This is a genomic window from Tautonia sociabilis (genome assembly GCF_003977685.1).
GTDB classification, from domain to species: Bacteria; Planctomycetota; Planctomycetia; order Isosphaerales; family Isosphaeraceae; genus Tautonia; species Tautonia sociabilis.
In genome coordinates, this window is record NZ_RYZH01000002.1 from 1 (window position 1) to 56,083 (window position 56,083).

The following is a 56,083-nucleotide window of genomic DNA, read 5'->3' on the forward strand; positions in this document are numbered from 1 at the left end:
ATGCCGACGTGGTGCACGGGAGTCCTCCGGTTCGGTGGGGCAGGAGTTCGGTTCTACACCTCCAGTCTTCCACCGGCTCGGGGCCCCGGGCCCCGTCGGCTCGACCTCCCCTCTCATAGTTTCAACGAACTCGCGAAACCATTGACGAGAATCGGACTTCCGTCAATCCATCCCAGCGCACCCGCAGCGCACCAAGCAGCGCACCTCGAGGATCCGACGACCATGACCCGACTCGTCCCGCTGATGCTCTTGGCCTTCCTGGCCTTCGCCGGCCGGGCGTTTGCCGCCGGCCGACCGATGACGGTCGACGACCTCCTGGCGGTCAAGACCGTGTCCGACCCGCAGGTCTCTCCGGACGGCTCGCTCGTCGTCTACGTCGTCTCGGAGGTCGACCGGGAGGCGGGGAAGTCGAGGAGCGATCTGTGGCTCGTCCCCGTCTCCGGAGGCGAGCCGAAGCGGCTGACGACCGCCTCCGGGGCCGACTCGCACCCGAGGTGGAGCCCCGACGGGAAGACGATCGCCTTCCTCTCGGATCGGGGCGGTTCCTCCCAGGTCTGGCTCTTGCCCATCGACGGCGGCGAGGCCAGGCAATTGACGAATCTGCCGATCGACGTTGACGGCCCGATCTGGTCCCCCACTGGCGATCGGCTCGCCGTCGTCGCCCGCGTCTATCCGGGAACCACTCCGGAGGAGACGGCGAAGCGAGACAAGGAGCGGGCCGAGCGGAAGAGCCAGGTCAAGGCGTATGACCGCCTGATGGTCCGCCACTGGGCCTCCTGGGACGACGGCAAGCGCAGCCATCCGTTCATTGTCGACGCCTCGACCGGCGAGGCCCGCGATCTGGCCCCGGACCTCGATGTGAATGTCCCTCCCGCCCCCTTCGGCGGCTCGTCCGACTACACCTTCTCCGCCGACGGCCAGACCCTCGCCTTCACCGCCGAGCCGCTCAAGGACCACCCCTGGTCCACCAACACCGACATCTGGACCGTTCCCGTCGCCGGCGGCGCCCCGACGAACCTGACCGCCGCTAACCCCGCCGCCGACGCCCAGCCGTCCTTCTCCCCCGACGGCCGGTTCCTCGCCTATCTGAGCCAGTCCCGGGCCGGGTTCGAGGCGGACCAGTGGATCCTCAACCTCCTGCCCACCGACCAGATCGGTGCCGAAGGGGTCCGACCCGTGCCGCTGACCGCCGCGATCGACCGGCCGGTCTCCGCCTTCTCCTGGGATCCTGAACGGCCGTCCCTGCTGGCGGTCGTCGACAGCGGCGGCGACAGCATCATTTACGAGGTCCCCGCTCTCGCCCGGATGGCCCCCCGCCCCCTGCTCTCCGGCGACGGCTCCTACGATTCCCCCCAGCGGGCCGGAGCCGCGATCGTCTTCACCCGATCCTCGGCCGATCGCCCCGCCGAGCTCTACGTCGATCCCCCCGGCCCGGACAACATCCGGGCGCTGTCGCATCACAATGACGAGCTGATCGCCCAGCTCGACCTCAACCCCGCCGAGTCGTTCACCTTCGCCGGCGCCGACGGCGACGAGGTCCAGGGCTGGCTCGTCCGGCCCCCCGGGTTCGACGCCTCGAAGACCTACCCGGTGCTGTTCCTGATCCACGGCGGCCCGCAGGGCTCGTGGCACAACAGCTGGCACGCGCGCTGGAACCTCGCGCTGTTCGCCGCTCCCGGCTACGCCGTGGTCGCGGTCAACCCGAGGGGCTCGACCGGATTCGGCCAGACCTTCACCGACCAGATCAGCACCGACTGGAGCGGCCGGGTCTTCGAGGATCTGATGGCCGGGCTCGATCATGCCCTGGAAACCTACCCGTTCCTCGACGGCGACCGCATGGCCGCCGCCGGCGGCTCGTACGGCGGCTACATGGTCAACTGGATCGCCGGCCACTCCGACCGCTTCAAGGCGCTGATCTCGCACGCCGGCGTCTTCGACCTGCACAGCATGTACTTCACCACCGAGGAGCTCTGGTTCCCCGAATGGGAGTTCGGCGGACCTCCCTGGACCAGCCCCGAGCAGTACCAGATCCACTCCCCCAGCAATTTTGTGGAAAAATTCCGGACACCCACTTTGGTTCTCCACGGGGCCCTCGACTTCCGGGTGCCCGACTCCCAGGGGCTCGGCATGTTCACCGCCCTCCAGCGCCGGGGGGTTCCCAGCCGGTTCGTCTTCTTCCCCGACGAGGGCCACTGGATCGCCAAGCCGGCCAACCGGGTCGTCTGGTGGGACGAGGTCCATCGCTGGCTGGCCCGGTATCTGCCCTGACCAACCCGGAAGCCCCCCGAGGGTCACCCTACCGGATTGTCAAGGGGCGGGAGGACCGCTAGCATCGGGCTTCGGTCCCCGGGAATCCGGACCGGGCCCGCCGGCTTGATTTCCTCAGGTGCCGCCGCATCGGGTCAGCAAGGTCTTCACATGCACACGCCACCCCGAATCGACTCCGCGGCGGGCCCGGACGACCGTCTCGGGACCTTCGACCACTGGGCCGCCGGCCGGAAGGACCCGAGTCAGGTGGCCCAAACCTTCTCCGTCCAGAGCGACGATGCTCGCAAGGAGCGGGGCGCCGTCGGGCCGGCGGTCAACCGCCGCTACCCGCATCCTAGGTACGGGCTCCGGTTCCACTGGGCCATGCTCCGGATCGCCGGGGTCACCTCGTCGGCCTGCCCGGCGCTGGCAACGATCCGAGAGGCGGTAACTGAGGTCCCGCCGGACGACGAGCACGCCCGAGGTGACGCCCAGCGGCGGCGGCTGCGGGACGCCCGGCGATCCGAGTCGATGCGGACGGCCGCTGAAATCGTCCCCGGCTGGTTCGACGACCGGGAGGACTGCTGGCGTCCCCCCTTGCTGCTCGCCCTCGACGACCTCGGCGTCGGCCCCGCCGATCGGCCTCTCGAACAGACAACCACAGGACATGTCGATGCCTGACACGTCGCCCGACCGGCAGCCGATCTCCGCCATCGCGGCCCAACTTGGCATCCCCGAGGACCTGCTGGAGCCCTACGGCCGGGACAAGGCCAAGGTCCGGCTCGAGGCGCTGGAGGCGGCCCGATCTCGGCGATCTCCGGGCAAGCTGATCCTCGTCTCCGCCATCACCCCGACGCCGGCCGGCGAGGGGAAGACGACCACCTCGATCGGCCTGGCCCAGGGGCTCCGCCGCATTGGGGAGGAGGCCTGTCTGGCCCTCCGCCAGCCGTCGATGGGGCCGGTCTTCGGCCGCAAGGGGGGGGCGACCGGCGGCGGGGCGAGCAAGGTCGAGCCCTCGAACGTCATCAACCTCCAGTTCACCGGCGACTTCCACGCCATCACCGCCGCCCACAACCTGCTGGCCGCGGCGCTGGACAACCAGCTCCACTTCGGCCAGACGCCGCTCGACCCGCGGCGGGTCCTCTGGAAGCGGGCGCTGGACATGAACGACCGCGCCTTGAGGCGGTTGGTCATCGGCCTCGGCGGCCCCGGCCAGGGGGTGCCCCGGGAGTCGGGCTTCGACATCACCGCCGCCAGCGAGGTCATGGCCATCCTCTGCCTGTCCGAGTCGTATGATGATCTGAGGGCGCGTCTCGATCGCATCCTCATCGGCTACGACCGCGACGGCGGCCCGGTGCTCGCCTCCAGCGTCGGCGTGACCGGGGCGATGGTGGCGATCCTCAACGAGGCGCTGATGCCCAACCTCGTGCAGTCGACCGAGGGGGGGCCGGCCTTCGTCCACGGCGGGCCGTTCGCTAACATCGCCCACGGCTGCAACTCGGTCCTCGCCACCCGGATGGCCCTGGCCCATTCGGACTACGCCGTCACCGAGGCCGGCTTCGCCTTCGACCTGGGGGCCGAGAAGTTCTTCGACATCAAGTGCCGCTCCGCCGGCCTGAACCCGGCCGCGGTGGTGATCGTCGCCACGGTCCGCGCTCTGAAGATGCACGGCGGCGTCGGCCTGGACGACCTGACGACGCCGAACCCCTCGGCCGTCGAGCGCGGCCTGGAGAACCTGGCCGCCCACCTCGAAGCCGCCCGACACTTCGGCAAGCCCGTCGTCGTGGCGATCAACCGCCGCCGAGAGGACACCGACGGCGAGCTCGGCGTCGTCCACGCCTTCTGCGAGTCGTTCGGCGTCCCCTGCGCCACCGCCGACGTCTTCGGTCGGGGAGGAGCGGGGGCGACCGAGCTGGCCGAGCGAGTCGTCGCCGCGGCGGAGAAGCCGGAGACGCCCTACCGGCCCCTCTACGATCTCGACCTCTCCCCCGAGGCGAAGATCGAGGCCATCGCCCGGTCGATCTACGGTGCCGACGGCATCAGCCTCACCGCGGAGGCTCGGACCAAGCTCCGCAAGGCCGAGCGGCTCGGCTACGGCGGCCTGCCGATCTGCATGGCCAAGACCCAGGACTCGCTCTCCGACAACCCGAAGCTCCGGGGACGACCCCGAGGGTTCACCATCACGGTGCGAGACATCGAGATCGCCGCCGGGGCGGGCTTCCTGGTCGCGCTAACCGGGGATATCGTCCGGATGCCGGGGCTCCCAAAGCAGCCAGCGGCCCTTCGGATCGACGTCGACAGTGGAGGGCAGATCACCGGACTCTTCTGAGGAGAGGGTCGGCCGGCCCTCCTCAGTGGCGAGTCACCGTCATCACCCCCTCCGCCATGGCCGCCGCGATCGCCCGGTCGAGCCTCATGAGCGTCTCGCCGGTCGCCCCAGTCTCGCGGTGGACGACCCGGCCCTCGCGGTCGAGCAGCACGAGGGTCGGGTAGTACTTCACCTCGAAGGCTGAGGCGACCGGGCAGGTCCCGTCGGCCGGGGCGAGCAAGATCGGGAACCGGAGCCCCAGGCGCCTGGCGGTCCGGGAGACGGAGCGAGGCCCTCCCTGGCCGTTCCGCTCGTAGGCGATGGAAACGACCCGGAGCCGATCGGGGCCGAACTGCCCCTGGAGTTCGTCCAGGTGCGGCAGGGCGGCCAGGCAGGGATCGCACCAGGTGCCCCAGAAGCAGAGCAGCACATAGTCGGAGTTCGCCTCGCTGAGCCGGAACGGACGGCCCTGCACGTCGGGCAGCTCGAAGTCTCCCAGCCTGCCGCGCTCGGCGTCGAACTCGATCCTCGGCTCGACGGCCGGGGCCTCCTCTCGGCCGGGACGGATCAGCCGCAACAGGCCGGCTCCCCAACCCGATCCCGCGGGCTCCTGGCCCTCGTCGGCCGGAGGGGAGGCCTCCGGCCCTCGGGGATCGAGCGGCTCAGGAGGGGGGAGATCCCCCCAACGCACCACCCGATTGGAAGCTTCCGGATTCGGCTCCAGTTCGAAGCGAGGATGCTCCCCAGGGGTGCGATCGACCTCCAACGGATCGGACGACGGACCGACCCTGGCCGGAGTTCGAGCCTCCTGGGGATCCTGATCCGGGAGGGGGGCGATCCGAGGACCGTCGGCCAACCGTTCTGGAGACGGCTCGGGATCAAAGGAGCCCATCTCTTCCCCATGCCCATCGGGCACGATCGTCGGATCGGGACCGATCGGAGATCGTTCCGGCGTCGCGTCCTCGGCCGGCGACCCCTCCCGAGACGGAGGAGCCCCGGTCGGCACCCGCATCGCCCCAGGGCGATCCGCACCGATCGGCGCGAGGGGAGCGTTCGTTCGGTCGTCCCGAGGCTCGACGACTGGGGGCGTGTCGGTCATCAAGAGCGGAGGATCCGGCTGGTCGGCCTCTCGCTCCGACTCCGGCTCGAAGATCCGTACCGTGGGAGCGGCTCTCTCCTCGATTGGCCGGACGGGAGCCGGCGACGGCTGGGAGGGGGGCGAGGGGGATCGGGTTCCCGACGGCTCCTTCAGAAGGGGAGGATCGAGTGCCCCGCCAGGAGCGGGATCGAGGATCGGTTCGGGGAGCTCGATCTCGTCGGGGATCCGGGACGATTCGGCCAGCGCCCCGAATCGATCGGGAGGGGGATCGACAGGGGACCGCTCGGTCTCCGGGAACAAGTTCGGTCCCTCGGGAGCGGCCGAAGCCCGGACGACCGAGGAGGACTCCTCCCGATCGGGGTCGAGCGAGGCGCGACGGACGCCGTCGCTGGGAATCCAGCCGGCTCTGGAGTCTCGATTGGTCCCGGGGTCGGGCGGCGGCATCCTCCCGGGAATGTCCGGGCGATACGACCGGATCGGGACCCGGTCGGGTTCCTGGGGAGGAGCCTCGAAGAGTCGGACACCAGAGGCTTCAAACCGGCTACCGGAGGTCACCTCGGCGCGGTTCGGTTCCTTGACCGAGGCGACCCGAATCTCGATCTCCTCGGCCGGGGTGGAGACGGTGGAACGGCCGAGCAACAAGTCGTCACCGTCGTCCCATTCGGCGATCAGGGTATACCGCTCTCCCGGTCGGAGCCCCTTGAGCAGGAACCGGCCGGAACGATTGGTCGTCCCCTCGACCTCCCTCCCCGCCGGGGCGCCATCGACGGCGAGCCGGACTCGGGCGTTGGCGACCGGAACGCCCTGGTCGTCAACGACCTGGCCGATGACGCGGTCGGAGGAGGGACCTTCGGCCGGGGGGTCCACGCGGCTGGAGATGGTCGAGGGAGTTCCCTCTCGGGTCGCCGGTCGATCCGGACGGGCGCCGACCCCGGCGATCGTGCGGATCTCGGGGGCCCGGCCCAGGGCCAGCCCACCCCTCGGCAGGTTCCGGCAGCCGGCCTGGCCGAGCACGAGCATTGCGGCCACGATGATCGAGCCGACCGTGCGGATCTGCAACGACGAGCCTCCGCCCCTCCCCGAACCGGCGACGAACCCGATCACGATGCCCCGAGTTCGGGAGCTTCGGCCCGAGTCGAGGCTTCGGTTCGTCCTCCTCGTCAGATCATCGGCCGGATCCGGAAGGGACTTGAGGGGATTCTCCTGGTTCTACCAGAAATCCTGCCCTCGGGGCGGACGGAATGGGGGGGATCGACCGTACCGGGCGCCGACGCGCGCGGGCTTCGGGAGCGGCCCTGGCCGGACCAGGACGCTCGGAACCCTCGATCAGCTGGACCGGCCGCTCCGACGCCTGGCCTCTCGGAGGATCGAACGGATCGCCGGGGAGTCGGAGGCCTGGGGGACCTGCTCAAGGTAGGCGGAGAGCTGGGCGACCGCCTCTTCGGGGCGCTCGACGGCGAGCGAGGCGATGCCGAGATCGCGACGATGCTCGGGCTCGCCGGGCCGGAGCGCGACGAGCCGTCGGAGGACCGGCCAGGCAGCGGCGAGCTCACCGCGATCGAGGTAGACCGCCTTGAGGTTGCGAAGCATCCGGGCCACGATGTCCGACGTGGCGCAGGGTTCGAACAGGGCGTCGTCCAGCTCGATTCGGCCGCCGGATCGGGAGGAGATCAGGCGTCGGCAGCCATCCCGATCGAGCAGGGCCCCACCGTGGAAGGCGTCGATGAAGACGGGGGGCCCGTCGTCTCGGTCGGCCCGGAGGACGAAGTGGGCTGGGAGGTTCACGCCGTGAAGCGTGACGCCCACTCCCAGGGCGACCGCCCGATACAGCACCGCGAGGCTGATGGGGATGCCGGTGCGTCTCCTGAGGACTTCGTTGAGGTAGCTATTCCTCGGGTCGTCGTAGTCATCCTCATTCCCCGAGAACCGCTCCTCCACGTAGAGAACCCAGTTGATCTGCCGCAAGGCGTCCTCGGTGCCCGATTGGGAGGGGAGTCGGGGGCCAATCCTCCGGGAGAGGGAGGCGATGCGATCCAGGCAGGAGGCGGGATCGAGGTCCGGGTCGGCGTCTCTGGCGAGTTCCAGGGCGATCCGGGTGAGGTCGGCGTCCTCGTCCCCAAGGAGGAGTCGATTGAACTCGGGGCTGTCGGGGATCGGGGGGCGCACGGGGAAGGGCCTCACGCGTCGGAGATCGTCGGGCCAGCCGAGGCGCGATAGAAGCAGGCGGTGGCCAGGAACGAGGAGGCGGCGGCCTCGCTGTCGAAGGCTCGGATCGGGAGGACGGGGCCGGGACGGGTGACATACCGGCCAGTGGATGTGTCAAAGGAGACGAGGTCGAAGCGGATGAGATGGCGATCTGAGGAAATGGCGGCGATGCTCGGCCAGGAGCGCCGGATCTCGGTGGTCCCCGACTCCCGGATGATCAGCTCCGAGGGGGTCAGCTCGAACGTGGTTTCGAAGGGAGACTCCGTCGGTCTCCGGCCTCGCCAGCGCTGCGAGATCGCTCCCGCGCCGACGATCAGGGCAAAGCCAGCGAGGGCGATGCCCGTCGGGAGCAGGGCCTCGGAAGGCCAGCGCCCCTCGGGGGACCGAGCGAGCACCGCGAGCACGACCGCGGCGAGGGTCGTGAACGTCACCGGCTGCAGGACCCACCCCCGAGCCGAGGGCGCAAGAGCCCGCCTCAGGTCCTGGTCCGAATAGCGGAAGGTGACGGAGCAGATCGGGGGGTCGCGTTCGGTGACGCGATCGACCGGCAGACCGGGAGCGGGCACCGGGGGCGTGAACCGGTTCTCTTTGGGGTCGCTCATCGGGGCGGCGGGGCCTCCATCGGGCCGAGCCGGATCAGTCGTAATAGGGTTGGGGATCGAAATCCGAGGCGGTCTCGCCGCGGGGAGAGGGCGCGGCGGTGGGAGGCTCGAACTTGGGGACCGCGGGATCGGGGGAGAGGTCGTTGGTCACGGCCGGGGCGGCGTTGGCGGGGGTGTAGGGGCGGGTCGCGGAGTTGGCGGTGCTGGTGACCTGCCGGTTGATCGAACGGAGCTCATCCTCGACACCGCTGATGCTGCGGCGGAACTCGGCGATCCCCTTGCCGAGCGAACGCCCGACCTCGGGAAGTCGTTTGCCGAAGAGCAGGACGCCGAGGATGCCGATGATCACCATCTCCTGCGGGCCGATGCCGGGCAGCAGGGCGTAGAGCATCGATGGAAACTCCCGGAGCGAGGCGGAGAAGTCGTCAGAAGCGGGGCCGGGGGCGGCGAGAGGGGGCGGGGCGGCCGATGCTCGGGCACCCCGCCCTCGGGAGGACGGCGGGATGGGAGGCGGTCGAGCCGGCGATCAGACGTCGGCGCCGGTCTCGGCCTTCTTGGCGTTCGCGTCGGGCTTGCCGGCCTCATCCAGCTCCTCCTCGATGGAGTTCATCCCCTTCTTGAACTCGACGACGCTCTTCCCCAGCGAGCGCATGACGCTGGGCAGACGGTTGCCGAAGATCAGCAGGGAGACCATGCCGATGACGGCCAGCTCCCAGGGGCCGAACGAGGGGAGCAGGGCGAAGGTGATCAGGTCCTGGAACATCTCGGGGGCCTCCGGGTCGGGGAACGTCGGGGGATCGATTGGGGGACGCGGACGGTGGATCAGGGTTTGGGGTCGATCGGTCGAGTCAGCGGGCCGTTCCCCTGGGCTCGTCGATCGATACGGCCTGCGAGGAGATCGTCGCCCGAGTGGCCAACCAGGCGGCGATCGCCAGCAGCAGCACGACGATCAGAGCGACCTTCGTCCTCCGGTCGAGCCAGGGCTTCGGAGGCTCGGCCGGCGGGCCGGGCCGGGTCGGACGCCGGGCCGGCAGAGCGGAGAGCACGGCCGCCCAGGACCTCGGCAGCAGGAGGCGGATGAGCGGGTTGCTCAGCGCGGGGGTGCGGCCGGCGATCCAGAACACGACGCCCAGGGTGATCGCGAGCTTCCACAACACGGCGAAACCTCGGCGGGACCTCCGGGATCGGCCGAGACACACAGGTACGATCGCTTGCGCGGACTGACCGCGAGCGAGGACCGGTCATCGGTTCGAGGTTGTACCCGCGGAGAGGCGTCGCTCGGGGGCGGGTCGCACCGGATTCGAAGGTGGTCGTCCGAGGCACGAGTGGGGAAACGAACCTCGATGCGGAAGGCCCGACAGATCGGAGCCGACCGAGGCCAGAGCGTCTCGACAGGGACGACGCGAGGCGGGTTCAATCTCATTCTATCCTACCGGCCCCTCCGGACGTGTCAAACGGTTTCCCGGGCTGGTCAAGACCTCGGGGCCCGGGACGGCGGAAGGGGCCGCCGCCGGGGCCTCTCGGAGAGGCTCCGGCGGCGGGAAGGACCGGCCGGGATCACGGAGCGGACTTCGGCTCGGGGACCCGGGTGACGGCCCCCTCGGAGGCGGACGAGACCAGGGCCGCGTACTTGGCCATCACGCCCGTCTGATATCGGGGCCTGGGGGCGGTCCAGCCGGAGAGCCGGGCGGCCAGGTCGTCTTGGGAGAGCGCGACGTCAAGCCGGCGGTTGGGGATGTCGAGGGTGATGACGTCGCCGTCTCGGAGGGCGGCGATCGGCCCTCCCCGGGCGGCCTCGGGGGCGACGTGCCCGACCATCAGGCCCCGGGTGGCACCACTGAAGCGGCCGTCGGTCATCAGGGCGACCGTCTCTCCCAGACCGGCGCCGACGATCGCGGCGGTGACGCCGAGCATCTCCCTCATGCCAGGGCCGCCGGCCGGCCCTTCGTAGCGGATGACGACCACATCATTCGGCTGGATCTGGTTCGAGAGAACGGCGGCCATCGCCTGCTCCTCGGACTCGAAGACCCGGGCCGGTCCCTGGTGGTACTGCCGCTCCGAGCCGGCGACCTTGATCACGCAGCCCTCGGGGGCGAGGTTCCCCTTGAGGATCACCAGGCCTCCGGTCGGCTTGAGCGGATTGTCCAGCGGGCGGACGACCTCCTGCCCCGGCTCCTCGACCGCCACGGCCGATTCCTCGGCGAGCGATCGGCCGGTGGGAGTGAGCTGGCCGCCATCGAGCTTGCCGGCGTCGAGCAGGCGCTTCGCGACCAGGGGGACGCCGCCGGCTCGGTCGAGGTCGGCGGCGACGAACCGGCCGCCGGGCTTCAGGTCGGCGAGGGTGGGAGTGCGAGCGCTGACGGTATCGAAGTCGTCGATCGTCAGCGGGACGCCGATCTCCCGGGCGATCGCCAGCAGATGGAGCACGGCGTTGGTCGAGCCTCCGGTGGCGGCAACACCGGCGATGGCGTTCTCGAAGGCGAGCCGGGTGAGGATCGACTTCGGCATGAGCCCCTTGCGCAGCTGATCGACGACGAGCTTGCCGGCCTTGTAGGCGACCTCCTTCTTGCGGGGGTCCATCGCCGGGGGGCTGGCGGTGCCGATGGGGGAGAGGCCGAGGAACTCGAAGGCCAGGGCCATCGTGTTCGCCGTGAATTGACCGCCGCAGGCGCCAGCGCCGGGGCAGGCGACGCCCTCCAGCTCGTGCAGCTCCTCGTCAGTCATCCGGCCCCGGGAGTGAGCCCCGATGGCCTCGAAGACGTCCTGAACGGTAACGTCCTTCCCCTTGTAGTGGCCGGGGGCGATCGAGCCGCCGTAGAGGACGAAGCCGGGCACGTCAAGCCGGAGCAGGCCCAGGGCGCAGCCAGGCATGGTCTTGTCGCAGGCGGCTAGGCAGATCACGGCGTCGAAATAATGCCCGCGGCCCATCAGCTCGATCGAGTCGGCGATCACCTCCCGGCTGATGAGGCTGGTCTTCATGCCTTCGGTGCCCATGGTGATGCCGTCGCTGATCGCGATGGTGTTGAACTCCATGGGGGTGCCGCCGGCCTCCCGGATGCCCCGCTTCACGTCCACCGCCAGGTCTCGGAGGTGGAAGTTGCAGTTCATCGTCTCGGTCCAGGTGTTGGCGACGCCGATGATCGGCTTCCTGAGGTCCTCCTCGGTGTAGCCGATCGACTTGAGGTAGGATCGGGCCGCGGCTCGGGAGGGACCGTCGAGGAGCAGACGGGAGCGGTGGCGGGGGTCGAATTCCATCGTGGGAGGGCCTCGCGGAGGGGGGATGGGGCGCGGAGACGTGCGGTGGGTTGTGCCGGGTCTCGCGAAAGCCGATATTGTGGCGAAACCCCGGCCTCGATGCCAGCGGAACGCCCCCCGTCCGGGGCCTCGCGTCGCGGGCCGGACCGACCGAGGCGGATCGACCATGAGCGCGCTGGCTCCCGAACCGAGGTATCGGATTGACGAGGTGTCTCCGATCCCCAGCCCTTCGCTGATCGTCTTCGTCGACCTCGTGCGGGAGAACCTTGCCCGGATGATCGAGCTCGTCGGTGATCCGGCTCGGCTCCGACCGCACGTCAAGACGCACAAGATGCCGGCGATCGTCCGGATGGCGGTCGAGCTGGGGATCACCAAGCACAAGGCCGCCACCATCGCCGAGGCCGAGATGGCCGCTCAGGCCGGGGCGCCCGACGTCCTGCTCGCGTACCCGCTGGTCGGACCGAACCCGGCTCGCATGGCGAGGCTGATGACGGCGTTCCCGAGGACGACCTTCCGGGCCGTCGTGGACGACCCTGGGGCGGCGAAGGCGCTGTCGGAGGCGGTCGTCGGGCTCGATCGCCCGTTGCCGACCCTGCTCGACCTGAACGTCGGCATGGACCGCACGGGGATCCTCCCGGGCCCGGCGGCAGAGGAGCTGTATGCCGAGGTCGCCCGCCTCCCCGGGCTGGAGCCCGACGGCCTGCACGCCTACGACGGACACACGAAGGCCCGCGACCTGACCGAGCGTCGGGCGTCGGTCGGGAACATCGTCGAGCGGGTGCTGGACCTCCGGGGACGGATCGAGGCGAGAGGCTTGCCCGTCCCGAGGATCGTGATGGGAGGGACTCCCCCGTTCCCGATCTACGCCTCGCTTGACCTGCCCGGCCTGGAATGCTCGCCGGGGACGGTCGTGCTCCAGGACACCGGCTACGGGACGATGTACCCCGATCTCGGCTTCACGCCGGCCGCCCTGCTGCTCGGCCGGGTGATCAGCCGGCCGAAGGAGGGGCTGCTCTGCCTGGACATCGGCTCGAAGGCGGTGGCGGCCGACCCGGCGGGCGATCGGGTGACGGTTCTGGGCATTCCCGGCGCGAAGCTCGGCTCGCAGAACGAGGAGCATCTCGTCGTCGAGACGAGCGCCGCGTCCGACTTCCCGCCAGGAACTCCCGTGCTGGCGATCCCCACCCACATCTGCCCGACCTGCGCCCTGCACAAGGAGGCGATCGTCGTCCAAGACGGCCGAGTCATCGACCGCTGGCCGGTCGTGGCTCGGGATCGGGAGCTCACCGTCTGATCGAGCGATTGTTTCGCCCTTCCAGACCGCCCGGCGAAGAGGACTCGCTAGGCTGACTCGACGGCTCGGGCTCGATCGGCGTCGTCGCCGGCTCGCATCGCGGCCACCAACGCGCGGAACTCGTCGTCCGAAGCCGATCGCACGAAACGATCAGACCGGGGGCCGGCCGCGATCGGCAGGATCTCCGGGGTCGTTTCGCAACCCCGGGCAAGGACGAGGCCGAAGAGGTTCCGGTCGACTTCCGAACGAAGCCGTCAGGTCGAGGTGTCGGCGCCTTCCTCGCGGAGGAGCCGGCGTTCGATCGCGGATCCTCCCGGCCGGTTGTGCCAGGGAACCCGATCAGATGAGGTTCCGCACGGCCTGATCGAGGGCCCGAGCGAGTTCCTCGGGCCGCTGCGAGCCGATCAGCACGGTGGAACCATCGTGGAGCGTGATGCGGACGGCGCGGTCCCCCCGGGCGGAGAAGACGCGCTCGCCGTTGCGGCAGCGGTGAATGCCCCAGCCGCCGCAGTCGGCCAGGGGGCGGTAGCGGACGGGTTCGACCGATCGGATCTCGCAGAGGGGGACGACGTGGCGGTAGGTCGGCAGCAGGCCGAACCAGATGCGGAGGTCGGTGGGAAGGACCTCGGTGGTCATTCTCAGCAGGCCGACGACGAGCATCGGCGGCAGGCTCAGACAGAGCGCGGCGGCCAGCGGGAGTTCTCGCCAGCCGGGCCAGCCAAGGAAGGGGGTGGCCGGATCGACGTGCCAGGCGACGACACCGACCGCCAGGGCGGCGATCGCCGCCAGGCCGGCGTAGATCCAGCCGCTAAACCACTGGTCTTCCCGGTAGATGGCGACCGGGGGCCGGTTGATCATGACGATCGACACGGTCAGGCCTCCACCGATTCGGACTCGGCCCCGGGGGGAGGGGCGAGGTGGCTCGCCAGCGTCCGCTCCAGGGCCTGCAAGGCGATTCCGACAACGCGGTCGGCGGGCATCTCCCAGAGCATCGGGTTGAGCACCTCGAGCGACACCGGCCCTCGGTAGCCGATCCGGGCGAAGTGGTCGAGGATCGGTCCGAGCGGCAGGTCTCCCTCGCCGGGCAGGATGCGGTCGGAGTCGCTGGCCAGTTCTCGGGGAACGCCGCTGAGGTCGCAGACCTGAACCAGGGTCAGGTTCTCGGGGGAGAGGTAGGCGAGGTCCTCGAACTTGCTCGGGCCGGTGTAATAGTGGAAGGCGTCGAAGCAGACGCCGACGCCCGGGGCACCGCTCTGGGCGACCAGAGCGATGGTTGTATCGAGGCTGGCACAGAAGCGTGCGGTCTTCTGGAACTCGATCGCCAGGCGGACTCCCTTCGGGCCGGCCAGCTCGGCGGCCTCGATGAGCGAGGCGGCGGCGCGGTGCAGGTCGTCGGACTCGGGGGAGGAGACAAAGTCGGGAGCCACGACGAGGGTCGGCACGCCAAGCTCGGCCAGGAGGTCGAGCCGGCGGCGGAAGTGATCCCAGTGCGCTTGCCGCTCCTGCCCTCGGGACAGCAGCAGGCCTCCCTGGAAGGACGCGGCGACGGGGAGAATCCCCTCGCCATCGAGCAGAGCGCGGGCTTCGCCGACCGGCCGACCGCGGAGGAACTCCTCGAGCTTGGTGAGCCAGAGCTCGACCGCCCGCCAGCCGGCCCGCCCGAGGGCCGGAATCTCGGCCTCGAACGGCGTGCCGAGGGTGGTCGCCTGATTGAAACAGGGCTGCATGTCTCTCCGTCCTGCCTGAGGCGGGCCGGTGCCTTGGGGGCGAGGGACGATCCGATCGTGGTCATCACGGGGGCGATCGCCGCTGGGGATCGGGGCCGGACGACTCCCCCCGGGGGCGAGGTCATGAGCCAATGCCGGCCAAGTCAGCCGAGCCGTCCAGTAGGTCGCCGATCAGCCCGACCAGGCCCGAGGCCGGGACGCGTTTCTGGACAAGCGAGTCGCGGTCGCGGAGCGTGACCGTGCCGTCTTCCAGGGTCTGGCCGTCCACGGTGATGCAGTAGGGCGTGCCGGCCTCGTCCTGACGACGGTAGCGGCGGCCGATGGCCCCCTTCTCGTCGTAGAAAACGTTGTGCCGGCGCTTGAGGTCGCGGTAGATGGCCTCGGCCCGCTCGGGCATCCCCTCCTTCTTGACCAGAGGGAAGACGGCGGCCTTGATCGGCGCGAGCCTCGGGTGGAGCTTGAGCACGGTGCGCGCCTCTCCTCCGATCTCGTCCTCGGTGTACGCCTCGCAGAGGAAGGCGAGCGTGCCGCGGTCGGCACCGGCCGAGGGCTCGATGACGTGGGGCAGGAAGCGCTGCTTGGTGTCCTCGTCGAAGTAGGTGAGATCCTTGCCGCTGAACTTCTGGTGCTGGCCAAGGTCGTAGTCGCCGCGATGGGCGATTCCCTCCAGCTCGCTGATGCCGAAGGGGAACTCGTACTCGATGTCGGCCGTGGCCTGGGAGTAGAAGGCGAGCTCGTCCGGGTCGTGGTCTCGGAGGCGAAGCCGGTCGCTGCGGAGGCCGTGGCGGACGTACCAGTCAAACCGCTCCTTGCGCCAGTACGCGTACCACTGCTGCGAGTCCTCGGGGCGGCAGAAGAACTCGATCTCCATCTGCTCGAATTCTCGGGAGCGGAAGGTGAAGTTCCGAGGCGTGATCTCGTTGCGGAAGCTCTTGCCGATCTGGGCGATCCCGAAGGGGAGCTTGACCCGGCTGGTGTCGAGGACGTTCTTGAAGTTGGCGAAAATGCCCTGCGCCGTCTCGGGGCGGAGGTAGGCGACGCTGGAGGCGTCTTCGAGGGCGCCGACGTTCGTCTTGAACATCAGGTTGAACTGACGGGGTTCGGTCAGGGTGCCGGGCTCGTCGGCGGAGGGGCCGAGCACCCGGGAGCGCTCCTCGGGGGACAGGTGCAGGTAAAGGGCGGTCGTCGCGGCCGGAGGATCGCCGAGGCTCGCCGGCTTCGTCTTCAGCAGCTTGGCGGCCTTTGGCCGGGCCAGCTCCCAGGCGTCAAGCGGGGAGGCGCCCACGGCCGAGACGCGGTGCTCGACCCAGCTGGGGAACTCCAGGCCGGTCGCCCCCTGCCGAAGGTGCTCGGCGTCCGGTCCGGGCATCTCCCGGGCGAGGCCGAAGACATAGAGCTGGTCGGCCCGGTAGCGCTCCTTGGTCTGCTTGCAGTCGACCATCGGGTCGACAAAGCCGCCGACGTGGCCGGAGGCCTCCCAGACCCGGGGGTTCATGATGATCGAGCAATCAAGCCCGACCATGTCGTCTCGCCCGGTGACATTGTCGCGCCACCAGGCGTCCTTGATGTTCCGCTTCAGCTCGACGCCCAGCGGTCCGTAGTCCCAGAAGCCGTTGATGCCCCCGTAGATCTCGCTCGACGGGAAGATGAACCCCCGGCGCTTGCAGAGGGAAACCAGCTTCTCCATATCCATCGGTTCGCGTCTCCTCGGGGCAGACCTTGGCCTGGCCCGCCCCGGTGCGGGGTGGGGTCGTCTGGTCGTCGTCGAAGGCCAGAACGGGACATCCGCTCGCCCGTTGAGGCTCGCGCCTCCGAGTTCGGGCCGGCTCGATCGTCCGATCGAGGATTCTACCCGATCCCCGGTCCTCCCGGCGCCCCCGAGGCGACGATTCGCACGGGATCGCGGTGCAATTCGGGCACGAGGTCGAAGCGATCGATCCGGGAGGCGGCCTCGAGGTCCGCCCGGAGGCCCAGCTCGGTCACACGACGCCCCCCCCTGCCCCGTGCAAGGATCGCCGCAAGGGACTCCGGGGTTTCCGGATCCGGTGCGACCGATTCCCAGGCGCCCGAGGCAATCCGGGCGGCGTCGTTCCCGAACGACCCGCCGTGATCCCGGACCAGCTGGGACGTAATCCAACCGGCCAGCAGCGAATCCTCGAAGCTGATGAGGCCATCGGTCCCCGAGCAGACCAGGTGGATGGGGGTTACGGACCCCTCAAGGTGGCGGAGGACCGCCCGGCGGTTGATGAAGGCGCCGATGAGCACTCGGTCGGCCTCGGCGGCGGCGAGGATCGCTCGGGTGCCGTTGGTGGTCGTCATCACGACCGTCTTCCCCCGGCAGGCCTCCGGGGAGAACGACTCGGGGGAGTTCCCGAGGTCGAACCCCTCGATCGGGATCCCGAGCCGCTCGCCGGCCAGAAGGGTCGAGCCGGGAGGCCGGCCCGCCGCGATCGATCGGGCCTCGTCAATCTCCAGGCAGGGGACGATCGCCTCGCTTCCCGAGGCCAGGGCGTGAACCATCACGGTGGTCGCCCGGAGAACGTCGACCACCACAGCGACTCCCCCGGCCAGGGCTCCGGGGGGGATGAGGGCGGGGAGCAGGTGGACGGAGACGGGACGGTCGGTCGTCATGGGGGCGAATCGCCTCGATCGGCCGGAGGAGGATGGTTCGACTTCACGAGTCCTCGGGCAGATCGTATCGTGCGGGCTCGGATCGCCCCCCCAGGTCGAGAGGTGCTCGGATGCCGCAACCCAAGGGACGCTCGCTGCCGCTGTCCGGCCCGAGACGGTTCATCCTGGACATGATGCACTTCGCCCGACAAGTCCCATCGGTGCCGGTGGGCCGGGCGATGCGGCTCGGCCCGCTGGCCGAGGCAAGGGCGGGTCACCCGATTCGCCCCTCCTGGTCGGTCCTGTTCCTCAAGGCGTTCGGGATGGTCTGCGAGGCCCACCCCGAGCTGAAGCGGGCCCTCCTGACGGTCCCGGTCCCGCGGCTGTACGAGCACCCCTATTCCATCGCCGCACTGGCGATGGAACGCGAGCACGAGGGAGAGCCTTGCGTCGTCGTCGGCCTGTTCCGGGCGCCGGAACGGCAGTCGATCGCCGAGTTGCAGAAGGCCCTGGACGAGTACCGGAGCCTGCCCCTGGATCGCGTCGGCTTCTTCCGGCAGATGCTCCGGATCAGCGGGTATCCGGCTCCGGTGCGGCGGTTTCTCTGGTGGAGCACCCTGCACGTCTCCGGCCCGAAGCGGGCGAAGCGGCTCGGGACCTTCGGCCTCTCCAGCTACGGCGCCCTGGGGGCCGAGTCGTACCACCCGATCAGCCCCCTGACAACGACCCTGACCTACGGGCCGATCGACGCCGAAGGCCGGGTGACGGTGAAGCTCATCTACGACCACCGGGTTCTGGACGGCGCCCAGGTCGCCCGTCGGCTGAAAGACTTGGAGGCGGCCCTGCTCGGTCCGGTCCTGGAGGAGCTTCGGCGGTCGTCCGGGGCCGTTCCCGACATTCGAGAAGAGGCGGCGTGACCTTGAGCCGTGGCTGGCTGGACAAGGCTCGCCGCCGCCCCTCGGCGGGAGATCGGCGACGGCCTCAAGATGCCGGTCGGACTCACTCGTCGACTCGGAGCTTGCTCATGATCTGCTTGAGCTGCTCCTCCTTCGAATTGATGAACAGGACGTGATCCAGCACGACCTGACGATCCGTCGCGCTGAAGTACAGCACGAGCCGACCCGAGCCGAGCCCGAGGAGGAACTCCAGGACATCGGGGATCTCCTTGGTGAACTTCAACTGGAGGGTCGGGAAGCGTTCCAGGTCGCTCAGCGGGCCGTGGTGGTGCAGGACCTCGTTGGAGCGAACCTCCCAATAATCGAGGTAGCGCGTCATCCAGATCACCGCGAACATGACCGCGAGGATCGCCGAAATGGCGAAGTAGAAGCCGGCGTTGGCGGTGAAGTAGAGGTGCCGGGAGAGGTAGGTCAGCGGAGAGAGGAAATCGACTCCCTGGGAAGCGAGATAGAGCATCAGGAAGACGATCATCAGGATGAAGAAGATCACCGCGATCAGGGTGAACCGAGGGAAGTCAAGTGACATCACCATCATGTTCACACCGAAGACGATGAGGAAGATCACCCCGAAGATATTCTGCCAACTGGAGAAGCGTCGGACCTTCGGGGGAGTCAGCTCGGCCTGGGCCTGGGCCTCGGCGCCGTCGGCCTCGACAACCTGGGCCTCCTCGGCGACCGGGGGGCTCGTCTCGGGCTGGGCATCGCCGACGATGAGCATCCCGATGCCGCAGATCAGGGCGAAGACCATCGTCGGCCAGATGAAGATGATCTTCGGATAGGAGAAGATCTTCACCGACTCCAGATCGGGCTTCGGTGTCGGCGTTTCCTGGGCTTTGGGGTCCGCGGCCATCGCGAGCGACTCCTGGGACAGGGTAAGCGGTTCCGGGGCCGGCGCGATCCGTTCCGAGATCGGCGGCGCCGCGTCGGGAGCATGGTAACGGCGGCCCGGCTTCCGGAATAGCCCCCGCCGTCCCTGGGCGATTCGCCCTTCACCCGGAGAAATTGGGGAACCTGGCCGAAGGGATCTCCCCGGCCGTGTCGAGGTCGAGTAACCTGGAGTCCCCGGGGGAGCGGGCGCACGGCTGGTGCCGGCCCTGGTCTTCAAAACCAGTCGGGCGGCCTGGAGACAGGTCGCCGGTGGGTTCGATTCCCATACGCTCCCGTCCAGTCGACCGGCATCGTGCCTGCCGATGGCGACCGGCTCCGGCCGGCGTCCCGATCGGGGTTCGGCCGTTCCCCCGGAACCGGATGAGTCGCTCGGGACGGGAGGCTGATCCGACAACGCCTCGGGGCTCCCGGAACCGACTCCCGAACCTGATCATCGAATTCGCTCTTGGACCTCAACCGACACCCCATTCCGACGGTCATTCGCTATACTGCGAGTGGGGCCGCGTCGACGTGAGGCGGTCGATCTCGGGGCGTCGAATGCAAGAGGTCGGCAGATGGACGGGAACCCGAACGAGTCCCAGCGTTCTGTCCATTCCTCGTCTGGAAGCCCCGCCACGCCTCCTTCGAGGAACACCGACCCCGGCCGCCCCCGACCATCACGTTTCTGGACCCTCGACCAACTCCACCTTCAGGGCTGGATCGGCTATCTCATCGCGCTGCTGGTGCTGCTGACGATGCTGATCATCGCGGGGCGAGCCGTCACGTCCTGGATGCTTCAATACTCCGAGGCATCCTCATCCGATTCGGCCGAACCTTGACGCGAGTGGCCTGCTCGCTGATGGCCTCAATCTGATCATCGATCCCGACCTGAGCCCGCTCGAGCCATTCCTCCCGGGCGCCTCAATCCGGGTGAGGCCACGCGACCGCTCGAGGCGGAAATGACGAATCAGCGGCCTTTCTGGTTGGTTCACGCGACTCGACTCCCTGATGATCTGGAAAGAGACGGCCGGAGCGGGTAAGATCAAGGACGTGACGCGAGTTCGGAATGTGCCCCCCCTGCTGAGGGGGCATTCTTTGGCGCATCGCGTCGACGTTCGACTGGAGAGGTGACCGAGAGGCCGAAGGTGCGGCACTGGAAATGCCGTGTACGGGTCAAACCGTACCGAGGGTTCGAATCCCTCCCTCTCCGCTTGATATGATCCCCAAAGGGCTTGCGTCCAAAGGTCGCGAGCCCTTCCTTTTTTCCCTGCTAACCGCCCGTACCGACCAGCCGCCCTGTGGTTAACAGAATCAGTTAACAGCCCCTTGCCCGGAAAGCGCCCCGGCCGTACCATCACGGACACGGCATCCGCGGTTAACAGGGGTCTCGCCGATGGCCCGCAAGTACGACATGACGTGGCAGGCGTCCACGCGTCGGTGGTTCAAGAAGCACAAGGGCAAGATGTACACCGTATCCTGCCGGCAGCTCGGCTGCCCGGATACGAAGGAAGGCAGCGGCAACGCAGCCAACGCCTGGTGGGGCGCCAAGCTCAAGGAGGTCGAGGCGGCACCGCCCTCCGAGGCCGACCGCCGGGCCAACGCCCTCAAGGTCTGGTCGATGGTGCAGGACTGGGGGCAGCTCGCGGAGGAGGACCGCGAGCGCCTGGTCGATTCGATGGTCGGCGAGGGGCAGTACCGGAAGATCAAGGCCCAGGCCGAGGCCATGGTCGAGACCGCCGCGAAGCCGACGCCCGTCGACCGGACGGTCTCCGCCCAGGTGGAGGCGTGGAAGGGCCTGCTCCGCTCCGCGTGCCAGTCGCGACAGCTCTCCGAGGGGCGGTACGACGCCTATTGCCGCAGGATCAAGCCCTTCATGGACTGGATCGGGCCGGGCGCCGCGGTCGACGTCATCGACGAGGCCCGCCTGGAAGGCTATTACTCCCACCTCTCGCGGCAGGTGGCCGAAGGCCGCTACTCCCGGTCCTCCGCCCACGAGCTGCTCATGACCGCCAAGCAGTTCATCAGCCGACTTGCCACGCTCAGGCTGATCCCCCTCCCGGGGAACATCCGCGACCGCCGCTTCCGCTTCAACCACTCGGTCGCCGCCGAGATCGAGACCTACAGCGTCGAGGAAGTGCGAGCATTCCTGGGAGCTTGCGACGGCCCCGGCGAGCGGACGAGGCTCTTCCTCCTGCTGTGCCTCAACTGCGGCATGTATCAGAACGACATCGCCGAGCTGCGGCAGGACGAGGTGGACTGGACGCGCGGGACAATCAAGCGGGCCAGGAGCAAGACGCGGGAGCGGGGCGGCCCCGTGGTCACCTACAAGCTCTGGCCCGAGACGTTCGCCCTGCTGAAGAAGCATCGCTCCGGGGGCGACCCGGTCCTGACCACCGGCGCGGGCAACCCGCTCGTCAAGGAATGGCTCGACGGTGGGAAGTACCGGAAGTACGACGCCGTCCGCTCCGCCTGGATGCGGCTGGCGGAGAAGATGGGGATGAAGAAGAACCGACTGGGCCTGAAGCACCTGCGGAAGACGTCGGCCTCGCTGCTGGGCGAGCACCCGCAGTACAAGTATTACGCCACCCACTTCCTGGCCGACTCGCCGAGGCACATGACCGAGAAGCACTACGTGAAGCCCAGCGAGGCGGAGTTCATCGAGGCGCTTGAGTGGCTCAGGGGGCGATTGCTGGGGACGGAGCCCGACGGGACGTGAAGGGCCCGGGGCGGATGGAGGTCTCCTCGCCGGGTCGCGGCCGCGCGGAACGTATCGAGCCGCTCGCGCAGCCTCTCCTCGACCAGGAGGCAGAGGACCAGCCTGGCGACGTCCTCGGCGCCGAGGTCCATGAAGGCGTCGAGTTCATCCGGCTGGTCCTGCAACATGGTCGCCGCCCTGCTCGCCCTCGGTCCTCTGCGACCTCAGCCCGCGCGATCCCGCCGGCACGTCTCCGGACGCCGCAACCGAGGTTCTGCGTCCGCGCTCACCGGTCTCGCCCTTCCTCCGGCCCCTTCGGCCTCGCGGCCGACCGGGCGGTGGTTCTTTCGAGGATGCTTCCGGATGGAGTCGTCTCGCGCCACTGGCGCACTAAGTCGTCGACGATCCGGTCGAGTTCCTCGGGGCCGACCGGCGTCTGGGGGGGAGGTGCGGGGCCGAGCGCCTCCGCCCGCAGGCGATAGGACTCTGCCATCCTGGCCGGGTATGTCGCGGCGTCGGCCTCGCCGTAATCGCGGACCCGGGCGGCGTGCTCGTCGGCCTCCCACTCGCCGTTGAGGGCCCTGATCTCCTCGTCGGACCAGTACAGCTTGTCCGGCATGTCACACCTCCCCCGCCGACGCGGGCTTGTCGAGCTCCTCCCGGCACACGCGGTAGAATTCCCGCAGGGCCTCGCCCCGCTCCTCCTCCCGCAGCACCGCCTGGATGATGAAGACGCATCGCCGGGCGATCCGGCTGCAGAGCTGATGCACCGCCGGGTCGGCGGCCTGCGACTCGATGAACATGGTCACCTCCTCGGTGAGGGGCGGGCCCCAACGGCCCGCCCGGGGGAATCTGCCGGGCGCGAGAAAACGGAGGCGATCCAGGAATGCCCGTGCGACGCCGGCCTCCCTCGGGCTGGACCGGGAGGCAGGCTTCATGGGTTCCGCCCCTTGGCCATGTGGCGGGCGATCGCCCTGCCCAGCACCGCCGCGGCCTGCGGGTGGCGGATCGCGAGGAACGCGGTCCCCGCCGGGATGAGGACGATGAGGACAGTCGCCGCCCGGAGCAGCCAGGCGAAGGCGCCGACGGCCTCCTGAACGGCCGGCTTCACCGCGTTTTCCGCCACCGTGCCGGCCAGCCGGTTCGTGCCGTCGATGAACGCCTCGGGCCTCGCCAGGAAGGCGGTGAGGGTGGCCCCGACGGTGAGCGCGCCCTTGTTCCGCCAGATGAAGTCCATGGCCGGGTCACCGAGCCGGCCGATCACCCCCAGCACCTCGGGCGTCCGCCCGATGGCGGCGAGATCCCCTCCGTCCTGGGCCATCATGGCGAGCCGTCTCCCGGACCGGGGGCCGACGGCGCGGAACGCGTCCACGGCCGGGCCACCGAGCCGCTCGATCACGGGCTCGGCCAGGCCCTTGTGCTTGACGAGGGCTTCCGCCGCGTCGTCGCCGTGGCGGGCGAGCAGCCTCATGGCGCCGGGGCGCCCCAGGACCCAGACGGCCGCTTCCTCGCCGTGCCTGGAGAGGATCCGCACCGCCGCGGGAGCCTGCTCCCCGGCCTCGTCGGCCAGGGTCAGCGCCTTCGGCCCGACCTTGCGGACGGCCGTGATCATGTCGTCGCCGTGGCGGGCGGCCCCGGCCGCGATGCGCTCCGCGAGCGTCTCGGTGCCCTCCTTGACCGCCGTCCGCCCGAACTTCTTCGCGGCGTATTCGGCCGCCTCGCGGGCCGCCTTGGTGCGCCAATCGGCCCGCACGGAAGGGGACGCGGCCGCGGCCAGGGCGGCGAGGAGGGCGAGGGAGGTGAGGGGTCTCACGGCGTACCTCCTTCCAGGATCAGCCGCCGGAGCGCCGCTTGGCGCAGCCGGGCGCGGGCCTCGTGCAATCTGCTGAGTTGATTCCGCATGCCGAGGCTCCCGGGATCTTCATGGGCCGCCTTGGCCATGAACCACCGGTCCTTCGCGGCGAAATACTCCTCTGCGACCGCGTGCCTTCTTTGTTCTTCCTCGGCGGAGGGCGGGGGGCTTCCGCGAGGCGGGATCAGGATCCGGGCGATCTCGGGAGTTAGCGGATGGGGTGACGGGTAGTCGGGGAAATCGGCAGCAGACGGGCCGTCGAGGATCGTGGATTCGAGGCGGTCGAGCGTCTCATCCACCTTGGCGGCAATCTCCCCTTCCGGGTCATACCCCGCCTCGCGGATCGCCCAATCGAGGGCCATGTCCACCAGGATCCCGACGACGAGGCCGATGCCGAACGTCACGGTCCCTGAGTAGGCGCCAGTCCCGAGGATGCCGCCGGAGATGCCCAGCCGGACGGCGAGCGCCTGTGCGATCTGCGCGACGACCTGGGCGGCGATCTCCGAGCCCACGAAGGAGACCACCTCTCTCGTCACGCTGAAACCGACTTCACGCGAGACGATGGGCATGACCTGTTCGAGCATGGCCTCGTATTGCTGCCGGAACGCCGCCTCGTCATGCAGGGCGGGCAGCCGGTCGGCCGCGGCCATCTCGCCGTCGGCCAGGTCGGCGCGGATGTCGACCAGGAGCTGGTTCTCGCGGCCCTGGAGCTTGCTGACGCAGCCGGAGACCGCCGAGTCGACGATCGTCCGCAACTCCTCGGGGCTGAAGATGTGCCGCACGAAGGACTCCTCGAGGAACCGGTTGTGGCTCCCCGGCTCGTAGTAGTCCTTGACGTAGGCCCACTTCCCGCCGAGCGAGAGCACGTCCGAGGCGAAGTCCCTGGCGCCCGGGTGCCGCTCGGCGAAGAACGCCCGGATCTGCGCCACGGACTCGTCGACGTCGGCTTTCGACGCCTCCTCGACCTCGGCCAGGCGGGGCGTCACCTTCTCCCAGGCCGCGAGTCGGACGGGGTCGTAACGCGGATAGCAGTAGTAGCCGGCCGCCGCGAGGGCCAGGCCGGTCAGGATGCCGAGCGTGAGGAGGGCCGTCCGCCGACGGCCCATGGCCTGGCGGACTTCGGTTGCGGTCAGCATCGGTTGTGCCTCCCTGGAGGAAATGAGGAGAGGGCATCCGTGCCCGGAGTCGCGGCCCCCGGTGGGCTCCCGGGGCGCGCGGTCCCGGGATCGGCCCGCGGGGGTCTCCTGCGGGCCGTGATCAGTCGTGAGGATTGGCGAGGGGCGAGGGGCTACCCGCGCTCCATCCCCTTGCCCTTGTCGGCCCGATCCGATCGGGCTTCGGCCTGCCGGGAGCGGCTCTCCAGGACCGAGCCCCGGCCCTTCGCCTTCTCGTCTTCGAGGCCGCGGGCCTCGCCGCGCCGGTCATGCGCGACCTCGCCGGGCGTCTTGGTCCCGTAGACGCCATACTCGGCCGGCTGCGCGACGTTCGACTCGGGGAACACGGCGGCCCGCAATTCGCGCAAGCCCTGGCGCCACATGGCCGAGGCGTGCCCGGCCCCGATCTTGGGCTTGGGCTCCTGCTGACGCGACATGGATCACCTCCGTTTCAAGGTTCGTCGCCACGCATGGCGCGGATCTGTTCCGCGCGCGCCTGGTTCTCGATCATCAGGTCATTCAGGTCGAGCAGGTGCTGGCGGTCGACGACCCCCGAGGCCATCACCGAGACGAACAGGCCGCCGGCCGCGAGCATCAGATACACCCCGAGCGGCGGGGTGAAAGTGCAGAGCGCGCCGCCCACCAGCAGGACCAGCCCGGGCTCGGCGTATCTCTTGACCTCCAATTCGGTGCGCCCCGGGAGCTGGCCCATCAGCCGCGGCACGCCCGTGTATCGGGAGTGGCAAATGGGCATCTGGCGGCGTCGGAGGAGGCCCTCGGCACGGTTGCGCACGCACATCGCGACGTAGGCCAGCAGGAAGATGAACAGCGGCCGGACGTCCCGGCCCTCCCACAGGGCCGCGTAGAAGGGGACCAGCACCAGGACGGCCAGGGCCTGGATGTCCGCGTAGCGTTCGCCCATCCGGGTGTGGAGGAAGACCTCGACCGAGAAGGCGAGCGTCCGGGGGATGAAGAGGACTTCCGCGAATGTCAGCCTCCCGGCCCCGTGGGGGCCGTGCGATGACGGGTTGTACAGGGGACACCTCCGATCTTGGCGGCCCGCGTGCGAGCGGCCCCCGCGCGGGACCTCGTCGGCCGGCCGTTGGTATGATGTCTCAGCCGCGCTGCAGGAACGTCCGGCGGAGCCAGGATCGGCCATTCGCGAGGAACCGCCTGCCGCCCTGGAAGACGATCCCGTCCACTTCGCCGCCGCTGGCGAAGCCGCCGCGGCGGAGCGCCGTGAAGGCGCTCGGCTGGACCTCGAACTCGAAGGTCTCGGAGATGCCGGCGTTGACCGACGGGAACGACCGCATCCAGGGGAAGGTCGTGAAATCGGGCGTCTGGTAGCTGTTGCCGCCGTTCACCAGGAATTGCCGCGTGCGGCCGATGAGCGTGGCCGCCCATTCGTTGGTGACCGGGTCTCCGTTGGCGTGGAACACCTTGGTGTTGAGGTTGGCCAGGAGCGAATCCGCCTGGGCCTTTCCGCGCTCCCCGCCGCCCAGCGCGGCGTAGAAGTTCGAGAGATTCTGGCTGAGCAGCACCGTGGCCACGCGCGAGCTGCGGGCCGTGGTCTGGAACTGCATGTCATACGACGTCACGAAGTTCTGGGCCTCGTCCGCCCAGAAGAAGACCGGCCGGGGGTTGGCGGCCGCGTCCCGCCGCTCGATGGAGCGCTGGAACACGTACTTCCAGAGCACCTGGGCGAAGACGCCGACCTCGGCGAACTCCTTGACCGGCAGGTCGATCACCAGCACCTTGCCCGCCTCAACCGCCTCCGGGCCCACGTTCGTCTCGCCGCAGAAGAGGTCCCGGAGGATGCCCCGGTTGAGCACGTCGATCATGCTGGTGAAGGTCGAGACGATCACCGACCGGGTCTTCTCGGAGAGTGCCGGGTATTCGAGCATGAGGTAGTCGGCCACGATCTCGTAATCCTTCCGCTGCCGCTCCGTCTTCTCCCGCTCGTCGGCCTCCTGCAGGCAGGCGTAGCAGAACGACTCGGCCTTCCATTCGGGCGACCGGGCCTCCTCGAGGGAGGTCGGCGCCGAGACGATCAGCCGGTAGAGGTCGGGGATCGAGAGGCTCCCCCGGGCCAGGACGAGGAGGTCCACCAGGTTGCGCATGAGCTGGCGCATCGCCCGGCGCCAGTAGCCCTCGTCCTCGCGCCCGCCCTGGCCGCTGCCCGTGCCGCGCTCGGCGACCTCCAGCACGGTCGAGAGGAGGTTGACGATGTTCTCGGTGAGGCCCGCGCCGAGGCCGGGCCGCTTGAGCTCGTGGTCGATGAAGTTGAAGCGCAAGGGGCGGTCGGGGCCGAAGACGCACAGGTCGTCCGATCGCCCCGCCTCCCGGCAATACGTCTCCCAGACGGCCCGCTCGTCGGGCTTCGCGGTGAGGACCAGGCCGCCGAACCCGGCCCGGAGGAAGGCGAGCGCGAACGTCCGTCCGCTCCCGGAGGACTTGCCGCTGCCGGTAGCACCGAACACGACCGTCCCCTCGAAGGCGTCCGCGAGGGTCAAATCGTCATCCGCCGACAGGGCCAGCAGCGCCTCGGACAGGTGCCAGGGCCCTGGCTGCTGAAACGGTTGTCCCGACTTCCGCCGCCACATGTTTCCCCCTATCGGAATCGCGTTTGCTGTGCTTTCAGGCTTGCTGTCTTTCATGAAAGCATGACGGACAGCGGCGGTTCAGTTGGCCTGGTCGCGCAGCATCTTGGCGAAGGTGCCGAGCTCGATCCCCTGGGTCCTGGCCTTGCGGGCCTTGCCCAGGACCTCCTCGAGCACCTCGATGAAGGCGTCCAGGTCGACCGAATCGGCGGCCACCGTGACCGCCCGCCCGCCGGCCAGCTTGGCGGTGACGCGGGACGGGGAGGGGGCGGCCGACGGCTTGGAGGCGTGCCCGTTCTTCCGCGACTTGAGCGACCCGCTGAGCGCATCCCGCGTGAGCTTGCCCGCGGCGACCTTCGAGGCCAGGTCCGCCTGCTCAGCCCCGTCCTCGACGCGCGCCAGCTCGCAGGCCGCGCTCAAGGAGATGTCGCCGCGATGGACCCGCTCGCGGATCGGCTCGGGCAACTCCAGGATCGACAGCAGCCGCGAGACGGTGGCGTTCGACATGCCGAGCTTCTCGGCGACCGTCGAGGCGTTCCAGCCGGTGACCTCCATGAGCCGCCCGATGGCCTCGGCCTTCTCCACCGGCGTGTTTGCGATCCGGTGCGAGTTGGCGATCAGGCCCTTCTGGATCAGCTCGCCTTCGGCCAGCGGCTTCTCCTCGATGATCGCCGAGATCTCCGTCCAGCCGAGCTTCATGGCGGCGAGGATGCGGTGATACCCGTCCGACGGGATGTATTTCTGCCCCTTCCGCGTGAGCCGGGGCGGATAGAGCAGCCCGACCTCCTGCATGGATTGGGTCAGGCCAGCGAGGGCCTCCTCGTCGAGCGACTTCCGGTTCAGCGGGACCAGTTCGATCTCCGCGAGGGGGACGATGCGAATCAGTTCGGGGGCCATGGTGCCTCCTTTGTGGGGCGATCAAGCGTGGTCGGACGCGCACGCTCCCGGCAGCGCGAGACCGAGAGGGCTCGACGCGGGGTTTGGGCAGCGATCTCCGAGGCGGCCCAACCGCCCTACGGGCGACTGGTCGGCCATGCGGGAGGGCGGGATCGCCTGATCCGAGCCGACGACGGGGGTGCGGGCGAGCAAGCTCAGCAGGCTGGTTTTCTCGCCATTCCGGTCACCGCGAGGTCGGGGTGATCGGATACCCAAAGATAGGGAAGGCGAGGACGGCCAGCAATTTGGGAAAATGCAGGGCTAGCGTTTCCCAGGGGGACATGCGCCCAGTACGCGGATGCCGGCGGAATTCCGGGCGTTCAATCGAGCCGGCGGGGGTTGGCCTCGATCCATTCGCCGAGGGCTCGCCCCAAGTCGGTGAGCTCAACCCGCTTTCGGCCGGTGCCCTCCACGGCCCGGGTCAGCGGGGCACCCAGGGATTCCTCCAGCCACGCGACCTGCGAGGCCGGACTGGAATGGTCGCCGCTGCGCCCCATTAGCCGGGCTTCTTTTGCTACCTTCCGGAACGACCGGAGCTTGACCAGGGCCCGGAAGCTCCGCAGCCGCTCCTTCGTCTTCGGGGCGGTCTTGGGCATGGCCAGGAGGGCGAGCAGGACGTCGTGGGCTTGCGGGAATCGATGTTTCAGCCCGGACAGGGGGCTCTCGACAAGCCCAGCGGCACGGCGCATCGTCCGGAGGGCCTCCGCCTTGGTGCGGATCACCAGGTTGCGATGCCGGAGGGCGTCCTCGAGGCAGGACTCGACTTCCTCGTCCCAGGTGGAGAGCGCCTCCCAGGCGCGCGAGCAGGCCGGCTCGCCACCGGCCAGGGCCAGGGCCAGGTAGGGCAGGGCCGGAGGCCCAACCGCCTGGATGATGCTGCAGATGAGATCACGGGACCACACCCGCGGAAACTCGTCGAGCTCCCAGCGCCGGTCGATCCCGGCCGACGCCGCATCGAGCAGGGAGGGGACCGACGCGGGCCCGATGCGGATCAGCGATTGGCACGCGAGGGCCCGAGCCTTCGCGTCATCGCTGGCCAGGACCCCGATCAACGCGGGGATCGCCGCCTCGGACGCCGCCCCGATCTGTCCCAGCGCTTTGACGCTGGAGAGCGACGCGAAGCGGTACGGATCCTCGATGAGCCCGATCAGGTCCGGGACGGCCGGGGCCGCGGCCGTCCCGATCTCGCCGAGCGCCAAAGCCGCATACCCGCGCGTGCTGCCGTCTTCGTGCCCCAGCAGCCCGATCAGTGGGAAGACGGCCGCCGGGCCGATCGCGGCGAGCGCCAACGCCGATTCCTCGAGCACGAGCCCGAAATCTTCGCCCAGCAACCGGACCAGGCTGGGGATCGCGGCCGAAGCGGATGGGCCTAGCGCGCGGAGTGCCGCGGCGGCCTTCTCGCGCACGCAGGACGCCTCATCGTCGAGCGAGTCGATCAGGTCCGCGACCGCGGCCGAAGCCGGCGGCCCCATCCTGCCGAGGGCGAGCGCGGCCTGTTCGCGCACGAAGGGGTCGCGATGACGCAGCGCATCGACCAGCGGAGGGATCGCCGACGCCCCGAGCGTGCCCGCCTCGATCGCGGCGGCTAACCGATCCTTCTCGTACAAGCCGGCGAAGCGGGCAATCAGCTCCCGAGTCCGCTCGTCGCCGGTAACCGATCGCTCGCTCATGGGTACGTCGCCCCGGCAATCGCTCTCGATTCGCTCCGGATACCATTTTACGCCGCGGGAGAACGCATCTCCAATCCAGCCGTGGAGGGCTTGACGCCGAGGGATGGCGAGGCTAGGAGTTATCGCGCCCGGGTGGATTTGTGGCCTCCGGGCGTGGCCGGCGCGCGCATGTCATCCGGGACGACGCCGAAGTGACCCGGACGAGGCGCCGTGTCCGCGGCCGCCGTCGACGGACGATCCGTATGACCGCCTCCTCCCGCCGCCCGGTCGCCGAAACCGAGCCATCCCCCCACCGCATGCACGACGGGATCGAAGATGCCCAGCCGGGCGAGCACCATTGCAGCCAGGATGCCCGCGTATCTCGGGACCGAGCCGAGCCACGAGGGCCCTTGTTTCTCCCCTTTGTCCATCACTGCCCTGCTTTATCACATGATTTGTTGGAATTCATAATATTCAATGGGACCTGGTTCAACATCGGAGTGCGGCGGCCGGACGCGAGGAGCTAGCTGGCCACGGCAGAGGGCCTAATCCCCTCCTGTCCGCCCCATGAACTGTTTGGCCTGTTCCGCGCCCTGTTTTTCGATGCGGCGGATCGCTTGCTTTGCGGAGATCGGGCCTTCTGCGACACCGTAGCGTATATAGTATTCGGTGAGCATCTCGACGGCTTTCTCTAGCCCCTTGGCATCGCTATACTTCCCATCCATTTCCTCGTCCCAATCGTCGCCCACGAGGTTGAATATCGCTTTTTCAATCCTTGCCGGGTCTCCTAATGCCTTGGCGAATCCAAGCTTCGCATGGTTTTGCTCTCGAATCGTCATGTTCCCAATGTCTGTGCCTTCTTGCCTGAAATAAAAACCCAAATCATCCTCGGCAAGGGCCCGCAGATGTTTGAGGGTCACGCGGTCGCTCGGATATTTGATGCGGGAGTGGTCGATCTCTGGCTGAGGCTGGCTACTGGGCACTGGTGATTCCATTTCTCTATATGATATGAACAATATAGTTATTGTATTTTACTATCATAAATAAAATTATAATCCCACTGAGATCCCTTCTGTCGGGCTGTCGTCGAAGCCCTTGACGTCCTTCATCGGGAATGAGACGCCGGCTCCCGTCGGTCACGTGCTTTCGGTGTCCGATTGGCTCCCGTCCCTCGGGAACCGCCTTCCGGTTATGGGGCCAGTGGTTGCCCGATGAGAATTGCTATCGGATCATGACCAAGCGGACGCCCAGCTCGCACGCCGCCCAGGCCCGTTCTGCAGTGACGGCCTGTGCGTCCAGGTGCAAGGCGAGGGCCAGGCAGGCGCGATCGCCGAGCGATAGCCCGGCCGAGCGGGTCGGCACCCACAGCGAAGCGGCGATGCTCGCCTGGGCCGCGTCGAACGGGACGACCCGAAGGCGGAGCCGGGCGATCAGCCGAATGGTGTCGTCGAGCCGCTTGCCGTACTGGACCAGCTTGCCGTAGGTCTCGGCCAGGTTGACGGCGGAGATGCACGCGGAGGATAGGATCGCCCGCACGTTGTCGGCCCCGGGCTCGTTCCGCAGGAAAGCGATGAGCGCCGAGGCATCCAAGACCGACTCAGTCACGGGACTCGCGGGTCGCCTCGTCGCGGCGGTCGCGGAGCAGTTCCTCGGACAACAGCGCCCCCGGCGGTGCGACGTCCGCGAACGCGGACTGGACCTCCTTCAGGACCTGCTCGTACCCGCGGACCAGCAGGCTGTCGCCGTCGGACTCGAGGACCAGCGTATCGCCGGGCTTGATGTTCAGCTCCCTGCGGAGAGACGACGGGATCACCACCCGGCCGTCGTCACCGATCTTGACGTACTCGACTTGCATAGGCACCTCCATGTGAGTTGACAAATTCCAACGGGGCGCCGCTTCTCCCTGCCTATCGTCAATGATACGCAAGACCTGCAGGCCGGCGATTTATTGCGGATGCGGGCACCATATGGGACTAACAGGAAGCTTAACATGGTATCATGGCATGTCAATTATTGAAAGCCAGCCGGCGGCTCGTCCGCGTGACGACTCGGCGGGCTTCCGGCTTGCCGTGAGCATGATAGATAAAGGACGTTATCTTTCACATGGGAGGGTCACATGGTCAAGATGGTTGCAAGATGGTCCATTTTGGTTTAATATGTTATCATGCCAATTTGATTGTGGTTCATATGGAAATCGCGAATATCCACCAGGCCAAGGCCCAGCTCTCCCGTCTCATCGAGCTGGCGCTCGCCGGAGAAGAAGTGCAGATCGCCCGCTCGGGAGAGCCCCTGGTGCGCCTTGTGCCCATCCAGCCCGACGCACAGCCCCGCCAGGGCGGACAGCTCAAGGGCCAAGTGTGGATGTCCCCGGATTTCGACGCCCCCGACCCGGAAGTCGAGGCGCTCTTCGACGGCGAGGAGGCGTGAAGCTCCTCCTCGACACGCACGCCTTCCTGTGGTGGCTCTCCGACCCCGCCCACCTCGCCGCCGAGGCCCGCATCGCGATCGCCAATCCCCGCCATTTCGTCTTCGTCAGCGCCGCCTCGATCATCGAGATCGCGATCAAGCAGGCCAGCGGGAAGCTCAAGGTGAGCGAGCACCCCGAGGCCATGATCGGCCCCTGCCGATTCCGCGAGCTGCCCCTGAAGGTCGCCCACGCCGCCGCTCTGCGCGACCTGTCCCCCGTCCACAAAGATCCCTTCGACCGGCTGCTCGTCGCCCAGGCCAAGGTCGAAGGGATGACCCTCGTGTCGAGGGACACGATCTTGTCCCAGTATGACGTCCCCCTCCTCGCCGCCTGAGGCGGGCGCCCCATCGCCGGCCACCGCCGTGCTCTTGCCGGCCCTCCCCTCGGCGTCGCGCCTAACGGTGCCGGCCATCCTGGCCTCGGCCGGCGAGGATGCGGTCACGCGGTTCGTCGAATACTTCGCCGCCCAGATCCGCAACCCGCACACCCGCCGGGCCTATCTCCGCAACGCCATGCAATTCCTGGCCTGGTGCGAGGGCCGGGGCATCCATGCCCTGAAGGACATCCGGCCCGTGACGGTCGCGGCCTATATCGAGCAGCTGGTGAAATCGCACTCCAAGCCGACGGTGAAGCAGCACCTGGCCACGATCCGCATGCTCTTCGACTGGCTGGTCACCGGCCAGGTCGTGCCGGTCAACCCTGCGCATGCCGTCCGGGGCCCGAAGCACGTCGTCACCAAGGGCAAGACCCCTGTCCTCTCGCCGGAGGAGACCCGCACGTTGTTCGAGAGCATCGCGCCCGTCACCGTCGTGGACAAGAGGGACCGCGCCGTCATCGCCGCGATGTTCTTCACCTTCGCGCGGGTCGGTGCCGTCGTCACGATGGCGGTCGAGGACTATTGCCCGCAGGGCAAGCGCATGTGGCTCCGCCTCCAGGAGAAAGGCGGCAAGCAGCACGAGATGCCGGCCCATCATAAGCTCGAGGAGTTCCTGGACGCGTACGTCGAGGCGGCGGGGATCGGGGGCGACCGGCGCGGGCCCCTCTTCCGCACCGCCACCCGCAGGGGCGACGGGCTGACGGCGAGCCCGATGTCCACCGCCGACGTCTGGCGCATGATCCGCAGACGGGCGGAGAAGGCGGGGATCAGGACGCCGATCGGCTGCCACAGCTTCCGGGCCACCGGCATCACCAACTACCTGGAGCACGACGGCACGCTGGAGAAGGCCCAGCAGATGGCCGCCCACGCGAGCCCGCGCACGACCAAGCTCTACGACCGGACCAACGACCAGGTCACGCTGGACGAGATTGAGCGCATTAAATACTGACCCGCCGGAAGGTCATCAGGTCTTATCGCCGGGGGCGTAACGGAACATTGCCTCTTGCAAGGCATTGAAACTGCGGCGATTCCGCATTGAAAAATTAATTATTTTACATATTATAATATGATAGAATATTAATATTCTAATTTCATGGATGAATAGCGATTGCAAAATGAACTGAAGGACCGGATCCTCCATAAGCTACGACACTACGTCGGGCGGGAGAAGGCAGATCACAAGGACAAGCTGATGGACCACCAGGTCGCGGCGCTGGAACGTTCGCTCGCGTTCCTGTCGCTGCACAAAGGGGAGAGTTACGGCATCGCATACAGCGCCGACGGGAAGGGCAAGGAGGAGACGGGGCGGAAGATCGACGACTTCTTCGAGGTCGTCTCTGCGACGGGGACCGGCAAGACGCGCATGATGGGCTGCCTCGCCAAAGCCTGCGACGTGCCGACCCTGTTCTTGACGCCGCGTAATGTCATCAATGACCAGACGAAGAAGGAGTTCTGCGAAGAGATCGGCCTCGATCCCGACGATGTCGGCGTATACGACGGCAAGCAGCCCCGCGCCGCCAAGGCGCGCGCCATAGGGCAGAAGTACCTGATCACCACCTACCAGTCGCTCCCTTCCCTGCTCCGGCAGTATCCCTTCGCCGACGCCGGTAGCGAGCACTACCGGCCGCTGGTGCTTCTGGACGAGGTGCATATGGGCAAGGGACCTCAGACAGCGAAGGAGATCAAGGGACTCTTGCGAAAGAGCATCGTCGCCGGGTTCACCGCCACCGAAGCGGGCGAGCGCCAGGCGCTGTTCGAGGGGCAGGCGCCCATCTTCCAGCTCAAGATCGTCCCGGCAATCGAAAAAGACCTGCTCTGCGAAGGCGTCCGCACGGGCGTCATCGACGTCAATATAGATGAACAGTGGCTCAAGGACTTCAAGCCACCCGGAGCCGGCGTGGACTTTCGCGAAGCGGACGTCGCCAGGTTCGTGAACAGCCCAGCCGTCATCAAGGGCGCGATCGACTTCCACTTCAACGAGGATCCGGAGCACCTGGCCCGGCTCGACATGGGAGGCCCGCTCCACCGCCTACCCGCGATCTTCTACACCCAAGGAGTGGATGCGGCCCGCAGAGGGGCCGAGCTATTCAACCAGACCGCCACGGCACTCGGCAAGTCGGCTCGCGCGGACTATGTCAGCGGGGAAATGTCCAAGACCGTGCGCGATGCCAAACTCGAGGCCTTCCGCACCGGGCAGATCAGCGCGCTGTGGAACGACTCGGTGCTCGAAATGGGCTTCAACGACAGGAATGCGACCGTCGGCTACATGCTGCGGCCCACTCGGGTGACGCACCGCGTCGAGCAGCCGCTCGGCCGCTTCGCCCGCAAGCCCACGGACGATTACGCCGAGCGGTTCTATCCGGACATTGATCGCCAGGGGAAGATCGCCCTGGCGATCAACGTCCGTGCGCCGAACATGAATCCGCTGCTCTTCGGCGAAGTCCTCGAAGGCAGGGCCGCGGTCTTTTCCCAATCGAGGCCGCAGCCGACGCGGCCGACGCAGCCGCCAGGCATGAAGCCTTGGCCGAGCGATATCGAAGTCCATATCGATTACGATGACGTAAGCGAGGTGGTGACGAAGGCGAAAAAGGCCCGCGATCAGTCGTATGGCGAGAAGTCCGAGGACTGGATCAATTATACCGAAACCTGCAGGGAGTTAAGGACCGCCAGCGACAAGCTGAGGGCGCTCTGGGACCAGATCGCGGCCGCGGCAGAGGCCGGCTCCGCCGAACAGCAGGTGTCCATCGACGGCCTCGCCGTCACCTGCGCCTACAAGGCAACCTGGGACGGAAAGGTCGTCTTCTGCATCAATCGGTCGGCACTGCCGGGCCTCGCCGCCCGCATCGGCCTGGGTGATCCGGAGAAGTCGGGCGACGAATGGATGGCACGCATCGAATTCCTCCGCGCCGTGGGGACCACCGACAAGAACGCCAAGGCCGAAGAGTTGTGGTCGCAGATTTCTGATCGCTATGCCGCCGCGCCCGAGGAGCCTGTGGTCATCGAGGGGCATGAGGTGAAGTGCGGCACCGCGCGGCGGGGTAACCACCACGTGTTTTGCCTCCATGCGGACCAGGTCCACTGGTTCCGCGAACACCTCGGCATCGCGGAGAAGAAGGGCGACGAATGGGCGAGCCGCAAGGAAGCGGCCGCAGAAATCGGGTGGTCCGTCAACACGCCGAGATTTGAAAAGTGCTGGAAGATGCTCGAGGCGGAGTATGCGACTACCCGGAAATCGCCAATCACTGTGAAAGACTACACGGGCGAGTTCGCCATCGAATGCGGCTATAAGTCGGCTGGCCCGAAAATCCCCTTCTGCATCAAGCGGACTTCGCTGCCCCGCTTCTCCGCCCTGCTTGCCCCGGAAAAGGGGTCGGAATGGCTGGATGTGCTGCGGGCGGCGACGACTTCCGGCTACCGGCAGAACGACCCCGCGTTTCGCAGCGTGTGGTCCGAACTGAATCACCTGCTGGACGGGAATCAGCCGACCGTCGTGGAAGGGATTGAGATCAAATGCACCTACGCGAGAAATGGCAGGAGCATGATGTTCGCGGTGAACGCGGCGAGCATTGAACGCTTCCGGGAGGCGGTGAGGGTTCGCAAGGAGAAAAGGGTTGCCGTTGCCCCCGGGGAGCATGCCTTTTCCGACGCTTACGCGGCGAGCCAGATGAACCTGCCCGCCAAGGACGCGGAATGGATGGGTCTTGGCGATATTCGCCAAGCGTCCAGTCCGCACAGGCGCGAGATCAGGAAGGCCGTCGATCCCATCCAGCATGCCTACAACCCCGCGCTGCCCGGCATCCAACGCATGGATTGCTGGGGCCACAGCGTGCGGGTGCGGAAAATGCTGGCAGGCACCAGGCCCGTAATCTGCGTCAATCGGGAGGATTGGGCGAAGGTCGAGCAGGCGATAGCAGAGGCAATGTCCTCTCCCGCACACGCGGAAGACCGCCTGAGGACGCGACCGATCACCAGCAAGGACCTGGCACCCGGGAGCGACGATCTGAAGCGTACAGGCCATTCGCGCAGCCCCGGCTCCGGGAACTGATTCAAGAGAATAGCTCCTCAGCCTAGGCCCTACCGGCCTGTCCGGAAGGACGTCGCCCTCTTCGTCAAGGGCGCTCCTCCCGCAGCTTCCGTGTCGCTGCGCTCCGTGTGCAGCCGCTCCGCTCGTCCCTGTGACGAATTCACCCATTCTATATCAATCCGGCACCTGGTGCCGCCGTTGGCCGGTTGAATGTCGCGCGTGCCGACATGACCGACCAACAGGCCCTTCGCATCAGGAGACCGGACCATGCAGATCGTCCACCGCACCTCGCACACCGAGAAGCTCGCCTTCACCGTCCGCCCCGACGCCGCGACCCGCAAGGCCCTCGTCGCCGCAGGCTGGCGCTACAACGGCCTCCACTGGTGGAGGAACGTCAACCACACCGCCATCCGGAAGGCCAAGGACTTGCCCGCGCTGCTGGCCCCCGTCGGCCAGGCCGAGGCGGCCACCGCCTGAACGCACCCCGGGCACGGATGCCCGCTCCTCTTTTCCGCATCCACGAACACCCGGAGATCCACTCATGACGACCGCGACCGTCCCCGCCGTCCTGTCCCGCGACGACCTCCGCCGCCTGGCCCCCAGCGTGTTCGCCTCCCGGCCGTGGCACGGCATGTCGGGCCGTTACCGCATGGTCCCGACCATCGAGGTCGTGGACATCCTCCGCGATCGGGGGTTCTTCCCGGTCAAGGCCCAGCAGTCCCGCACCCGCATCCCCGAGAAGGGCGACTTCACCCGCCACCTGATCCGGTTCCGGCACGCCGACCACCTCGAGGCCCTGGCCATCGGCCAGGAGACGCCCGAACTGGTCCTGACCAACTCCCACGACGGCACCTCCGCCTACCGCTTCATGGCCGGCATCTTCCGGCTGGTCTGCGGCAACGGCCTGACCGTGCAGTCCGCCGACTTCGGCAGCATCAGCGTCCGGCACTCCGGCGGCGGCGACTTCCACGAGCGGATCGTCGACGCGACCTATCGGGTCGCCGAGGAGACGCCCCGGGCCCTGGAGAAGATCGCGGTTTGGAAGCAGATCGGCCTGACCCCGCCGCAGCAGCGGGCATTCGCCGCCGCCGCCTCGGAGCTGAAGCCGAATCCCAGCATCACGCCGTCCCACCTGCTCATCCCTCGGCGCATGGAGGACGACCGGCCGGACCTCTGGCACACGCTGAACCGCGTGCAGGAGAACGTGATCAAGGGCGACTTGCGCGCCATCAACGCGGGCGGGCGGCGTATCCGCACGCGGCCGATCCGCTCCGTGGACGCTGACCTCCGCATCAATCGGGCGCTCTGGCGTCTGGCCGAGGAGATGGCGAAGTTGGCGGGGGCGGCGCCATGAACCGCCGGCAGGCAGGCCGGAAGGGCGGGCAACGGACGGTCGCCCTCTACGGCAGGGACCCCATCCGGGCCATCGGGAAACGCGGCTATCCGGCTCACCCTCGCCCGCCACCGGCAGGGCGGCGCCCTCGCCTACCGCCGCTGGCTGATTGCGCGCGGTTGGAACGCACTGAGCGATGAACTCGCCGGGCGAGAGATGGACCGACGCATCGACGCCGGAGAACGGATCGTCTGCGTCGAACCACCTCACCTCGAAGAAGACCGGGAGATCCCGTGGTGGCGACGGGGCGTCCGCGGCCCCGGCCTTTCCGCTCGCTTCGCTCGCCGGTGAGAGGGCAGGAACGAGGCGTCATCTCGCCTCTATGAAATCGAACCGTTCGATGACGAGCGTGTCCTCCGCCGCCGCCAGGAGATCAGCCTCGCCCAGTTCCCGGACCCAGGGGACGCGGTGGTTGAGGATCCCCCGCAGGAGCTGGATGCCCGGCGTCAGCTCGTCGCCCAGATTCCGGCCCTCGATGCGGGCGATCTCGCCGTCGAAATGCAGCGTGATGCCCTCCGAGGGGTCGAACTCAACCTTGCGAAGCAGCGCGTAGTCGTACGCGAGGCTCCGCCCGTCCTTGCGGCGGAATTCGAGCATGGGGGAGCGCTCGCGCATCCCCCGGAGCCATCCATAGCAGCCGAGATCGTCGGTCAATCCCTCCTCCTCGTCCGGCTGCTCGCCGCGCTGCACGAACGCCGCCCTCGGGTTCGTGTATCGCTTCAGGACGCTATCGCTCATGCTGCCTCTCCTGCGCCGGGGCGCGGGCCGGGGCCGGGATCCGAACCAGCCTCCGCCGCTCCGCCTCCTTGAGACGCTGACGGATCTTGGGAACCGGTGGGCGCGGGCCGGCTGCCGCGACGTCCCTCGCCGACATCTGCTGCTCCGAGCGGGCCAGCTGCGCCCGCAGCGCCTGCTTGTCGTTCGTGTAGACCGTGGCCGATTTCCGCCCCCGCGAGCAGCTCACGTAGAATTGCTCGCGGGAGGTCGCCGCGAAGGAGTCGGCCGACTGGCCGACGAAGACGCGATCGACCGTCTTGCCCTGCGCCGCATGCGAGGTCACGACATAGCCGTAATCCAGATGGCCGAAGTCCCGTGCGATCGTCCATCCGTTATCCAGTTCGATGTCCCCGTCCCTGCCGAAGGACCTGACGCGGTGCAGGTCGCCGTTGTGCAGCGCGTGCTTCCGGTCCGCCGTGGTTCCGTTCCTCGTGATGCGGACGACGTCGCCCGGCGCAATCGCGAGCTTTCCACGGTGGAAGACCTCGAACCGGCCCGACTGCCCCAAGGGCAACGCCGCGGCGCCCGTCGCCTCGATGCGCTCGCCTTTGCGGTAGCCCCTCGCATTCTGGTGGAACAGGAGCACGTCGCCGGGCTGGTATTGGGCCGGGTCAGCCTTCTCGGCCTCCGTGAGTTGCCGGCTGATGAGCACGGGGATCTCGCGCCCCTCCCCGTCCAGCTTGCCCTCCTCGCGGAGGACCCGCCGGATCTCGCGGGTGATGCGGTCCTTCTCCAGATGCGTGGGCGATACGACCAGGGCGGTCTCGCCCGCGCCTACGGCCTCGACGTAGTCCGCCGCCAGCTGCCGGTGGCGGTCCCGCTCCCCGATCTCCCGGACCCAGCCCAGCCCGTCGAGCCGGTCGAACCCCTCCTCCGCCCGGCCCTCGCTCAGGGCCTTGATTGCCTCCTTGTAGAGGCCCTTCTGCCGCTGGATCTCCCGCACTTCCGCCGGGATGACGCCGGCCTCCTCCTCGAGCAGGCGAAGCGGCGAGCCCCGCTCGACCGATTTGTGCTGCCGGCGGTCGCCCGAGAGCACGATGCGGGCGTCGGCACGCTCCGCCAGGTCGAAGACCCGGGCCATCGTCTTCGAGCCGAGCAATCCCGCCTCGTCGATCCAGATGACCTGCCCGCGCGTCCGCTCCTGCAGCGTCTCGTCGAGCAGCAGCCGCGTCACCGTGTCGGCCGCCCCGAATCCCTCCTGGCGGAGCACGCCGCGGCTGGCTCCGGCCGTCGGGGCAAAGACGAAGACCTCCCTCCCCCCTTCCCGGATGCCCTCGGCCGCCTCCTGCATGAGCGACGTCTTCCCCGCCCCAGCCGCCCCGCGGATCACGATGACCCGGTCGCGGGAGGAGAGCACATGGCGCACCGCCCGAAGCTGGTCGCGGTCCAGCCATGTTCGGGTGGGCAGCCTGTCCGGATCGCCCAGGGCCTTGCGCGTCCCCCTCCCCTTGCGGGCGAACTCGACCATGCGGCCTTCCTCGGCGAGCACGTGCGGCGTCGTGGCCATCCGGCGGCCCTGGACGGTCCCGATCACGAGTTCTGAGGGCGAAGGCGATCGGGTGACCTGCTCGACCGACGCTCGCCCCACGGAATGCTTCAGGGCCTCGGTGAAGAGCTGCCTCTCGGGCACGGCGGAGCGGCGCTCGAAGCAATGGCCGATCGCGAACCGCATCGCCTCCTCCGCGGCCCGGTCGTCGCGGATCCGGGGAGAGGCAATCGCCCGCTGCCGGATGCGGGCAACGGCGTGGAGATCATCCGGGGCTAGCCGCGACCGCCACTCGGCCCGCAGCTGATCCCCCGTCAGGTGCGTTGCCTTCCGCTCGCGGGTCTTGGCCCCGAGGCGGTCCTTCTGCGCATCGTCGGTGATCCCCTCCTCGCGTGCGGCCTTCTCGATCACGTCGCGCCGGCGCGAGAACAGGCCGATCACCCGGTCCGAAACACCCTCCACCTCCCAACCCTTGGCGGTGCGACGGATGCCGTAGCCTTCTCCCGCCAGGAGATCGGCCAGGTGCGAGTGGAACACCGCCTGGAAGTACGGGGCGTCCCGCTTGATGCCCCGGAACTGCCCGGCCTTCCACGCGCGCTCCTGCTCGTCCCAGGTGGCGTTGAACGCGAAACAATGCGCGTGCAGGTGTGGGTCCGGCACACCGTCCACCGGCCGTGAGGTGAGATGGACGAACTCGCCCCAGACCAGGTTGCCCGTCGTGCGATCGGAGCACTTCCCGCCCTTGCGGACGCGGGACTGGGCTTCCGCCTCGAGCTCGTTCATGGTCCGGCGCACGGCCGTGCGGAAGGCATCGGTAATACGCTCGTCATCGGTCAGCGCGTGCAGGACGGAGACGCTCTTGGGCACGTGGAAATTGATGTCGTAGCCGACGGTGCGATGGTCCTTGTTGCGGAGCGTCAGCGGGGCGCCGGTCCGGGGGTGGCGGTTGTCGCAGAGCGACTCCCAGGCCTGCCGATCGACCTCGCCGGAAAGCCCGAGCATCCCCGCGCCACGGCCGCCCCATCGCCCGGCAAGCTCCTGCCCCTCGACGTAGTAATCGGCCGTGCTGTAGTAGCTCTTCGCCCCGGCAGCCGACGCGTTCTGGATGATTCGCAGCATATCCGAAGCAAGTGCTCTTCGTTTCGACCCGGAAAGTGCTACGCGTGCCCGCTTCGACCGCAGCGCAAGGGGGCGCGGCGTCGCTCGCCAGAGGCCCATCCCGCCGTCCGAGCATGGCCCTCGCGGCACACGCTATGTACATTATTAGCATGCGTCAAGTTTTATCGTTATATTTCACCGGTTTAGCCTGTGGAATATGTCCCGCACCGGGACACGGACGCCACATAGTTCGAGACCCGGCTCAGCGATGCAGGTGGGCGACGCGATCCCCCCTGCCGAGTGTCAGGGCGAGCGCGGTGATGAGCAGGCATACGGCGCCGGCCGCGGTGAACGTGGCCGGCGCCCCCCACAGGGCGGCCGAATGGCCGACCGCCGGATAGGTGGCGAGCCAGAAGGCGTGGGTCAGGGCGAAATGGGCGGCATAGGCCCGTCCCCTCTCCGCTTCGGCGGTATGTTCGGCCAGCAGCGTGGACGAAGAGATTGCGATCAGCGCCTGCCCGGCGCCGTTGAGGAACCACAGGACAGCGAAGGGGGCGAGCGGCGGCATGAGGAAGCCCGGCAGGAGGATCAGGCCGAGGACACCCCCGCCGGCGAGCATCGCGAGCGAGGCCCAGCGATGCCTCCGGCCGTGCAGCACCGCCGGATCTCCGGCGCCACGCTCATAACGACCCGTCGCCCTCCCCAGGGCCAGGGCCGCGACCGACGATCCCAGCCCCAGCCCGGCCATGGCCAGCGAAAACGTCGCGTCCCCCCGCCCGAGCACATCCCGAACGTAGGACACGGTCGCGACGATGGCGACCGCCCCCGCCGTCGCCTCGGCGAGGCTGAGGGTCAATGCCTGTCGCAGGGACGCCTCCCGCAGGAGCACCCGCATCCCGTGCGTGATCTCGCCCAGGAACGTCGGCCACGAGAGCGGCTTGACGTCCTTCCCGGCCTGCGGGACGTTCGCGGCAAGGACCACACCCGCCGAGGCCAGGTAAGTCAGCGCGTCGAACCAGAAGACCCATTCCACCCCGAGGAGCACGACGAGCAGCCCAGCAAGGGCGGGCGCTGCGACGGCCTCGACGTCGACGGCCACCCGCGACAGCGACAGCGCCTTCACGTATTGCTCTCCGCCCACGACCTCGGGGATGCTCGCCTCGAATGTCGGCGTGAAGAACGCCGTGGCGGCGTTGATGGCGAAGATCAGCAGGTAGACCTGCCACACCGCCGTGATGAACGGGAACAGGGCGAGGAGCCCGCAGCGGATCAGGTCGGAGGCGATCAGGATCTTCTTCCGGCTCACGCGGTCGGCGATGACCCCCGCGGGCTGGGAGAAGAGGAGGAAGGCGAGGATGCGCAGCATCAGCGCGTTGCCGATGACGGCCGTGGCGGACGAACCGCCGGTCAACTGATAGCTGAACAGCGCGAGGCCCACGGTGGTCACGCCGCTGCCGAGCAGCGAGATGATCTGGGCCGCGAAGAGCAGGCCGAAGTCGCGGTTTCGCCGCAGCGGCGGTGTTGCGAGCTGATGGCTCCCTTCCATGAAGTTTCATCTCACAATTCTTGTGTTGTGTCAATATGCTCGGTGGTCGCCGGCTCGGTGCAGGATGCGCCGCCCCACGGCCGTGTTGAGCCGAAGCATGCTCCGCCGGTGCCGGATGAGCGTGTCCCGGTTCGGGCGGCCGACGTGGTTGTAATCTCGTTGGGCGTTGAGGAACCCCACCACGTCAGCCTCGCCGCGCCTGGAAGCCTCGAGGCGGTCTCGAGCACCTGCTGAGTCGCCGGCAGGACGTCGCGCCGGTAGGCGACCAGGTCGGGACGGTTAGAACGCTTGTCGGCCCTCGACCGCCGTGCCGCCCGGGAGGTCGAGAATCTGTCCCTCGGCCCCCTCCACGGGCGGGGCCGGGCGGCCGAACCGCAGGTAGAGGGCCGGGACCACGAACATGTTCAGCGCCGTCGAGGTCGTCAGGCCGCAGAGGATCACCAGCGCCATCGGCGTCTGGATCTCGCTGCCCGGCTTGTCGCCGCCCAGTGCCAGCGGGATCAGCGCCAGCCCGGCGGTCAGTGCCGTCATCAGGATCGGGGCAAGCCGCTCCATCGCCCCCAGGTAGACCGCCTCCGGCAGGCTGGCGACCTCCTCGTGCTGCTGGAGGTGGCGGATGTGCGAGACCATCATGATGCCGTTGCGCGTCGCGAGGCCGAACAGGGTGATGAACCCGATCAGCGAGGCGACCGACAGCACGCCGCCCGAGAGGTAGACGCCCACCACGCCGCCGATTAAGGCCAGCGGGAGGTTGACCATTACCAGCAGCGCGTCCCGCGTCGAGCCGAAGGCCACGTTCAGCAGGAAGCCGATGCCGATGATGACCGCGACGCCCAGCAGCGTCAGCCGCCGCGTGGTCTCCTGGGCGCTCTCGAACTGGCCGCCGTACTCGACGAAATACCCCTCGTACTGGCCCCGGCCGATCGGCACGCGCTCCGCGACCCGCTCGCGGATGTCCTCCACCACGCTGATCACGTCGCGATCGGCCACGTTGCACATGACCACGATCTTGCGCTGCACATTCTCGCGGCTGATCTGGTTCGGGCCGGTGCTGCGGACGATGCGCGCCAGCGCCTTCAGCGGGACCTTCGCCCCGCGGGGCGTGTCCACCGGCAGGTTCTCGATCGACTCCCGGTCGATCGCCTTGGGGTCGCCGACCCGGACCACGAGGTCGAAGGCGTAGCGGCCTTCCAGCACCTGGGAGACGACCTGCCCCCGGAACGCGGTATCGACGGCCTCAGCGACGTCCGTCACCGTCAGGCCGTGCCGCGCGATGGTCGGCCGGTCGAAGCGCACCTTCACGATCGGGATGTCCATCTGCTGCTCGACGGCCAGGTCCACCACCCCGGGTACCGCCGCCATCTCCCGCCGGACGTCCTCGGCCAGGGCCCTCAGCTTGTACAGGTCCTCGCCGAAGATCTTCACCGCGACGTTGGCCCGGGTGCCCGAGAGCATGTGGTCGATCCGGTGCGAGATCGGCTGGCCGATGACGATGCTCATCCCCGGCACCAGGGTGAAGTCGCGGCGTAGCTCGGCCAGGAACTCCTCCTTGCTGCGGCCCTCCCCGAGCCGGAACGACACGTCCAGCTCGGCGGCCTCGACCCCCTGGGCGTGCTCGCTCAGCTCGGCCCGGCCGGTCCGGCGCGCGACCCCCGTCACCTCCGGGTGCGCCATCAGCACGCGCTCGACGACCCGCCCGAGCTTGTCCGATTCCGGGAGCGAGGTGCCCGGCAGCGTGACGGCGCTGATCGTCAGCGCCCCCTCGTTGAACTCGGGCAGGAACGCGCGGCCGAGAAAGGGGATGGCCGCCACGGCGACGACGAGCAGGGCCAGGGCGGGGACCAGCACGGCCCACGGGTGCCGCAGTGTCGGCCCCAGGACCCGGCCGTAGGCCCACTTGAGGGCCCGCACCACGAGCGGCTCGCGGCCCCCGAGGATGGCGCGGCTCCTCGGCAGCAGAAGGGAGCAGAGCGCCGGGGTGATCGTCAGGCTGACCACCAGCGAGGCGAACAGCGCCACGACGTAAGCGACACCAAGGGGCCGCAGCATCCGCCCCTCGACCCCCCCCAGGAAGAAGATCGGCAGGAACACCAGCAGGATGATCAGCGTGGCGAAGACGACCGACGAGCGGACCTCGACGCTCGCGTGGTAGATGACCGCGAGGGGGTTGCGCCGCCGGCCCTCGGGGAGCCCGGCGTTCTCGCGCAGCCGGCGGACCACGTTCTCGACGTCGATGATCGCGTCGTCGACCAGGTCGCCGATGGCGATCGCCATGCCGCCGAGCGTCATCGTGTTGATCGTCGCGCCGAACGCCTTGAGCACCAGCACCGCCGTCACCAGGGACAGCGGGATCGCCAGCAGCGTGATGAAGCTGGCCCGCAGGTTCGCCAGGAACAGCAGCACGATGATGACCACCAGGATGCCGCCGTCGCGCAGCGCCTCCTCGACGTTGCGCACGGCGACCGCGATGAAGTCGGCCTGGCGGAAGATGTCGCGGTCGATCTCCATGCCCTCGGGGAGCGTGGCCTCGATCTCGTCCAGCGTGGCGTCGAGCGCCGCGGTCAGGGCGAGCGTGTTGGTGTCCGGCTGCTTCTGGACGCCGAGGATCACCGCCGGCTCGGCGTCCGCCGAGCCCTCGCCCCGCTTGATCGCCTCGCCGATCTGGACGAGCCCGAGCTGCCCGACGCGGATCGGGACGCCGTCGCGCACCGCCACCACCGTGTCGGCGATGTCCGCCGGGTCCCGGACGCGGCCGATCCCCTGGATGAGCTGCTCCTGCCCCCCCTCGATGAGGAAGCCCGCCGAGACGTTCTGGTTGGTCTCGCGCAGCCGGTCGGCGACCTCGGCCACGCCGATCCCGTACGCCTTGAGCCTCTCCGGCGAGAGCACCACCTGGTACTGCTTCACGCCGCCGCCGATGGGGACGACCTGGGAGACGCCCGGCACCGACAGCAGGCGACGGCGGATGCGCGTGTCGGCCACCGTGCGCAGCTCGATCCCGCTGTGGCGGTCCGAGGTCAGCGACAGGAACAGGATCTCGCCCATGATCGAGGAGATCGGCGCCAGGATCGGCCGCTCGACCTCCGGCGGCAGGCTGCCCGAGACCAGGCTCAACTTCTCGTTGACGATCTGCCGCGCGATGTAGATGTCCGTGTCCCACTCGAACTCGACCCAGACGACCGAGATGCCCACGGCCGTGGCCGACCGCACGCGGCGCACGCCGGAGGCCCCGTTGACGGCCGCCTCGATCGGGAAGGTGACGAGCGTCTCCACCTCCTCGGGGGCCATGCCGTAGGCCTCGGTGATGACCGTCACCGTCGGCGCCGTCAGGTCGGGGAAGACGTCCACCGGCATGGTCGCGGCGGTATAGCCGCCAGCCGCGAGGAGCAGGACGGCCAGGAAGAGGACGACGAGGCGGTTGGTCAGCGACCCGCGGATGATGGCGTTGAGCATGGGTGTCCCTCCAGGGTCAGTGGCTGTGGCCGTGTTCGGGGATGACCGACGAGACCGATGCCAGTCGGATGGCGTAGGCCCCCTCGGTAGCCACGCGCTCACCCTCCTGGAGCCCCTGCCTCACCTCGACGTAGCCCGCGTCGCGGAGCCCCAGCACCAGGTCACGCCTCTGGAAGCTCTCGCCGTCGAGCATCACATAGGCGGTGGGCCGGCCGTCCTCGTCGACGATCGCCGACTCGGGGACGGCGAGCGCCTCCTCGGCCCGCGCTGTCTCGATGGCCACGTCGGCGAACAGGCCGACCCGCACCGCGTGGTCGGGGTTGTCGATCTGGTAGCGCACGGGCACGGTGCGCGAGTCGGGATCGACGACCGAGCCGACGTCGATCAGCGAGCCGCCCTCGGACCCGAGGATCGAGATGCGACGCCCCGGGCGGGCGGCGAGCGTGAAGTCGGCGGACGGGGCCGCGACCACCCGCTCCAGGTCGAACTCCGGGACCCGGGCCTCGATCCAGACCCGGTCCAGGTTGATGATCGTGAACAGGGCCTCGGTCACGCCCACGTACTCGCCCTGGGTCGCTTCGGCCTCGGTGACGGTCCCCGCGTGCGGCGACTGCAGCACGACCTGCATCGCCGGGGACGACGACCCGTCCTGCTGCCCGCCCTCGGCCGGGGCGTCGGCCGACGGGGGCAGCATCGCGACCAGCTTCGCCCTCGCCTCCTCGTAGGGGCGACGCAGCCGGAGCTTCCCCTCGTAGACCGACTCGGCGACGTGCATCTCGTGCTCGGCGAGGTCCAGTTCCTTCTTCGGGACGGCATCCCGCGCCGCGAGCGACGCCAGGCGCTCGTAGACGAGCCGGGCCTGATCCAGCTCCAGCTTCGCCGTCTGGATCTCGACCTCGACGTCCATCTGCCGGACGGTCAGCTCCGTCTCCAGCGTCTGGACCTGCGCCCGGTTAGCCAGGAGCGCCACCCCCGGCGGGCCGGCCAGCGGCGGCTCGATGACGGCGACTACTTGGCCGGCCAGGACCTGCTCCCCCACCCGGGGGAAGGCGCCGCCCGGCGGTGGCAGGACCCGCCCGGCGAGCGGCGGCGTAACGACCGCCTCGGCGCCGGCCGCCGGGCGGACCTCCCCGGGCACAACCAACCGCTCCACCAGACGCCGCTCGGCGACGGGCTCGGTCACGAGCCCGATCTTCCACTGCTGCTCCTTCAGGAACGGGATCACTCCCTCCGGTTCGATGTCGCCGGCGGCCTCGGCGGCCTTCGTCGCCGCGGCCTCATCCGGATAGACCGTCACGGGGACGCGGATCGTGTCCTCCGCCTGGTCGCTCTTGAGCACCAAGGTCATCTCGTTCCGGCCGGCCTCCGGGAACGCGACCGTCGGGCCGTAGATGCCGGGGCTCCGCGGCGCCGCCTGCTCGACGGTCGTCGTCTTGCCGGTCGGCCCGGTCGCGACGACGGTGAGCGTGCCGCCGCGGATGGGCGTGCCATCCTCGAGCACGGTGAGGTGGACGTTGAACTTCGCCCCCGCGCCCTGCACGAGGTAAGGATGCTCCATGAAGAGTTCCAACTTGTCGCTGAAATCGGTCACCGCGACCGTCGCGGGCTCCCCTTCGGCCGGCGCCTCCGGCTGCACGCCCCCGAGCCCGGGGAGCGAAAACTCGACGCAGCCAGCGCCCGCAAGCGAAATCATCACCGCAACGAAGATCCACCCGGCGGCCCGGGGGGCGCGCAAGGGGGAAGACCGGAAAGGCCGCATTGGATCCTCCTGACAGACGTTGGGCCGAGATGAACGGATACGGTTGCCGATCGCCAGGCCGGGATCTACGGCGGCCGGCCCTGGGCGGTAACCCGCGCCCCAATCCGGGAGCGGCGCGTCGCCGTTTGCAGCACGGGCGACGGTGCGGGCCCGGGATTTTTGGCAACGAACTGGGGTCTGATGAGGGGGACGCGCCGAGGCCCACCATGGGGCCGCGGACGGGGCTTCGGGAGGGTGGCCGCCTTTAGCAGCGGAGCGAGACCGAGCGCATCAGGAGCACGCCCGAATCGCAGAGCCCGAGGGAGGGCGGGGTGGTGGGAAATGAGGCGGGGTCGTCAGGCGCGCGGAGGGGCCAAAGAAGCGACAAGGCTTGCAGGCCGAAGGAGGGCTCCCATCCGAGGCGGGCGGCAGCGATAGCCCCCGATGTCAGGCAGGCATCAGAGACCGGATGGAAACCGATCGACTCTCCCGAAGCCCCCTGCGGGGAGGCCGGGAGGCTGAACGGGATGCCAAACCAGGCGCCGTGGAGGTGGAAGACGGATTCGCCGATCGGGGGAGCACCGCCGTGGTCCGCATCGTCTTGCTCAAGGCCACGATCGTGGGAGTGCTCGTGGCCGAACCACCCTTGATCGGAGCGGGATGGAGCTGAAGACAATCCGTGGGCGTGGCCCATGACGGGCGACGAGCCGATGCTGCCGACCAAGCAGAGGGTCGCGAGCAGCATGCGTATCGGTTTCGTCGCCCGCAGACCTCTCATGATCAGGAAATGCTCCACGATCGGACCGAATGCCCCGTAGCGTCCATTCTCCCGCCCGTAAACGCGGAAATCAAGGGCATCACGCGAGCGGTGGCGATCGGAAAGGACGTCCCCGGGATTGGATCGGCCATGGTAGCCGCGGCGGAGCGGGATATCAGGATAATTCGAGGGCCGCGCCGTGCCGCTCGAGTCTCGGGGAAGCGTCCCGGAACGCAACTCCTTCCCATCCACGACTTGCAACGCGATCGACCGGAGTCCTTGATTGATCAATCAATTTGCAATATTGTCGAAAACGCGGTGCCAATCGGCCGTGCCGGTGATCCGCTCCGGTTCTCGGGGCCGGAAGGTCATAGCCCTGCCCGCCTCAATCCCGCCGATCCCTTCTCGATCCTATCCGGCCCGCGCCATCGCCTGGCCGCGGGTTGCCCGATCTCCTCGCCCCGCCCGCCGGCCTTCTCAAGCCGCCCCCCCCCCACGGATGTCCACACCTCTCCCGCAGGGTCTCCTCGTCCGGAAGCGTTCGGCCGTTGACCCTTCCATGTGACGCATTGCTCGCCTGCCTTCCCGTCCGTCCTTTCCTCTCGCCTCCCGGCCCCGACACGCGGCCTTTGGCATGTCACGCCTAAAGCCGCCGCCGGTCCGCTCAAGCGGAAAATCGGTTCCCCCTGGGGTTTCCCCCAATTTTCCGCTTGCCCGGTCGCTGGCGCTCGCTTCGCCCCGGCTCAAGGCGGCTTTTCTCCGGGTGACATCAGGCCGCGATGGTCGCGGTCGGAATCACGAAGAAAGGAGAACCGTCCATGTCCGACAGCAAGAATTACGACACCGCCCCGAAGAGCCCGAGCCACGTCGCCTACCAGGTCCGCGACCGGGAGGGCCAGAAGAGCTTCTGGACCCGCATCGGGAGCGTCTGGCCCCACTCCGACGGCAAGGGCTTCAACGTGCAGCTCGAGGCCGTGCCGCTCGATGGCCGCATCACCCTCCGCGTCGCCTCGGAGAAGAAGGACTAACCGCTCGTTCACCCGGGGCGGCCGGGAAGGCCGCCCCAACCTGAAAGGAATCAGACCATGACCAACGACATCAAGATTCGAGTCCTCAACATCGACTACCACCGCAACGGGATTGGCGGTGCACCGTTCCACGCCATCGTCTTCCGCGACTCCGGAGAGCTGGGCAGCGTCAAGCTGGCCGTCGTCTCCGACCAGGCCGCCCATGTTGCCGTCCTCGACATCGCCAAGCTGGTCGACTGCGACGTGGAGTTCGGCTCGAACTCCTGGCGCGGCGACCAGTACGAGCCAGGACTGCGGCGAGCAATCAGGCGCCGGGAGCGGCAGATCGAGAAGGAAGCCCTCGGCGGGAAGGAGGCCTGATCATGAGCACCGCGATCATCAATCCCTTCTACGCAGCTCGCATCAGTCGCAATCACCGCATCCGGCGCGACGAGCCGACACAGCCCGTCTACGCCCGGCTGCCGATGGCCCCGAGGAACGCGAGCCCGGTCCCCCACCTCACCAGCCTCTACCATTTCCACCGCGCCGGCGAGTACGGCGACCGCAAGTGGCCGGGCAATTGCGGCGGCAACCTGATCAAGGACCTGCTCCGCTACTTCCGCCCCGGCCTCGTGTTCGACCCGATGACGGGCAGCGGCACCGCCCGCGATGTCTGCCGGGAGATCGGCGTCCCCTGCATCTCCTTCGACATCCACGAGGGCTTCGACGCCTGCGACCCGCGGCAATCCCCGGCCGCGGAGTCGTTCGACTTCATCTGGGCCCACCCGCCCTACTGGCGCCAGAAGCTCTACGCCGACGACCCGCGCGACCTGTCGCGCTCACCGACGCTGGAGGATTTCCTCCGCCGCTACGGCCAGTTCATCCGCAACTCGGCCCGGGCCCTGAAGCCCGGCGGCAAGCTCGCCATCCTGATGGGCGACTACAGCGACCGCGACGCGGGCTACGTCCCCCTCGTCTACCACACCAAGCGGCTCGCCTTCGCGGCGGGCCTGGCCCAGCACTGCACGGACATCATCCGCTTCAGCCACGGCGCGAGCAGCAGCAAGAAGGTCTATCGCTCCAGCTTCATCCCCGGCCTTCATGACGTCTGCATGATCTTCGAGAAAACCCGATAACCAAACCCGAGAAAGGAGTCTCACCATGACACTGTTCAACGTCCACATCTACCGCGAGATGCGGCTGCGCTTCGACGGCATCGAGGCGGATTCCCCGGAGGCGGCCGCCGCGATCGCACGCGAGCGGACCGCCGAGGATGCATCGATCGTCGAGGAATGCGACGGGATCACCCTCGCCGCCCTCGTCGATGAGGTCGGCGACGAGGAGTACGAACGCTCGGTCACCATCGATTTCGAGCAGGGCCCGCGACCCGGACCGGGCGGCCGCGATCCCCTCGTGGCCATCTCCGTCCGGGACGGCCTGATCGAGGATGTGTCCAGCACCGTTCCGTCCACCGTCGTGATCGAGGACTGGGACGTGTTCGACGAGGATACCGGCGGGCGGCCGCTGCGGACCATCGATCGCATCGAGAGCGGGATGCCGGAAGCGAAGACCGAGAGGCTCCGCCGGCTGATCACCGACGATTCAACCAGCACCTGAAAGGAAACCGCCCATGAAACCACTCGACCGCATCCTGGCCGACATCGCCCGCAAGCATCTCGGCGTCGAGACGCTTGAGCCCCGCCATTCCGACGGCCTGGATTTCCACGATCTCGCAGTCTGGCGCATACGGGACGCCCTGCTGGCCGCCTACGAGGCAGGGGCGGCCTCCCCCTCCCCTCGTCACGGCGCGGATGCCCCTCGCCACCCCGCGCGATTCGACGGCTACGAGATCAACCCCTGCCGGCGGCTGCAGGAGCCGGACGTCCCCGGCCGTTGCTACTACGAGCCCTGCCAGCCGCATGAGGCCGATGTCTGGACGCTGTACGGCCATGTCACCGGCGAGGGCGTCCACGCGATCGGCGACTTCGAGACCCGCGAGCAGGCGGAGGAAGTCGTTGCCCGCATCACCGGCCGGCGCTATACAGGCGCGAGCGATCAGCGGAGGCTTGGGCATGAGCAATGATCTGGACGAGATCCTCGACGACCTGTTCCACGGCTGCGCGTTCGCCGCGTTCGTGGAGCTGGCCTTCGAGTGCAGAGGCCTCCCCGACGCGGAGGCCACGCGGGAGCGTGCGTTTCGCTACTTCGAGGAAGAGCTGGCGCGCAAGAATCGCCTGCGGGATGAACGATCGGCGCTCGAACCGGCCGCTTGACGGCGATCGCGTCACGATCGATCCGCGGGCTGGAGCATGGCGAAGACGGCCGCGGAGACCCGGTGCACGAGCTGCGTGTGCGACTTGTCCCAAGGCCGGCCGTAGTCGCGTAGCCACTCTTCCACCGTGGGCTGGACTGTTTCGCGGATGCGCGCGATCGGCCAGTCCTCGGCGAGCCACCTCTCGGCCTCGGCGACGGCATCGGCCATCCCGCCCATGTCGCCGGCCGCCCTGGCCTCCAGGTAACGCGCCACGGACTCCAGGAAACAATCGATGCGGATGTTGCGGGGCATGATCTTGTCCCCGGGAGGGAGGAGCTGCGCGGAAGGGGGGTCCCTCCGATACCAGCAGCCTACCTGATTCCCGGCCATATTGCAGTGCAACACCTCGCCCGCAGCTGTTCCGGCCGCCCCGGCTGACGCCGGCCGCGTGCTCGCGGGGTCCACTTGCGTTGCCGTCCACTGCGGGGACCGGCCTTCGCCGCCCTCACGCCCGCTGGCGGGACATCGGGGGGCGATCCCCCGGGTCCGTCAAGGATGTCCCGGCGGCGGCCGAGGCGGTCTCCGCCCGACCTTCCGCGCTGGCGCTTGTGCAGGCCGGTGCCCCCCGCCTCGCCCGTCCTTGACCGCCCCTCCCCCCGATTCGGGACTCGCCTTCGTCCCGGGTGAATGCCGCGCGCATTCACCCAGACAGTTCCAACGGAGGAGAGACCCATGCAGAACGCACGCCACGACGTCTACGCCCGCGTCACCGACGCCATCATCGCCGAGCTGGAGAAGGGCGTCAGGCCCTGGCTCAAGCCCTGGAACGCCGAGCACATGGCGGGCCGGATCAGCCGCCCCTTGCGGCACAACGGCCAGCCCTACAAGGGCGTCAATGTCCTGATGCTCTGGATGGCGGCCGAGATGCAGGGCTTCGCCGCCCCCTACTGGATGACCTTCAACCAGGCCAAGGACTTCGGGGCGAGTGTGAAGAAGGGGGCCAAGGGCTCGCTGGTCGTCTACGCCGACCGCATCACCCGGACCGAGGCCGGCGAGGACGGCGAGGAGGCCGAGCGCGACATCTACTTCATGAAGGGCTACACCGTCTTCAACGCCGAACAGATCGAGGGACTCCCGCCGCACTTCCACGCCGTCGCCGCGCCGCAACTCGACCCGATGCAGAGGGTCGAGGCGGCCGACCTGTTCTTCGCCAACACCGGGGCCGAGATCCGCCACGGCGGGAATCAGGCCTACTATGCCGCCGAGGCGGACTATGTCCAGATGCCGCCCTTCGAGTCGTTCCGCGACGCCGAGAGCTATTGCGCCACCCTCGCCCACGAGGTGGCCCACTGGACGAAGCACCCGGCGAGGCTCGATCGCGACTTCGGCCGCAAGCGGTTCGGCGACGAGGGCTATGCCCGCGAAGAGCTGGTCGCCGAGATCGGGGCCGCCTTCCTGGCCTGCGACCTGGGCATCACGCCGGAGCCCCGCGAAGACCACGCGAGCTATCTCGACCACTGGCTCAAGGTCCTGAGGGAGGACAAGCGGGCCATCTTCCAGGCCGCCGCCTACGCCCAGAAAGCCGTGGACTTCCTGCACGGCTTGCAGCCGCAGGGGGTGCAGGGATGACCCGCACCCGCTCCGCACGGCGGCCTCGCCCGTCGCCGTGCGGTTGCGGTCCGCAGGCACGGGGCACCTGCCCGCACGTCACCCAATGCCCGCAATGCCACGCCGAGCCCGGGGCACGCTGCAAACGCCCCAGCGGCCACCCGGCCGGGGCGATGCACGCGGAACGCTATCGCGCCGCCGAGCGTGCCGACGCCGCCGCCTGCCCCGGGTTCGAGCCGATCGAGACGCCGGCCGGGACGGGATGCCGCCATTGCTCGGGATTGCCCGCGGACCACCCGTCGCACCCGGCCGGACCGGCAGCGGCCGACCGCAAGCCTTCGCTGGCCCATCACTCCCGCGAGGGGGATGGCGACGAGGTCCAGGGAACGCTGTTCTGACTCCCCTCACCCCGGTCTCCCGCCCGTTCGAGGCCGCGCCGCACCCCGCGGCCTCGTCAGGGCAGGCGTAAAGCCGCCGCCGGTCCGCTCAAGCTGCCAAGGCCGTTTCCCTTCGGGAGCCTCGGCCTTTCGCTTGATCGGTACGCTTACGCACCGGGCTCGGGCAGCTTTGTCCGCCGTGCCGTCCGGCCGCGATTGGCGCGGCCGGTGACCCGAGACGAAAGGAGACCGATCATGACGGGAACCCCCAAGCGACGCTTCCACGACATCCGCTGCGCCGCCAGCCGCCTAGGCGACTGGATGAACCACCTCGAAGATAAGGCCCGCGCCGAAGGGTTCTTCGACGGGGCCTTCAGGCCCGAAGATCCCAAGTATCACATCGAAGGCCGCGGCAACCGCCTCCTCGGCGTCTATCACGCCCTGACCATCATCGCCGAACGGGCGAGCTGCCGGATCAACCCGGAAGCCCTGGAGGCCTTCCGGGCCGAGATCGAGGCGGCCGAAGCGACCCTCGCCGAGGACTGGGCCAAGGAACTACTCGACGCTGATTTCCAGCCGTTGCCCCTCGTCTGAACCGCGTGGCCGGGCGAAGCGCCCGGCCATACTCCCCTCCGCCTGCATGGGAATGAGCGGGCGGCAATCCGAGGTTGCCCCCTCCCCCCAGCGACGACATCAGTCGGAGTCGTCCGCCCGATCGCTGCTTGGTGTGCCAGGATGACACAGCCGGTCAGTTGCCTACCTGGCCACTGCCGAAGTCGGGATTCGCGACTCCTCCCACCTTCCGCCGGTCCTGCCCGGCCCTCGTTCAGTCAACTGACTGATTTGAGGGCAGGATTATCTGTTGCTGTCAGACATCTTCCCTAAGCAGTGCTTAGGGTGCTTTTCACCGTGAAAACAGGATTTCATGACGGAAAGCCAGCCTGTTTTCTTGCTTTCTTTCCGGCGTTCTTGCAGTCTGGCAAGCCGTCTCGCTCTCGCGTCGCTCCATCTGACTGCATGTTCTCGGACGGTCCGCGGGTCCGCGCCCTGGCGGCGGATGCTATTTGGCGAGTCACGGCCAACCGAACCTGCAATCAGGAGGCTGGCCGGATTGTTTGCTTTCCGGTCTTCTGACTTTCTTTCATGAAAGCCCCCTTTCACTCTGTCTTGCCAGACTGCGCCTGTGAGCAACAATCATTCGGACCTCTGGATTTCATTATTATTTCCGGACAGCTTGCATGCCATCCGGCTTTCTTTCTTGCCAGACGGCCATCAGGCAAGCAGCGGAGCTTTCGTAGGGATGCCAGCTGCAAGATGGCTTGCTGTCCGGCTGGCTTGATTTCGTGCTTTCCTTCTTTCAGCCTGGCATACTGTCTCGCAAGCTCGCTGCCTTCGGGCGAGAATGACTTGCGCTTAAAAGGCCGATTCATCATGACGGACGGAAGGAAACCTGGCTGGCTTGCTTTCCATCCATCCATCCGTCTTACTTTCTGTCTTTCAGGCTGGCTTGCTTGGTTGCCCCAGCCGTCGACCGGCGGGCGAGGTCGGTATTGGGCGGGGAGGGACTTGCCGCCTTACTTGCTGGTTTGCTTTCTTGCTGGCTGGCCTGAAAGCCGGACGGACTGTCATCCGGCTGCACATTATGCTTGCCAGCCGGAAGGAAATC

Annotated in this window: 54 protein-coding genes and 2 tRNA genes; 25 read left to right on the forward strand and 31 right to left on the reverse strand. The window is 68.4% G+C overall.

All coding sequences use genetic code 11. The annotated features are described in order from the left end of the window. Positions 1 to 222 precede the first annotated feature (222 nt). The 3 genes from TsocGM_RS01125 (at position 223) to TsocGM_RS01135 (ending at position 4,576) form a co-directional block, all read left to right on the forward strand. Entirely contained in the window at positions 223 to 2,268 is a 2,046-nt protein-coding gene (locus TsocGM_RS01125; RefSeq protein WP_233578149.1) for a S9 family peptidase, read from the forward strand. Positions 2,269 to 2,418: 150 nt separating this feature from the next. Next, positions 2,419 to 2,928, forward strand: coding sequence for a hypothetical protein (locus tag TsocGM_RS01130; RefSeq protein ID WP_126723483.1), 510 nt, complete (start codon positions 2,419 to 2,421; stop codon positions 2,926 to 2,928). After that, complete coding sequence (locus TsocGM_RS01135; protein ID WP_391731118.1) at positions 2,915 to 4,576, forward strand: formate--tetrahydrofolate ligase; 1,662 nt, start codon at positions 2,915 to 2,917, stop codon at positions 4,574 to 4,576. Before TsocGM_RS01130 ends, TsocGM_RS01135 begins: the two co-directional genes overlap by 14 nt. Before the next feature lie 22 nt (positions 4,577 to 4,598). Here TsocGM_RS01135 and TsocGM_RS01140 read toward each other — a convergent pair whose 3' ends face one another. From TsocGM_RS01140 to ilvD, 7 genes are all read right to left on the reverse strand, one after another. After that, positions 4,599 to 6,713 carry a redoxin domain-containing protein gene (locus tag TsocGM_RS01140; RefSeq protein WP_126723485.1) on the reverse strand — a complete coding sequence of 705 codons (2,115 nt, stop codon included), beginning with the start codon at positions 6,711 to 6,713 and terminating at the stop codon, positions 4,599 to 4,601. Between the two features lie 267 nt (positions 6,714 to 6,980). Next, entirely contained in the window at positions 6,981 to 7,835 is an 855-nt protein-coding gene (locus TsocGM_RS01145; RefSeq protein WP_126723486.1) for a SirB1 family protein, read from the reverse strand. Further along, on the reverse strand, positions 7,832 to 8,461 hold the full coding sequence (locus tag TsocGM_RS01150; RefSeq protein ID WP_126723487.1) for a hypothetical protein: 630 nt from the start codon (positions 8,459 to 8,461) through the stop codon (positions 7,832 to 7,834). Before TsocGM_RS01150 ends, TsocGM_RS01145 begins: the two co-directional genes overlap by 4 nt. A 34-nt stretch (positions 8,462 to 8,495) precedes the next feature. Beyond that, entirely contained in the window at positions 8,496 to 8,852 is a 357-nt protein-coding gene (locus tag TsocGM_RS01155) for a twin-arginine translocase TatA/TatE family subunit (protein WP_233578151.1), read from the reverse strand. 135 nt (positions 8,853 to 8,987) lie between these two features. Next, positions 8,988 to 9,224 carry a Sec-independent protein translocase subunit TatA/TatB gene (locus TsocGM_RS01160; protein WP_233578153.1) on the reverse strand — a complete coding sequence of 79 codons (237 nt, stop codon included), beginning with the start codon at positions 9,222 to 9,224 and terminating at the stop codon, positions 8,988 to 8,990. An 85-nt stretch (positions 9,225 to 9,309) separates the two neighbouring features. Further along, complete coding sequence (locus TsocGM_RS01165) at positions 9,310 to 9,618, reverse strand: hypothetical protein (protein ID WP_126723488.1); 309 nt, start codon at positions 9,616 to 9,618, stop codon at positions 9,310 to 9,312. Between the two features lie 400 nt (positions 9,619 to 10,018). Continuing rightward, positions 10,019 to 11,716 (reverse strand): dihydroxy-acid dehydratase, encoded by a 1,698-nt coding sequence (ilvD, locus tag TsocGM_RS01170; protein ID WP_126723489.1) that lies wholly within the window; start codon positions 11,714 to 11,716, stop codon positions 10,019 to 10,021. A 166-nt stretch (positions 11,717 to 11,882) separates the two neighbouring features. Here ilvD and TsocGM_RS01175 point away from each other — a divergent pair, with 166 nt between their 5' ends. Then, complete coding sequence (locus tag TsocGM_RS01175; RefSeq protein ID WP_126723490.1) at positions 11,883 to 13,010, forward strand: D-TA family PLP-dependent enzyme; 1,128 nt, start codon at positions 11,883 to 11,885, stop codon at positions 13,008 to 13,010. A 339-nt stretch (positions 13,011 to 13,349) separates the two neighbouring features. Here the strand turns inward: TsocGM_RS01175 and TsocGM_RS01180 are convergent, their stop codons facing one another. From TsocGM_RS01180 to TsocGM_RS01195, 4 genes are all read right to left on the reverse strand, one after another. Beyond that, complete coding sequence (locus TsocGM_RS01180) at positions 13,350 to 13,880, reverse strand: hypothetical protein (protein WP_233578155.1); 531 nt, start codon at positions 13,878 to 13,880, stop codon at positions 13,350 to 13,352. 2 nt (positions 13,881 to 13,882) lie between these two features. Further along, positions 13,883 to 14,737 (reverse strand): sugar phosphate isomerase/epimerase family protein, encoded by an 855-nt coding sequence (locus TsocGM_RS01185; RefSeq protein WP_126723491.1) that lies wholly within the window; start codon positions 14,735 to 14,737, stop codon positions 13,883 to 13,885. Between the two features lie 121 nt (positions 14,738 to 14,858). Beyond that, the gene (locus tag TsocGM_RS01190; RefSeq protein WP_126723492.1) at positions 14,859 to 16,430 is read right to left on the reverse strand and encodes a glycine--tRNA ligase; all 1,572 of its coding nucleotides are present in this window, start codon (positions 16,428 to 16,430) and stop codon (positions 14,859 to 14,861) included. Positions 16,431 to 16,585: 155 nt separating this feature from the next. Beyond that, complete coding sequence (locus TsocGM_RS01195) at positions 16,586 to 17,368, reverse strand: 2-phosphosulfolactate phosphatase (RefSeq protein WP_126723493.1); 783 nt, start codon at positions 17,366 to 17,368, stop codon at positions 16,586 to 16,588. 110 nt (positions 17,369 to 17,478) lie between these two features. Here TsocGM_RS01195 and TsocGM_RS01200 point away from each other — a divergent pair, with 110 nt between their 5' ends. Beyond that, a complete protein-coding gene (locus TsocGM_RS01200) occupies positions 17,479 to 18,264 on the forward strand; it encodes a hypothetical protein (protein ID WP_126723494.1) in 786 nt (261 codons plus the stop codon). An 82-nt stretch (positions 18,265 to 18,346) separates the two neighbouring features. On the opposite strand, the gene TsocGM_RS01205 is transcribed toward TsocGM_RS01200, so the two are convergent. Continuing rightward, on the reverse strand, positions 18,347 to 19,153 hold the full coding sequence (locus TsocGM_RS01205; RefSeq protein ID WP_126723495.1) for a hypothetical protein: 807 nt from the start codon (positions 19,151 to 19,153) through the stop codon (positions 18,347 to 18,349). Positions 19,154 to 19,369: 216 nt separating this feature from the next. Between TsocGM_RS01205 and TsocGM_RS25705 the strand changes: the two genes are divergently transcribed. The 4 genes from TsocGM_RS25705 to TsocGM_RS01220 all read left to right on the forward strand — a co-directional run bounded on the left by TsocGM_RS25705 (position 19,370) and on the right by TsocGM_RS01220 (position 21,886). Next, a tRNA-Sec gene (locus tag TsocGM_RS25705) sits at positions 19,370 to 19,470 on the forward strand. A gap of 275 nt (positions 19,471 to 19,745) precedes the next feature. Beyond that, the gene (locus TsocGM_RS01210; protein WP_126723496.1) at positions 19,746 to 20,009 is read left to right on the forward strand and encodes a hypothetical protein; all 264 of its coding nucleotides are present in this window, start codon (positions 19,746 to 19,748) and stop codon (positions 20,007 to 20,009) included. Between the two features lie 282 nt (positions 20,010 to 20,291). After that, positions 20,292 to 20,380: transfer RNA gene (locus TsocGM_RS01215), tRNA-Ser, on the forward strand. Between the two features lie 183 nt (positions 20,381 to 20,563). Further along, on the forward strand, positions 20,564 to 21,886 hold the full coding sequence (locus TsocGM_RS01220) for a tyrosine-type recombinase/integrase (RefSeq protein WP_126723497.1): 1,323 nt from the start codon (positions 20,564 to 20,566) through the stop codon (positions 21,884 to 21,886). A gap of 265 nt (positions 21,887 to 22,151) precedes the next feature. On the opposite strand, the gene TsocGM_RS01225 is transcribed toward TsocGM_RS01220, so the two are convergent. From TsocGM_RS01225 to TsocGM_RS01280, 12 genes are all read right to left on the reverse strand, one after another. After that, positions 22,152 to 22,484, reverse strand: coding sequence for a hypothetical protein (locus TsocGM_RS01225; protein WP_126723498.1), 333 nt, complete (start codon positions 22,482 to 22,484; stop codon positions 22,152 to 22,154). Between the two features lies 1 nt (position 22,485). Beyond that, positions 22,486 to 22,668, reverse strand: coding sequence for a hypothetical protein (locus TsocGM_RS01230; protein WP_126723499.1), 183 nt, complete (start codon positions 22,666 to 22,668; stop codon positions 22,486 to 22,488). Positions 22,669 to 22,799: 131 nt separating this feature from the next. Next, positions 22,800 to 23,678, reverse strand: coding sequence for a hypothetical protein (locus TsocGM_RS01235; RefSeq protein WP_126723500.1), 879 nt, complete (start codon positions 23,676 to 23,678; stop codon positions 22,800 to 22,802). Further along, positions 23,675 to 24,853 (reverse strand): hypothetical protein, encoded by a 1,179-nt coding sequence (locus TsocGM_RS01240; protein ID WP_126723501.1) that lies wholly within the window; start codon positions 24,851 to 24,853, stop codon positions 23,675 to 23,677. The genes TsocGM_RS01235 and TsocGM_RS01240 overlap by 4 nt, the downstream gene beginning before the upstream one ends. Positions 24,854 to 25,005: 152 nt before the next feature. Continuing rightward, on the reverse strand, positions 25,006 to 25,308 hold the full coding sequence (locus tag TsocGM_RS01245) for a hypothetical protein (protein ID WP_126723502.1): 303 nt from the start codon (positions 25,306 to 25,308) through the stop codon (positions 25,006 to 25,008). 14 nt (positions 25,309 to 25,322) lie between these two features. After that, entirely contained in the window at positions 25,323 to 25,793 is a 471-nt protein-coding gene (locus TsocGM_RS01250; protein WP_158633324.1) for a hypothetical protein, read from the reverse strand. Between the two features lie 193 nt (positions 25,794 to 25,986). Beyond that, on the reverse strand, positions 25,987 to 27,474 hold the full coding sequence (locus tag TsocGM_RS01255; protein ID WP_126723504.1) for a type IV secretory system conjugative DNA transfer family protein: 1,488 nt from the start codon (positions 27,472 to 27,474) through the stop codon (positions 25,987 to 25,989). Between the two features lie 78 nt (positions 27,475 to 27,552). Beyond that, positions 27,553 to 28,368, reverse strand: coding sequence for a ParB/RepB/Spo0J family partition protein (locus TsocGM_RS01260; protein WP_126723505.1), 816 nt, complete (start codon positions 28,366 to 28,368; stop codon positions 27,553 to 27,555). A 359-nt stretch (positions 28,369 to 28,727) separates the two neighbouring features. Continuing rightward, positions 28,728 to 30,077 carry a HEAT repeat domain-containing protein gene (locus TsocGM_RS01265; RefSeq protein ID WP_126723506.1) on the reverse strand — a complete coding sequence of 450 codons (1,350 nt, stop codon included), beginning with the start codon at positions 30,075 to 30,077 and terminating at the stop codon, positions 28,728 to 28,730. 524 nt (positions 30,078 to 30,601) lie between these two features. Beyond that, entirely contained in the window at positions 30,602 to 30,976 is a 375-nt protein-coding gene (locus TsocGM_RS01270) for a hypothetical protein (RefSeq protein ID WP_158633325.1), read from the reverse strand. Positions 30,977 to 31,277: 301 nt separating this feature from the next. Next, positions 31,278 to 31,661 (reverse strand): type II toxin-antitoxin system VapC family toxin, encoded by a 384-nt coding sequence (locus TsocGM_RS01275; RefSeq protein ID WP_126723508.1) that lies wholly within the window; start codon positions 31,659 to 31,661, stop codon positions 31,278 to 31,280. After that, positions 31,654 to 31,911: an AbrB/MazE/SpoVT family DNA-binding domain-containing protein gene (locus tag TsocGM_RS01280; RefSeq protein WP_126723509.1), complete on the reverse strand. Its 258-nt coding sequence runs from the start codon at positions 31,909 to 31,911 to the stop codon at positions 31,654 to 31,656. The genes TsocGM_RS01275 and TsocGM_RS01280 overlap by 8 nt, the downstream gene beginning before the upstream one ends. Before the next feature lie 281 nt (positions 31,912 to 32,192). On the opposite strand from TsocGM_RS01280, the gene TsocGM_RS01285 reads away from it, so the two are divergent. From TsocGM_RS01285 to TsocGM_RS01310, 6 genes are all read left to right on the forward strand, one after another. Next, positions 32,193 to 32,483, forward strand: coding sequence for a type II toxin-antitoxin system Phd/YefM family antitoxin (locus tag TsocGM_RS01285; protein ID WP_233578156.1), 291 nt, complete (start codon positions 32,193 to 32,195; stop codon positions 32,481 to 32,483). Beyond that, positions 32,480 to 32,857, forward strand: a complete 378-nt coding sequence (locus TsocGM_RS01290) for a type II toxin-antitoxin system VapC family toxin (protein WP_126723510.1) — start codon at positions 32,480 to 32,482, stop codon at positions 32,855 to 32,857. Before TsocGM_RS01285 ends, TsocGM_RS01290 begins: the two co-directional genes overlap by 4 nt. Then, complete coding sequence (locus TsocGM_RS01295) at positions 32,832 to 33,848, forward strand: tyrosine-type recombinase/integrase (RefSeq protein WP_126723511.1); 1,017 nt, start codon at positions 32,832 to 32,834, stop codon at positions 33,846 to 33,848. Before TsocGM_RS01290 ends, TsocGM_RS01295 begins: the two co-directional genes overlap by 26 nt. A 159-nt stretch (positions 33,849 to 34,007) precedes the next feature. After that, entirely contained in the window at positions 34,008 to 36,944 is a 2,937-nt protein-coding gene (locus TsocGM_RS01300) for a DEAD/DEAH box helicase (RefSeq protein ID WP_126723512.1), read from the forward strand. A gap of 246 nt (positions 36,945 to 37,190) precedes the next feature. Continuing rightward, positions 37,191 to 37,400 (forward strand): hypothetical protein, encoded by a 210-nt coding sequence (locus tag TsocGM_RS01305; RefSeq protein ID WP_126723513.1) that lies wholly within the window; start codon positions 37,191 to 37,193, stop codon positions 37,398 to 37,400. Between the two features lie 64 nt (positions 37,401 to 37,464). Continuing rightward, positions 37,465 to 38,277 (forward strand): DUF932 domain-containing protein, encoded by an 813-nt coding sequence (locus TsocGM_RS01310; RefSeq protein WP_126723514.1) that lies wholly within the window; start codon positions 37,465 to 37,467, stop codon positions 38,275 to 38,277. A 348-nt stretch (positions 38,278 to 38,625) separates the two neighbouring features. Here TsocGM_RS01310 and TsocGM_RS01315 read toward each other — a convergent pair whose 3' ends face one another. The 6 genes from TsocGM_RS01315 to TsocGM_RS01335 form a co-directional block, all read right to left on the reverse strand. Further along, entirely contained in the window at positions 38,626 to 39,054 is a 429-nt protein-coding gene (locus tag TsocGM_RS01315) for a hypothetical protein (protein WP_126723515.1), read from the reverse strand. Continuing rightward, complete coding sequence (gene mobF, locus TsocGM_RS01320; RefSeq protein ID WP_158633326.1) at positions 39,044 to 41,698, reverse strand: MobF family relaxase; 2,655 nt, start codon at positions 41,696 to 41,698, stop codon at positions 39,044 to 39,046. Before mobF ends, TsocGM_RS01315 begins: the two co-directional genes overlap by 11 nt. A 241-nt stretch (positions 41,699 to 41,939) precedes the next feature. Continuing rightward, positions 41,940 to 43,223 carry an MFS transporter gene (locus TsocGM_RS01325; protein WP_126723517.1) on the reverse strand — a complete coding sequence of 428 codons (1,284 nt, stop codon included), beginning with the start codon at positions 43,221 to 43,223 and terminating at the stop codon, positions 41,940 to 41,942. 30 nt (positions 43,224 to 43,253) lie between these two features. Beyond that, a complete protein-coding gene (locus tag TsocGM_RS25710; RefSeq protein ID WP_233578157.1) occupies positions 43,254 to 43,406 on the reverse strand; it encodes a hypothetical protein in 153 nt (50 codons plus the stop codon). Between the two features lie 96 nt (positions 43,407 to 43,502). Further along, complete coding sequence (locus TsocGM_RS01330) at positions 43,503 to 46,676, reverse strand: efflux RND transporter permease subunit (protein WP_126723518.1); 3,174 nt, start codon at positions 46,674 to 46,676, stop codon at positions 43,503 to 43,505. A gap of 16 nt (positions 46,677 to 46,692) precedes the next feature. Then, complete coding sequence (locus tag TsocGM_RS01335; protein ID WP_126723519.1) at positions 46,693 to 48,369, reverse strand: efflux RND transporter periplasmic adaptor subunit; 1,677 nt, start codon at positions 48,367 to 48,369, stop codon at positions 46,693 to 46,695. Positions 48,370 to 48,883: 514 nt separating this feature from the next. Between TsocGM_RS01335 and TsocGM_RS01340 the strand changes: the two genes are divergently transcribed. The 7 genes from TsocGM_RS01340 (at position 48,884) to TsocGM_RS01370 (ending at position 52,451) form a co-directional block, all read left to right on the forward strand. Then, positions 48,884 to 49,084, forward strand: coding sequence for a hypothetical protein (locus TsocGM_RS01340; RefSeq protein ID WP_126723520.1), 201 nt, complete (start codon positions 48,884 to 48,886; stop codon positions 49,082 to 49,084). A 905-nt stretch (positions 49,085 to 49,989) separates the two neighbouring features. Next, positions 49,990 to 50,199 carry a hypothetical protein gene (locus TsocGM_RS01345; RefSeq protein ID WP_126723521.1) on the forward strand — a complete coding sequence of 70 codons (210 nt, stop codon included), beginning with the start codon at positions 49,990 to 49,992 and terminating at the stop codon, positions 50,197 to 50,199. A 57-nt stretch (positions 50,200 to 50,256) separates the two neighbouring features. Further along, the gene (locus tag TsocGM_RS01350) at positions 50,257 to 50,559 is read left to right on the forward strand and encodes a hypothetical protein (RefSeq protein ID WP_126723522.1); all 303 of its coding nucleotides are present in this window, start codon (positions 50,257 to 50,259) and stop codon (positions 50,557 to 50,559) included. A gap of 2 nt (positions 50,560 to 50,561) precedes the next feature. Then, entirely contained in the window at positions 50,562 to 51,314 is a 753-nt protein-coding gene (locus tag TsocGM_RS01355) for a TRM11 family methyltransferase (protein ID WP_126723523.1), read from the forward strand. 25 nt (positions 51,315 to 51,339) lie between these two features. Beyond that, entirely contained in the window at positions 51,340 to 51,795 is a 456-nt protein-coding gene (locus TsocGM_RS01360) for a hypothetical protein (protein ID WP_126723524.1), read from the forward strand. Positions 51,796 to 51,808: 13 nt separating this feature from the next. Further along, positions 51,809 to 52,261: a DUF6900 domain-containing protein gene (locus tag TsocGM_RS01365; protein WP_126723525.1), complete on the forward strand. Its 453-nt coding sequence runs from the start codon at positions 51,809 to 51,811 to the stop codon at positions 52,259 to 52,261. After that, positions 52,251 to 52,451, forward strand: a complete 201-nt coding sequence (locus tag TsocGM_RS01370) for a hypothetical protein (protein ID WP_126723526.1) — start codon at positions 52,251 to 52,253, stop codon at positions 52,449 to 52,451. The genes TsocGM_RS01365 and TsocGM_RS01370 overlap by 11 nt, the downstream gene beginning before the upstream one ends. Before the next feature lie 11 nt (positions 52,452 to 52,462). Here TsocGM_RS01370 and TsocGM_RS01375 read toward each other — a convergent pair whose 3' ends face one another. Then, positions 52,463 to 52,744 carry a hypothetical protein gene (locus TsocGM_RS01375; RefSeq protein ID WP_126723527.1) on the reverse strand — a complete coding sequence of 94 codons (282 nt, stop codon included), beginning with the start codon at positions 52,742 to 52,744 and terminating at the stop codon, positions 52,463 to 52,465. Between the two features lie 420 nt (positions 52,745 to 53,164). Here TsocGM_RS01375 and TsocGM_RS01380 point away from each other — a divergent pair, with 420 nt between their 5' ends. The 3 genes from TsocGM_RS01380 (at position 53,165) to TsocGM_RS01390 (ending at position 55,011) form a co-directional block, all read left to right on the forward strand. Continuing rightward, entirely contained in the window at positions 53,165 to 54,061 is an 897-nt protein-coding gene (locus TsocGM_RS01380; protein ID WP_126723528.1) for an ArdC family protein, read from the forward strand. A gap of 152 nt (positions 54,062 to 54,213) precedes the next feature. Then, positions 54,214 to 54,438 carry a hypothetical protein gene (locus TsocGM_RS01385; RefSeq protein ID WP_126723529.1) on the forward strand — a complete coding sequence of 75 codons (225 nt, stop codon included), beginning with the start codon at positions 54,214 to 54,216 and terminating at the stop codon, positions 54,436 to 54,438. 234 nt (positions 54,439 to 54,672) lie between these two features. Continuing rightward, on the forward strand, positions 54,673 to 55,011 hold the full coding sequence (locus tag TsocGM_RS01390; RefSeq protein WP_126723530.1) for a hypothetical protein: 339 nt from the start codon (positions 54,673 to 54,675) through the stop codon (positions 55,009 to 55,011). The last annotated feature ends 1,072 nt before the right edge of the window (positions 55,012 to 56,083 follow it).

Coding starts and splice junctions, on each gene's coding strand:
- TsocGM_RS01220 (WP_126723497.1), top strand. CDS start 20,564: ATGGCCCGCAAGTACGACATGACGTGGCAGGCGTCCACGCGTCGGTGG.
- TsocGM_RS01260 (WP_126723505.1), bottom strand. CDS start 28,368: ATGGCCCCCGAACTGATTCGCATCGTCCCCCTCGCGGAGATCGAACTG.
- TsocGM_RS01335 (WP_126723519.1), bottom strand. CDS start 48,369: ATGATTTCGCTTGCGGGCGCTGGCTGCGTCGAGTTTTCGCTCCCCGGG.
- TsocGM_RS01295 (WP_126723511.1), top strand. CDS start 32,832: ATGACGTCCCCCTCCTCGCCGCCTGAGGCGGGCGCCCCATCGCCGGCC.
- TsocGM_RS01240 (WP_126723501.1), bottom strand. CDS start 24,853: ATGCTGACCGCAACCGAAGTCCGCCAGGCCATGGGCCGTCGGCGGACG.
- TsocGM_RS01200 (WP_126723494.1), top strand. CDS start 17,479: ATGCCGCAACCCAAGGGACGCTCGCTGCCGCTGTCCGGCCCGAGACGG.
- TsocGM_RS01135 (WP_391731118.1), top strand. CDS start 2,915: ATGTCGATGCCTGACACGTCGCCCGACCGGCAGCCGATCTCCGCCATC.
- mobF (WP_158633326.1), bottom strand. CDS start 41,698: ATGCTGCGAATCATCCAGAACGCGTCGGCTGCCGGGGCGAAGAGCTAC.
- TsocGM_RS01375 (WP_126723527.1), bottom strand. CDS start 52,744: ATGCCCCGCAACATCCGCATCGATTGTTTCCTGGAGTCCGTGGCGCGT.
- TsocGM_RS01355 (WP_126723523.1), top strand. CDS start 50,562: ATGAGCACCGCGATCATCAATCCCTTCTACGCAGCTCGCATCAGTCGC.
- TsocGM_RS01130 (WP_126723483.1), top strand. CDS start 2,419: ATGCACACGCCACCCCGAATCGACTCCGCGGCGGGCCCGGACGACCGT.
- TsocGM_RS01365 (WP_126723525.1), top strand. CDS start 51,809: ATGAAACCACTCGACCGCATCCTGGCCGACATCGCCCGCAAGCATCTC.
- TsocGM_RS01125 (WP_233578149.1), top strand. CDS start 223: ATGACCCGACTCGTCCCGCTGATGCTCTTGGCCTTCCTGGCCTTCGCC.
- TsocGM_RS01310 (WP_126723514.1), top strand. CDS start 37,465: ATGACGACCGCGACCGTCCCCGCCGTCCTGTCCCGCGACGACCTCCGC.
- TsocGM_RS01175 (WP_126723490.1), top strand. CDS start 11,883: ATGAGCGCGCTGGCTCCCGAACCGAGGTATCGGATTGACGAGGTGTCT.
- TsocGM_RS01325 (WP_126723517.1), bottom strand. CDS start 43,223: ATGGAAGGGAGCCATCAGCTCGCAACACCGCCGCTGCGGCGAAACCGC.
- TsocGM_RS01305 (WP_126723513.1), top strand. CDS start 37,191: ATGCAGATCGTCCACCGCACCTCGCACACCGAGAAGCTCGCCTTCACC.
- TsocGM_RS01315 (WP_126723515.1), bottom strand. CDS start 39,054: ATGAGCGATAGCGTCCTGAAGCGATACACGAACCCGAGGGCGGCGTTC.
- TsocGM_RS01265 (WP_126723506.1), bottom strand. CDS start 30,077: ATGAGCGAGCGATCGGTTACCGGCGACGAGCGGACTCGGGAGCTGATT.
- TsocGM_RS01225 (WP_126723498.1), bottom strand. CDS start 22,484: ATGCCGGACAAGCTGTACTGGTCCGACGAGGAGATCAGGGCCCTCAAC.
- TsocGM_RS01255 (WP_126723504.1), bottom strand. CDS start 27,474: ATGTGGCGGCGGAAGTCGGGACAACCGTTTCAGCAGCCAGGGCCCTGG.
- TsocGM_RS01245 (WP_126723502.1), bottom strand. CDS start 25,308: ATGTCGCGTCAGCAGGAGCCCAAGCCCAAGATCGGGGCCGGGCACGCC.
- TsocGM_RS01280 (WP_126723509.1), bottom strand. CDS start 31,911: ATGCAAGTCGAGTACGTCAAGATCGGTGACGACGGCCGGGTGGTGATC.
- TsocGM_RS01370 (WP_126723526.1), top strand. CDS start 52,251: ATGAGCAATGATCTGGACGAGATCCTCGACGACCTGTTCCACGGCTGC.
- TsocGM_RS01250 (WP_158633324.1), bottom strand. CDS start 25,793: ATGGGCGAACGCTACGCGGACATCCAGGCCCTGGCCGTCCTGGTGCTG.
- TsocGM_RS01230 (WP_126723499.1), bottom strand. CDS start 22,668: ATGTTCATCGAGTCGCAGGCCGCCGACCCGGCGGTGCATCAGCTCTGC.
- TsocGM_RS01185 (WP_126723491.1), bottom strand. CDS start 14,737: ATGCAGCCCTGTTTCAATCAGGCGACCACCCTCGGCACGCCGTTCGAG.
- TsocGM_RS01385 (WP_126723529.1), top strand. CDS start 54,214: ATGCACGCGGAACGCTATCGCGCCGCCGAGCGTGCCGACGCCGCCGCC.
- TsocGM_RS01160 (WP_233578153.1), bottom strand. CDS start 9,224: ATGTTCCAGGACCTGATCACCTTCGCCCTGCTCCCCTCGTTCGGCCCC.
- TsocGM_RS01340 (WP_126723520.1), top strand. CDS start 48,884: ATGGAAACCGATCGACTCTCCCGAAGCCCCCTGCGGGGAGGCCGGGAG.
- TsocGM_RS01210 (WP_126723496.1), top strand. CDS start 19,746: ATGGACGGGAACCCGAACGAGTCCCAGCGTTCTGTCCATTCCTCGTCT.
- TsocGM_RS01285 (WP_233578156.1), top strand. CDS start 32,193: ATGGTCCATTTTGGTTTAATATGTTATCATGCCAATTTGATTGTGGTT.
- TsocGM_RS01155 (WP_233578151.1), bottom strand. CDS start 8,852: ATGCTCTACGCCCTGCTGCCCGGCATCGGCCCGCAGGAGATGGTGATC.
- TsocGM_RS01350 (WP_126723522.1), top strand. CDS start 50,257: ATGACCAACGACATCAAGATTCGAGTCCTCAACATCGACTACCACCGC.
- TsocGM_RS01330 (WP_126723518.1), bottom strand. CDS start 46,676: ATGCTCAACGCCATCATCCGCGGGTCGCTGACCAACCGCCTCGTCGTC.
- TsocGM_RS01360 (WP_126723524.1), top strand. CDS start 51,340: ATGACACTGTTCAACGTCCACATCTACCGCGAGATGCGGCTGCGCTTC.
- TsocGM_RS01205 (WP_126723495.1), bottom strand. CDS start 19,153: ATGGCCGCGGACCCCAAAGCCCAGGAAACGCCGACACCGAAGCCCGAT.
- TsocGM_RS01345 (WP_126723521.1), top strand. CDS start 49,990: ATGTCCGACAGCAAGAATTACGACACCGCCCCGAAGAGCCCGAGCCAC.
- TsocGM_RS01380 (WP_126723528.1), top strand. CDS start 53,165: ATGCAGAACGCACGCCACGACGTCTACGCCCGCGTCACCGACGCCATC.
- TsocGM_RS01195 (WP_126723493.1), bottom strand. CDS start 17,368: ATGACGACCGACCGTCCCGTCTCCGTCCACCTGCTCCCCGCCCTCATC.
- TsocGM_RS01150 (WP_126723487.1), bottom strand. CDS start 8,461: ATGAGCGACCCCAAAGAGAACCGGTTCACGCCCCCGGTGCCCGCTCCC.
- TsocGM_RS01390 (WP_126723530.1), top strand. CDS start 54,673: ATGACGGGAACCCCCAAGCGACGCTTCCACGACATCCGCTGCGCCGCC.
- TsocGM_RS01190 (WP_126723492.1), bottom strand. CDS start 16,430: ATGGATATGGAGAAGCTGGTTTCCCTCTGCAAGCGCCGGGGGTTCATC.
- ilvD (WP_126723489.1), bottom strand. CDS start 11,716: ATGGAATTCGACCCCCGCCACCGCTCCCGTCTGCTCCTCGACGGTCCC.